We start from the raw sequence: 48,217 nt of genomic DNA, 5'->3' as shown, positions 1-48,217 counted from the left end.
TTTTGTTTCGTGAAAGAAAAATAAACCTTGACAAAGGTCACATCATATCAGTTTTAGGAGGTGCACGCAATTCAGGTCCCGGTCACCTTAATCTCTCCGGATTCAGGGTCCAGGTAAAAGCTTCCCCGGGGAATGGCGGTCTCCACCCGGTACAGCACCTGGCAGATCTCAATGGTGACCCCGGGATATATCGTATCCCTTACGGTAACACGGGCGTCGGGACGGGGGTTCAGTTCCCGCAGAAGAGCTGCGGCGGAATCCCGCAGCTCTTCAAGTTCCCGGCGCAGTTGCAGCAGGGTCTCAGCATCTGCTTCCGAAGGTCTTTTTCCAAGCTGACGCTGAAGATCATCTTCTCTACTTTTAAGCTCCCCGTAGAGTTTCAGCTTTCGAAAGTCGGAACCGCAGCGTACCAGGGTTTTCCTGCCGGCGGGATGGCCGAGCTGCCAGGTCTCTATGCCCTCCACAGCCTGCACGGTGGAATTGAAGATGCGCCCCTTTTCTCCGCACTGGAGAAAGCCCAGGGTGGAGATTCTGCTCTGCAGGATTACCCCATCCAGCCGTATCGAACCGCGGCATTCCAGCTCCAGGTTTTCGATAAACCGGGCCTGCACAGCACCCCCGACCTTGAGTATTCCTGGTTCCCTACCAATAATCCCCCCCTCTACGCTGAGATCTCCCTTTACCTTGACCTCTGTCGCGTCCAGGGGGACCGCCGAGTGGAGATCACCTCCGCAGCTGAGGCTGAACCCGTCGCAGATCTCACCCCTAAGGATTACATCCCCGGGATAGCGGATATTACCGCTGTGAAAATCGACTCCCCCGAGCTCAAGCACCTCGCTTACAGAGAAGCGCAGCCTCTGGAGCACAAAGCGTCCGGAGATTGCGGCGCGGATATAATCGCCTTCGCGAAAGGTGTTCTCTCCGGGTTCAAAGGGAATACGTTTTTTTATCCCCGGTTCAAGAATCCTCCCCGTCACAGTAATCCCCGGCGTTCCCGGACCAGGGGGCAGATACCTCCCCAGGGCTTCACCTTTCCGGACAACCACAAAGGGGCGGGCTTCCCGAAAGTCGACCCGACCGCCCTTCTCTTTTCCGTAGAGTCTGAGATCAAAAAGTTTCTGGGACAGTTTGAGATAGGCGGGGTCGGCGTCCTCCGCCGGGGTTCCCCGGGCCAGCACACAGGAGACAGCTTTTCCTGCAGGATCCGTTTTGTCCGGCAGCTGTTTCAGTGTTTCCTGCAGAATGCCCGCAACGACGCCGGCGGCTTCAAGCTCCCCCTGGATATCTTCCACTCCCAGAGGCCGCCCTTCACCCAGAGCGGGATACAGGGTTCCCAGGGCCTCCATCTCGTCCTCACGAAGAGTAATCATTATACGGGCATCCCGGTTTCGCTCACCCATAGTATCCATATCGGCTGTATATGCAAAAAATGTCAGTTTTTCAGGAATTTAGCCCTTTCTGCTTGCAAGAATTCTATTTTTATGCAATTTTATACGCCTATACGGAATAAATATACAGCGAGATATATGGAATGAAACTGCGGGATGACAGACTTCGATTAATCATGCGAATTATCAAAGAGAATCGCATATCCAGCCAGGAGGGCCTCCTTGGGGAACTGGAAAAACAGGGAATCAGTGTTACCCAGGCCACCCTTTCCAGGGATCTGAAACTCCTCAAGGTGGGAAAGGTCTCCGACGGCTGGAACGGCTACTATTATACACTTCCTGAATCAGACGTACCTCCGGATATCCAGCGCACCTACATCCAGGACCTGCAGAGGGGATTTCTGTCCCTGGACTTCTCCGGCAAAATCGGAGTCATCAAAACCCTCCAGGGCCACGCGGACAGCGTAGCCTTCGCCATCGACAGGTTCAACCTGGACTGTATTCTCGGAACAATCGCCGGGGACGACACGATCTTTCTCGTATTGAAAGAAGAGAACAGCCCCGAAGACCTTATAAACCTTTTAAGCAGTTTTATGCCTGACCTCGAACTGTAAAGGAAGCACAGACTATGAAAGCAGCTATACTCGGGTCAACCGGATATACCGGAATGTTACTCGCCAGACTTCTCGCCGGTCACCCCGGAGTGGAAAAAATCCTGCCCGTATCCTCATCGAAGGCCGGAACAGCGATTCAGGCCGGGGACAACGGTTTTGCGGAGACCGACAAGCTCGTCAGTTCCGAATACCTCAGCCTGGAAGAGATGAGCGCTCATAAACCGGATGTGGTCTTTGCAGGGCTTCCCCACTTGGCTTCGGCCAGGGTATGCGCCCCCTTTATCGGGAAAAGCCTGGTCATCGATCTTTCCGCGGATTTCCGCCTTACGGACAGACAGCTCTTCGCCTCCGCCTACGGTGCGCCGGCTCCCGAGGCAGCGGTACCCCCGGTCTACGGTCTCTGCGAGATCTACGAAGATGAAATAAGGAAGGCGGACCTCATCGCCAATCCCGGCTGCTATCCCACGGCAACCCTGCTCCCTCTGCTGCCTGTTCTGAAAGGGAATCTCGCCGAAGGGCCGGTTATCGTAAACGCAATCTCCGGAATATCCGGGGCGGGAAAAAAGAGCCAGGAGAATTACCTCTTCTGCGAACGGAGCGAGAATGCCGGGGCCTACAGTCCGGGAAGGAGTCATCGCCACTGGGCGGAGATGACCGACCAGCTCAGGGTGAACAGACTTGGCGGAGAGCTCTATTTTACCCCCCATCTGGCCCCTTTGCGCCGGGGAATGGCGGTAACGACAACCCTGACCATAAAACCGGGGCTAACGGAGGACGCAATCCGGAAGGCTTACGATGAGGCCTATGCAGGGAAGCCCTTTATCCGGCTCCTGGAAGGCAGGCTGCCCCAGACCCGGGAGGTATGGGGTTCGAACCGCTGCGATATAGCCTTTCGGCTTCAGGAGGACCGGCTTTACCTTTTCTCCTGTATCGACAACCTGGTAAAGGGCGCTTCCGGCCAGGCGGTACAGAACATGAACATCCGCCTGGGCTTTGATGCTGCAGCGGGCCTTGCCCTGTCGGGAATGGTGTAGCCATGGCGGAGATCTGTATTATCAAGATCGGCGGACGCCCCCTGGCGGACCCGGAAAGCCTGAAGGTACTCTGCGGAGAGCTGGAGAAGATAAGCCGGCAGACCCCGGTGGCGGTGATTCACGGAGGAGGCAGCGAGGTAAGCCGGATATCCCGGATCTTCGGCCTGGAACCGGTATTTGTCGACGGACTGCGAAGTACCAGCGAAGAAGAGATGGCCGTTGTCGAGATGGTCCTGGCGGGCAGAATGAATACCCTGCTCGTCCGCTCCCTTGCAGTCCGGGGAATGCGGGCCGTGGGACTCTCCGGCTGTGATGCCGGGATGCTCATTGCGGAAGCTGCCGCGCCCCGGAGCCGTACCGGCAGGATCGTCAGTACCGACGGAACGCTGATTACAGACCTGATACAGGGGGGATACATGCCGGTCTGTTCATCCGTGGCCATGGACAGCAGCGGCGAGGCCCTGAATATCAACGCCGACGAGGCTGCCCTGGAGATCGCCGCCGGCGTCAGTGCCGCCCGGCTGGTTTACCTCTCCGATGTTCCGGGAATCCTTCTGGATAAGCAGGTCGTTCCGGTTCTCGGACCTGAAGAAGCGGAGAAAAAGATCACCTCAGGGGAGATCGCAGGCGGTATGATCCCCAAGGTACGCTCCTCCTTCCGGGGTCTCTCCCGGGGGATAGGGGAGATAATAATCGGAGGCTGCGACAAAGAGGGAGACCTGCAGTCGCTCCTGCAGGGTTCAGGAACCCACCTGCGTCTGCACTAGTTCATTAAAAGGTCCAAGGAGAGAAAACCATGTACAAACAGGATTACCAGAAAAACAAGACCTTCAGGCTTGTTCACAATCCGCCCTTTGCAAATAACTATGCCCGCACCCTGCTTCTGCTTGATCACGGCGAGGGCTGCTGGCTTTTTGATGCCGACGGCAGGCGTTACCTGGATTTCGGGTCAGGAATTGCCGTCAATGCCCTCGGACACGGCAGGGAAGATCTGGCGGAGATTGCTGCGGAACAGATGAAGAAGATCATTCACGTATCCAATCTCTACACCACCGAAGCGGCAATCCAGTGTGCGGGACGTCTGATGCATCTGGGCAATTTCGATGCCGTCTACTTCGGAAATTCCGGCACCGAGGCGGTGGAGGCGGCACTGAAGTTCGCGCGCCTGTACGCCCTGCGTACCAGAGGCGAAGGACACCACCGGATCGCCAGTTTCTCCGGCGCTTTTCATGGAAGAACCATGGGGGCCCTTTCGGCAACTCCTACTCCTGCCTACCAGGACCCCTTCCGTCCCCTGGTCCCCGGCTTTCAGGCACTGCCCTATAACGATATAGAGGCTCTGGAGAGAACCCTGGATGACAGCTTTGCCGCGGTTATCGTGGAACCCCTCCAGGGAGAGGGCGGATTACGCTCTGTAAGCCCCGGGTTCGCGGAAGCACTGAACCGGATCTGCCGGGAAAAAGACATTGTTCTGATCGCCGATGAGGTCCAGACCGGCCTGGGACGGACCGGGGAGATCCTGGCCTCCAGCTGGGCGGGACTGAATCCCGACCTGGTCACACTGGCGAAGCCCCTGGCGGGAGGACTCCCCCTGTCGGCTGTTCTGGTACCGGAAAGAATCAACAGGCAGATCAAGGTGGGAGAACACGCATCCACCTTTGGCGGAGGACCGGTAACAACCGCCGTTGCGGGGGCCGTACTGGATATTATCTGCGACGCCGCCTTTATCAGACGGGTCCGGGAAGCAGGAGAATATCTGCATGAACGGCTCCAGGATATCTGCGACAGAGTCCCCCTGGCCAGAGAGGTCCGCGGACGCGGCCTCCTCGCCGGTATTGCCGTCGGATATCCGGAAAAGGATGCAAAGTCGCGGATGGGGAATCTCATTGAAAAGATGCAGGAGAGGGGACTCCTGGCTCTGCGGTCCGGGACAAACATCCTGCGGATCGCCCCCCCGCTGATTATCGAGAATGAACAAATCGACGAAGGCTGTGAGATTATCGCCTCCGTTTTGGCAGAAGAAACCGAGTAAGGACTCAAGGAGACAAAGATGAAACAACACAAGAGAGAAATCAAGAAAATCGTACTCGCCTATTCCGGCGGACTGGACACTTCCATCATCATCCCCTGGCTCAAGGAAAACTACGACGGTGCCGAGATCGTCGGAATCTGTACCAATGTAGGTCAGGATGAGGACTGGGACGGAATGGAAAAGAAGGCCCTGGCCTCGGGGGCTTCCAAGCTTTACATTCGTGACATACGGGAGGAATTTGCCAGGGATTTCCTGTTCCGCATAGTACGGGCCGGGGCCCGCTATGAGGGAAAATATCTGCTTGGTACCTCCATCGCCAGGCCCCTGCAGGCCAAGTGCCAGGTAGAGGTCGCCCTTCAGGAGAATGCCAACGCGGTGGCCCACGGCTGTACCGGAAAAGGCAACGACCAGGTCCGCTTTGAACTGACCTACAAAGCCCTGGCTCCCCAGCTCGAGGTTATCGCCCCCTGGAGAGTCTGGGACATCAGCAGCCGGGAAGACGCCATCGAATACGCCCAGGAGCGGGGTATTCCCCTGGGAAATATCAGCAAAAAAAACATCTACTCCCGGGACTGGAACATATGGCACATGAGCCACGAGGGCGGAGACCTGGAAGATCCCTGGAACAGACCGAAGAACGAGATGTTCCAGTTGACCAAATCGCCCCAGGAAGCACCGGATAAAGAGACAGAGATCACCATCGACTTTGAGAAGGGATTCCCCGTGGGAATAGACGGCAAACGCCTGGGCGCGGTGGAGCTTCTTTCCCGATTGAACAAGCTGGGAGCGGAAAACGGCATCGGAAGGGCGGACATGGTGGAAACCAGGGTCGTCGGCATGAAGAGCCGCGGAGTCTACGAAACTCCGGCGGGAGAAATCCTCCTTACGGCACTGGCGGAACTGGAGATGATGACCATGGACTTCAACACTCTGAGCTTTAAACGCAAAATGAGCCAGCAGTACGCCGACATAGTCTACGCCGGCAAGTGGTACACCACCTTCCGTGAGTCCATGGACGCCTTCATGGACAAGGCATACCAGTACGTAACCGGTTCGGTACGCCTGGTTCTCTACAAGGGCAACGTAATCATCGCCGGCAGAAAATCCCCCTATTCCCTCTATCTTGAGGATCTGGCATCCTTCGGGGAGTCCTCCTATGACCACACCGACGCCACGGGATTCATCAATCTCTACGGACTTGCCACCGGTGTTGAGGCTATGGTACATAAGAGAATAGATGCCGAGGAGGGACAGGCCCCGGAGATGAAACACGTGGCCGCCACCTTCCACGACAAATAAAACGGGCGGCTCTAAAAACGCGGTATTTTACGCAGTTTTTAGAGGCGTCCATAGATAAGGAGCCCCCGGTGAAATATCTTAATCTGGACAGAACCGACGCATATGGGAAGTTGAAGGAAGAATACTCCTCCGGAAAAGAGCGACTTTCCCTGCCGGATCTTCTTTCCGCGGAAAGAATCAGGAGCTGCAGCATAGCCGCCGGGGGCGGACTTACCTACAATTATGCCGCCAAAGAGGTCAACGAAAAGGTCCTCCGGCTCCTGAGCGACCTGGCCGCCGAGACAGAATGTATAGAAAAATATCGTGCTCTTGCCGGCGGCGAGAGGATGAACACCGGCGAGGACCGCCGGGTACTGCACCATCTGACCCGGGGAGAGCTTGCGGGCCCTGTTACGGAAAAAGACCGTGATCTCGGAGCATTTTACCGGGAGCAGCAGAAACGGATAGCCGATTTCAGCCGCAGGCTGCGGGCGGGAGAGATCACCGGATCGACGGGCAAGAGTTTCTCCACGGTTGTCCAGATCGGAATCGGCGGCTCAGACCTTGGTCCCCGGGCTTTGTATCTGGCCCTGAAAAACTGGTGCCGCACTGAGCTCAAGTCCCCCCTGCTGGAGGCACGCTTTATCTCAAATGTGGACCCCGACGACGCGGAAGAAGTCCTGAGCAGCCTCGATTTTGAACGCACACTGTTTATCCTGGTCTCCAAGAGCGGTACTACCCAGGAGACCCTCACCAATCGCGCTCTGGTTGCCGGAATGATGCGTTCGGCGGGAATCCCGGGGCTGGATCCGGAACGGCACTTTGTGGCTGTTACCTCCGAGACCAGCCCCCTTGCCGGTGCTCCGGGCTTTCTGGACTCCTTTTTTATCGATGACTATATCGGCGGCCGTTACTCCTCAACCAGCGCCGTTGGAGGCGTGGTACTGAGCCTTGCCTTCGGGCCGGAGATCTTTGAGCGTCTGCTTGCAGGGGCCCACCAGGCAGATAAAGCTGCCATGGAAGGGGATGTACGGCGCAATGCGGCCCTTATGGATGCCCTTATCGGGGTGTGGGAACGCAACATCTGCGGATATCCCGTCTCGGCCATCCTGCCCTACAGCCAGGGGCTGCACCGTTTTCCCGCCCATCTTCAACAGCTGGATATGGAATCCAACGGCAAACAGGTAAACCGGGAGGGCAGCGCTGTGGCGTACTCCACGGGTCCGGTAATCTTCGGTGAACCCGGAACCAACGGACAGCACTCCTTCTACCAGCTTCTGCATCAGGGTACGGACATCGTTCCCCTGCAGTTTATCGGCTTCGTCAAGTCCCAGACCGGCTATGACACCGAATACGAGAACTCGACGAGTCAGCAGAAGCTCAAAGCCAACCTGACAGCCCAGATTGTAGCCTTCGCCGCGGGGAAGAAAAACAGCAACCTGAACAAAAATTTTCCCGGAGGCCGTCCTTCGAGCCTGATATACGGGGAACAGCTCAACCCGGAAGCCCTGGGGGCTCTGCTGGCGCATTTCGAGAACAAGGTCATGTTCCAGGGCTTTATCTGGAACATCAACTCCTTTGACCAGGAAGGAGTACAGCTGGGAAAGATCCTCACCAGTCAGGTGCTGGGGGCAGCGGAAAAACGGGGAGATCTCCTGGACACCTACGCCCGGCTTCTTAAGCTGTAAAACCGGGCTTCGCGGCTGCCGATAATACTGATGTATGAGGGCAGCCGCAAGAATTTCCATATTCCTGGTACTTCTGTTTCCGATACTCCCGTCTTTTCATGCCGCCTGGTCCGCCGAGCCCGGGGAAGAGGAACTTTCTCTGGCCGTAGTACTGGAATCGGTATCCCTGAAAGGCATTCCCTACCTCTGGGGAGGGGCCAACCTGAAAGGGATGGACTGTTCGGGTTTCGTCTATATGATCTATTCCGACAGGGTTCCGGACCTTCCCCGAAGATCAATCGACCAGTACCGTTTCGGCAGCGCAGTTACAACGGGAGAGGAGCTGCCCGGGGACCTGGTCTTTTTTAACACCGAAGGATGGACCGCAAGCCACGTAGGTATTTACCTGGGGGACAGACGCTTTATCCATGCCGCCTCGGGGGAAAACAGACAGGGAATCATAATCTCATCCCTTGATTCCCCCTATTACAGGGACCGCTACCTTGGGGCGCGACGACTTCCGCCGGCCGGATGACAGGGCCGGTAAAAAAAGCGACCCCCCGGTAAAAGGAGTAAAACCCGGGGGGCCAAAGGAGGTCAATGAAAAAGAAAACTCTCTCAATATTTCTAACCCCAAACCGGTTCAGAAGTTACATTTTTTTGGAAATATTTTATTTCTTTACAACAGGTCGAGTCGGTTCGGCATGCAGTAGGCCGGGCGCCCTTCGAATTCCCCCGTGCATTCAAAAACTGAAGCTATTCTGGAACTGATTTCGCCGTGGAGATTCCCGGAAATTGAGACCCCTCCGGCGGAGGTGTTCTGCTTTTCAAGATGACTGGCGTAATTTATAACCTCGGAAACGATATTACCGGTCTGATTGCTGAACTTGAGCTTTCCCGTATCCAGTCCGATTCTGAGGGCGATAGACTCTTTCAGGGAAGATTCCATCTGCAGGTGGAAAATCGGCAGGGATCGCTGAATTTCCAGTGCACAGAGCACTCCCCTGTCCTGGTGGCCTCTGAAGGTAAAAGCGACGATTCCCCCGTCGCCGGCGAAGTTCCAGATACGTCCGTCGTAGCGGTAGATCCGGTTTTCGAGAAATCTCCGCAGGTGAAAATAGACCTTTTCCATGACCCGGTTGCCGTATTTTGAGACAAGGGCGGAATTACCGGCCACATCGAGACTCATGACGGTAATGGAGTAGCGTTTTCCTTCGTTCAGAGACCCCCAGCCGGGCTGCAGGTCCAGCTCCTTGCGGGCTTTGACGAGCCTACGTTTACGAAAATCATAGACCGTTCCCGTGTGGGCCAGGTTGTTGAGAAACTCCTCGAGACCTTCGATTCTGACCTGACGCCCGAGGATAGTCTGATCATCCAGGCTCACAATAAGCTCAATAAGCTTTTCCACCCGATCCTTTTCGATACACTCGTCAACCAGGGCTGCTGCGCATTTGCGGGGGGACAGGGTAAAGTGGGTCTCCGTACCTGTAAGCAGGTGACTGTTGTATTTTTTGAACAGAAGCCGCCCGATTTCATCAATCTCATCGGGACGAAAATTCTGCGCCAGGAGTTCGATTTTTCGGTTCTTCAGAGCAGGTTCCAGCATGTCGTCCTCTCACCAGATGTACATATAAAAAGAGTACGGCCTTGTGCCGCAGGGACTTTTTTTGCTGCTACCGTTTATTGTCGGCCAGTATACACCATCAGCCCCTCGGGGAGAAGAGCTTTTTGTTTTTCTGATTAGAATGATTATATTCTACCTGCTATGGAAAGAAAAGAAGCTTCGGAAGAAAAATGGCGGGAAACCCTGAGTCCCCTGGAATATCATGTACTGAGAGAAAAGGGAACGGAACGGGCCTTCAGCGGAAAGCTCTACACCGAAAAGCGCAGGGGCAGATACTACTGCCGCGCCTGCGGGCAGGAACTCTTCAGTTCCGAGGCCAAATACGAATCAGGCTCCGGCTGGCCAAGTTACTTTCAACCCGTCAGCACCGATGCTGTGGATGAACACCGTGACACCTCCCACGGTATGCTGCGCACGGAGGTGATCTGTTCGAACTGCAAAAGCCATCTGGGTCATGTTTTCTCCGACGGACCCGAGCCGACGGGTCTTCGCTACTGCATCAACTCGGTGTCTCTGCGTTTTAATCCGGAAGAGGCCGGGTAGAGCGGGTCATCATGTAGCGCACCTCCCCCTCTTTGGTGAGAGGAATAATGACGTCCCGGTAGAGTGCGGTTACCGCCTCGGGATCGAGAACCCTGCGCAGAGAAAAATCGCTGATCTCCTGAAGACGCTGTGACTTGGTCCGGACCCTGTCAAGAATACGAGCCTCCACCTCAGGGCGGGTCAGTTGAGCTCCGATATCTTCCGTTTTTCCTTCCCGAATGAGGAGATCGTAGGATTCCGGGTTCATCCTGTATTTGCTTTCCGCAACATAGAAAGAGGCAAAATGTACCCGTCTGGCCAGGGCCTGGATGCAGATTACATCCCGCTCAATGCTGGAACCGTACTGGCCGTCGTCTCCTTCCGTACAGATCCGCGGAAGCAGCTGCAGATAGGCGCCGGCAATCTCCCCGCTCAGATTGACCAGGTCATAGTCGACGATATTGAGTCCCCGGGGACTGACCTGAAGCTTACGCTCTGATGGCGGAAGCTCCCTGTTTACCGGACGCTCTTCCGGGGTAAGAAAGCGGCCGAACCTGGCATCCATCTCCTCCTGGGCCTTCAGCCGCATAGAAAAGAGGCTCTCAGCGTTCTTTCCGTTAAACCCGCTCTTCCCCGGAAGGTAGCAGGAAGGGTTCAGCATGAACTGGATGCGCTCTATCAGGACAAAGATAATCGTCTCCTCCAGGGCCTCGAGCCTGGAGGCGATGTAATCGAGCTCTAGCATATCCATACCTGTCTCAGCCTTCCACGGTCTGTTCTATTCTGTCGGGAACATGGAGGATTTCCCTGGGCTTGCTGCCGTTCTGGGGTCCCACAATACCGCGGTATTCCATCTCTTCCACGAGCCGGGCGGCCCTGTTATAGCCGATCTTCAACCGGCGCTGCAGGTAGGAGGCGGAGGCCTTGCCCGCCTGGGAGACAATCTCCAGGGCCTTGTTCATGAGAGGGTCTTCCCCTCCCTCATCAAAGAGTCCCGAGGCCTCCTCGTCGTCGTCGAAGAATATCTCGTCGTCTATGTAGTCCGGTTCCCCCAGGGTCTTTACGTGGGAAACGATATTCCCCACCTCGTCCTCGGAGAGAAAAGCACCCTGTATGCGTACCGGATTCGGGTCCCAGGCGGAGGTAAAGAGCATATCCCCCTTGCCCAGGAGCTTCTCCGCCCCGACGGTATCGATGATAATGCGGGAATCCGTTTTTCCCGCCACCATGAAGGCGATTCTGGAGGGGATGTTCGCCTTTATCAGTCCGGTTATTACGTCGATGGAGGGGCGCTGGGTCGCCAGCACAAGGTGCAGTCCCACAGCCCTGGACATGGCCGCCAGGCGGGCCAGGGTGGACTCCAGTTCTTTTCCGGTGGAGGCCATCAGGTCGGCGAACTCATCGACGATTATCACGATATACGGCAGCGGTCTGGTGGCAAGCCTGCGTTCTTTGACCTTTCTGTTGTAGGACCGTATATCCCTGACTCCCTGGCTGTCCAGCAGGGCATAGCGCTGTTCCATCTCGCTGAGACAGTACTGCAGGGCCTGAAAGGCCCGCTTCGGTTCGGTGATAACCGGGGTAAGGAGGTGAGGAATATCGTTATATAGCTTGAGTTCCACAATTTTCGGGTCGATCAGCAGCATCCGGACCTCCTCGGGGGTCTTTTTGCAGAGGATCGAACAGATGAGGGAGTTTACACTGACCGATTTTCCGGACCCCGTGGCGCCGGCAATCAGCAGGTGCGGGGTGTTGATCAGATCGACGAGCTGTGCTTCGCCGGCGATGTCCTTGCCCAGGATTACGGGGATTTCGAAATGCTTCTTCTGAAAGGTCTCGTGGGAAATCATCTCGTGAAATGAGACAATGGCCCGTTTATGGTTGGGCACCTCGATTCCGACGGCGTGCTTCCCTGGAATGGGGGCAACGATACGGACACTGGAAGCCGCAAGACGCAGTGCGATGTTGTCCGCCAGATTGGTAATCTTCGAGAGCTTGACTCCCGGGGCGGGGAGTATCTCGAACATGGTGATAACCGGCCCCTTGCGGATACCTGTAACTTCCGCTTCGATCTTGAACTCCTCCAGGGTCTTCCGCAGGACCTCTCCGGCATGCCGGGTCTCATCGTCCACAACCCAGTAGGCATGATCGCCATAATGGTCGAGAAGATCGTCGACGGGTACTGAATAGCTCTTTACGGGCTTTTTATGAGGGGTTTTTGGCCCGGATTCGGGGGATTTTTTTTTTGCTTCCCCCGGGTCCTCGGGGAATTCAGGTTCATCCTGAAGTTCTTCTTCAGGGTCCACCGGAACAGGATCCGAGGGGTAGGTATCGTCGTCTCCGTACTTTTCTTCCAGCAGAGCGAGCTGGTCATCCTCCCAGGTCTCTTCCTCGGGAAAATCGAAGGACACGCTTTCGACCTCGTCAGTCTCGTCTTCCAGGTCCGGGACTTCGTCTTCCTCCCCGGAGAGGAGCGGCGGTTCTTCCTCCTCCAGTTCTTCTTCCGCCAGTTCGATCTCTTCCAGGTCAAGCTCTTCGGGCAGTTCCGGGATCTCCTCGTCCTCGGCGGGTTCCGGGCCGGGCAATGGAGCGCCGACCTCGGCGTCCAGAATGTCCCTGACCATCCCGCGGATGGAGGGATCGTCATCGTCATTCACGTAGAGTTTATCGAAGCTGCCGGGCTCTCCCTCGGGTACGATTTCTGCGCCTTCCCCATCCGGGGTACCGGAGACTGAAGGTTTTTTACCTGTCTTCGGGCGTGTATCGTGCTCCAGGGGAAGCTCGTAGAGAGCGGCCCCTTCCACAGGCTCCGGATTCCAGCTGTCTCGTGTTTCTTCATCTTCCAGATCGTCGGAGGGAGTTTCCTCTTCTTCCTGTGCACCTGTGCCCACGGAAAAACGCAGCCTGCCCCGGGAATCACGATCGAGAAGAAGAGTATCCTCCTCCGTCTCCGCCAGAGCAGGTAGTTCTTCAACCTCCGGGGCCTCCTGATTCCCGAAGACTTCGTGGTGCCGTTCGGGGAAAAGACCGTCATCCAGGACATCCTTACCTGCCGACGCATGAGCCGCCTGATCGTCTTCGTCGGTTTCAGCGGACACTGTGCCGCTGTCCCCAGCCATGGTAATCCGGTATCCCAGAAGGATTTCCACGATCAGAAAGAGGAGCAGGATAAGGGACCCGGGACGCCTGCCGCCGAATCCCAGGATAAAAAACTCTATGATGGTATTGGGTTCGGGGTTTATGGCGACGTGAAACAGAACCGCCGCCGTCACAAAGGGAATCAGGGTATAGAGAAGGAACAGGATTGACTGGGTCTGGAAATCCCTGGAAAAGCTCAGGTAGGCAAGAACCAGGAGATATACTCCCAGATAGTAGGAAGCATGGAGGAAGCGCTCGTACAGGAAGGCACCGGGAACGAGCAGAAACCCCGGGGCCGCTCCACCCTTCAGGGCATAGAGAGAAACAGAAACCACGATCCATGAAGCGGCAAAAATGAGAATAAATCCCAGGATGCCGGAAACAATCCGCTTTCCCAAAACGAGAGACCTCCTCTGCTTTATACTATCGGCCTGACAAGGACGGATATTTACCAGGGGCGACTGTAAAAACCACTCTTTTTAGCCCATACAGCGTTGTCGATATTTGGACTGATCTTCAGAGTATCAGCAGACTGATCAGGCTCAAGGGGACCAGGTAGAAGCTGAAATAGTGCAGATTCCCCCCCCTTACAAGGCGCAGGAGGAGTCTGAGACTGACATAACCCACCAGGAAGGATGCAAGCATTCCCCCCGCCAGGCTCAGAAGATCGATTCTGCCGCTGAGACTTTCCAGGTCCCGCAGGGTAAGGACGAGGGCCCCCAGAATTGCCGGGATGGAGATGATAAAGGCGAACTCCCCTGCCCGTTCCCTGGACAGACCGGCTCCCAGGGAGGCTGTTATGGTTATACCGGAACGGGAAATACCGGGGAAAACCCCCAGTCCCTGGGCCGCCCCCACAATCAGGCCCGTTTTTATCCCCGGAGTTCTGTCTTCTCCCCCCCAGGAAAAAATCCGCGGCAGAAACAGTATAATACCGGTGACAAGAAAAAGTACCGCAACAAGAACAGGGTTCTCTCCTGGGGAGAGGGATTCGATCCCCAGGCCCAGTACCGCGGTAACGAAGGTCGCAACGATAATCGCCAGGATGCTGCCCCTGTCGTCGGCATCAACCTTCTTTGCTCCCAGAAGCCGCACAAAGCTTGTTACAAGACGCAGGAGGGTTTTTCTGAATACCAGGCACACCACAAGAAGGGTGGAGATATGAAGAAGAACATCAAAAAGGACCGGGATGTCCCGGATTTCGAGGAATTGCCGGGCAATGACCAGATGCCCCGAACTGGATACGGGAAGGAATTCGGTAATCCCCTGCAGAAATCCCAGAAAAACGGCTTCGAAAAATGTCACAGGCAGCTCCTTGGACCTGGTTATAAGCGGGGAAAATAGCGGCTCACGAGCTCGTTCCCGCCAAGGCGGTAGTAAAGATACCCGTAATTCCAGGATGACACAAGCAGCCGCTTTACATAATCCCTGGTCTCCTCAAAGGGGATGGTCTCAATGAAAAGATCATCCGGGAGCCCGCCCGCCTGCCTTCGCCACCGGCGAAGGCGGGTAATGCCGGCATTATAGGCGGCGAGGGCATCCGCCAGGCTGTCGGTACGTTCCATCATGTGGCCCAGATACCAGGCACCAAGGCGCAGGTTGACCTCCGGATCAGAGAGATCTCCAGGGGATTCCATACCCAGTCGCCGGGCCGCATCCCCTGCCGTGGAGGGCATCAGCTGGGTAAGGCCGACTGCCCCGGCGTGGGAGAGTGCCGCGGGATTGAAAAGACTCTCCTGCCGGACCAGGGAAAAGAGAAGCCATGCCGGTACCGCCTGCTCCTCCGCAAGGTTTTCCGTCTCCTTTTCAAAAGCCCGGGGATAAAAAAAGCGTTCCTCCATGGGGATCGCTCTGCGAAGGAGCAGGCGAAGCCCCTCCTCGTAGCGATCTTCTCCATACAGGGCTTCCACAACAGCTGCAGCTGCGGAGCTTGAAGTCCCGCTGTCTCCATTGTTCGTAATCTCCAGGGCCTCATCCGTCAGACCGAAACTCAGCAGTCCGAGAACCAGGGGATCGAGTCTCCCGGCTTCAACTTCCGGCACAGAAGGCCGGGACTCCGGCTCTGGATTATAAGCGCTCAGGACCGCCGCCAGTAAACGATAGTAGGAATCGGAGGAGCCCTCCGGGGCGACATCCCCGCCGCTCCCGGGATACTCACCCCGGCCGAGGCGCTGGAGAATATCCGCAGGAGGCAGATCCATGGGTAAATCGCTGAGCCCTGTCATTGCTGCCCGGGCGGAAATATAGGCGTAGGGACTCAATACACCCGCCGCCACCGAACCATCGAGAATGCGGTAAGCCCTGACAATTCCTGTCCAGTTCCGGTAGCGTGCCATCCGCTGGCAGAGTTCAGCCAGCACATCGGAGAAGTAGGAAGGCTCTTCCATTTCAGACACAAGAAAAGGGAGTTCTCCCAGGGCAGCTGCGGTATCAGAGCGAACCAGGGACGAAAAGGCGTACCAGAGGAAACGCTGATCCCCCTCCTGTACAAGGCTCTTGAAAAGAGTGTGGGCCTCACGATGACGGCCGATTCTTCGCAGCAGGAAGGCAGACAGCTCCCTGATCTCCCTGCTGAACCCGGGAAGCTCTTCGGAAATACGACCATAGAGCTCCAGGACTTCCCCTGTCCTGCCGGGGGTATCCGCCGCCATGGCAATGGTCTGCAGGGTACCGGAGGAGAGGAATTCTTCCGTCCTCGCTCCGTCAAAAAGACCCTGCAGAAGCTCAAAGCCCCGAACCTTTTCGCCCCGGGCCACCAGGTCCACTCCCCGCAAAAGGCGCTGCTCCTCCGGGCCGAATCCGTCCAGCAGCCCCTCGATTCTCAGGTAGTCCCAGGCACGCACATGGTGGGGCCCGGCGGGGAAATCCCGAAAAAAAGACACAAAGGAGTTACGCCAGTCTTCCCTGCCGGTACGTTGTTCCAGAACGGTCTTCATGAGCACCAGTTCCCGGTCAGCCTCAACCTGTTCGGGAAAGTCCCTGACCAGCTCATCCAGCATTTCCGCCGCCTCTTCGTCCTGCCGCAGCCAGTAGGCTGCGCTCACCCGTGATCGTCGCCAGGGGTAAAACTCATGGTAGCGGGGGGGAATTTCATCCTCGAGATCCTGAATGAGGCGATAATCCTCCGAAGCAAGCAGGTCGCGGATCAGAAGCTCAAGTGCGAAGGATGCGTAGGGCTCCTCCCCCAGTTCCGCCTGGTACAGACGCAGCCGCAAGGGGGCCCCGGCATCCGCAAAGGGAAAGTAGGAGAGAAACAGGGGGGCGCCGGGTCCCAGCTGATTCAGTTCGGAAAAAGAAAGCCGGGAGATGTCCTCTTCATGCAGCTGGGGAAGAGTACCGGAGACAAGACGGCTGCGGAAATCCTGTTCAGGGTAGCCCCAGATTGTGGGAGAACCACAGCAGGAGATACAGAGCATGAACAGGGGAATGAGCAGGCTGAACAGAGGCAAGGGAACTTTCTTTACAGAACTGATGGCGGGTATCACAGGGTACTCGAATAAACGGAAGATTAAAGGGGGCTGATTATCGGCGGGGATCGGGTATGTAGATATCCCGCCCGGCAAAGATCAGGTCAGGGTTTTCGATCTCGTTTTCAGCGGCGATCTGACCGTAGCGGAAGGGATCGCGATAAAAGCTGGAAGAGAGGTCCCAGAGGGTATCCCCCCACTGAAGCTGATACCATACTCCCTCTCCGGGAACAGCAGCGGGCTCCCGGGGAGCTTTAGGAGGGTCCGGCGGAACCTCCCTGGGGGCCTCCTTTTCCACCAGGGGAGGAGAAACCGGTGCGGGTGGGGCTTCGGCGGCGGGTTCCCCGGCTGCCGGTGAAGGAACAATACCAGCCCCGGTGTTCCGGGTCTCAAAATAGCTGTACAGAAGAAAAGCCGCCAGCATGGCAAGTCCGATAAACAGGAGAATCATGGCCAGTATGCGCAGGCGGCTTCGCCGCTCCCTGGGCAGCCTGCGGGGTTCATCCTCGGGATAGTCGTCCCGCAGACGGGTCTCTTCCTCCCTGGACAGAACATCGTCGGGGCTGAACTCTTCTTCCAGATCAAACTCCGGAATATCGTAAATCCCCAGATTATCCAGGGATTCAAGACTGACGCTCAGCGACTGGGTATCTCCGGTTGATTTGTCTCCGGCGGTGGCGGACAGATTATTTTCGCTGTCCAGGCCAAGGGTCAGCTCTATTTCCGGATCACCGGCGGCTGCCGGTTCAATGTCCTCAATCACAAGACTGCCGATATAGACAGCGTCCTCTATTTCGTCACCCCGCCCCTTGTACAGGTCGATCTGCACACTGGGCTGATTGTCCTTGACAGTGGTAAGTACAAGCCGTTTCTTAGCCGAACTTCCCTCCTGCAGTATTGGATAATACGCGCCATCAGCGACTTTAATCCCGATTGTACCGGTAGTTGTATCACTTACGGAACTCATGGCTAAAAGCGTAGCCGCAGCGGGGTGTTTTGTCAATCGTTTTTCATTTCTTGACATCCCGGACAGGTCAATACATACTGGGGCTACTATGGATGTCCTTGTTTTTTTGATACCCTTTACTATTGTTGTATTCGGTGCCGGAATCCTTCTGGTCCTTTCCAAAAGCGACGGTAAGGCGGAAAAACGGCAGTCCGGACGGAAGATCAGGAACAAAGACAGAAACCAGATCATCAAGGACTCCAACCGGCGGCTGGCCCAGAATCCGAAGGACGCCGATGCCCTGCTGGCCCTGGGAGAACTCTACTTCTCGGAACAGGTATTCGACAAGGCCATGCGGACCTTCGAGGTGCTGATCGATCTTTGCGCCACAAATAAACAGCTCGACGAGTTTGATATTACCCTGAAGTACGCCCTGTCGGCCCTTCGCCTGAAGCATTACGAAGAGGCCTACAAGAGTCTTGTAATCGCGCGAACCATGAATCCCGATGTATTCGAGGTCAATTACAACCTGGGATACCTGGAATACCTTAAGAAGAACTATGAAAAAGCCGTCCAGCTTCTGACCAACGCACGCAAGGAGAAGGGAGAACATGTTCCCACCCTTCGTTACCTGGGGCACAGTCTCTTTCGAATGAACAAGTTCAACGAGGCGGTGGGCATTCTCCGCAAGACCATCGATCTGGAACCCGACGACAAGGAATCCCTCTTTGCCATTGCCCAGTGCTATCATGAGCTGGGGCAGAACGACAACGCCATCAAGATTTTCACCCATCTGCGGGCAGATCCCGCCCTGGGCCCCAGCGCGGCCCTGTTCGCGGGCAGCATTCGCATGAACCAGCACCAGTACGACAAGGCCATGCTGGACTTCGAAATAGGACTGCGGCATCAGAACATCCCGGAGAAGACCCTCCTGGAACTGAAATACCGCCTGGCTTCGGCTTACATACGGCAGCAGGAAATCGGCTCGGCTCTGAGACTCCTGGAGGAGATCCACTCCGTTCAGCCGGTGTACCGGGATGTTCCCAACCTGCTGCGCAAGTATCGTGAACTCCACGGAAACCAGAATCTGCAGACCTACCTGATTGCGGGCACTTCGGATTTTGTCACCCTCTGCCGCAAGGTGGTCAGCACCTTTTTTCCCAAGGCGAAGGTCAAGATTGTAGACGTCTCGGTTCAGAAGAGCGAATACGCCGACATCCTGGCAGAGGTCAGCACATCAAAATGGGAGGACCTGGTCCTCTTCCGCTTTGTGCGTACTACCAACACTGTGGGGGAACTCGTTCTCAGGGACCTCTACTCCCGCAGCAAGGAGGTAAAGGCCGGAAGGGGATTCTGCCTAAGCGCCGGGGATTTCTCCGATGGTGCTCATCAGTTTGTTGAAGCACGGCTGATTGACCTGATAGAAAAAGAGGATCTCATGAAGCGCATGAACCAGGTGGGGCACTCCCGCAGCGCCACCTGAAAGGGCGAACGACCCTGATGGAGGACTGCTTTGTCCGGGGATTAATCCTCTACAGTCTCTGGCTGTTGCCGGTATCCTGGTTCGATATTACCCGCCGGAGAATCCCGGATGTATTCTCCTTTGGCTGCCTGCTGAGTCTTATTGCCCTGATGATCATCACGGGCTGCCGTCCATGGCTTCCTTCGCTGGTGAGCGCTGCGGCGGCCTCGGGTTTTCTTCTGCTCCTGCGGGCACTGACATCCCGCAGTATAGGCCTCGGGGACGTCAAGTTCGCTGCGTCCAGCGGGGCCCTGCTGCCGGGTCTCCAGTGGCTTCCGGCCTTGTCCATAGCCTCCCTTTCCGCCCTGCTCGTCTTTATTCCCCTGCTGATCAGCGGACGCATCGGGCGACGGTTCCGGGTACCCTTCGGTCCCTTTATCGGAATAGGGACAATGGCAGCAGCACTGCTTGCAGCGGAGAGATTCAGTCCTGCGGGGTTTTAGAAATCAGGTGGAATTGTAGCTTCCCTGAAGCAGATGCCGCTCTTCGCCCTCAGGTCCCGGCGGCAGAGAATGGAGGATCCAGTGGAATTCCCGTACCAGGGGATCCTCGAGCTCCTTCTGAATCGTCTCCCGGCGTCCGTGAAAGGCGAAGAGGCTTCCCCCGGGTCTCATAAGGGGAAGAACCAGGGGAAGAGCCTCGGGGAGGGGTTTAAAGGCCCGCATGACCACCGCATCGGCCTCTACCCCGCAGGAGCGTACATCGCTGTGAATTACCTCTGAGCGCCTGGCAAGGCCCGCTGCCACCAGGGCACTGCGGAGGAATCCCGCCCGTTTTCCCGAACGTTCAATAAGCAGCAGCTCCGCCTCGGGAAGAAAGATCGCCAGGGGTATTCCGGGGATACCGGCACCGGAACCGACATCAGCAAAGCGGGCCTTCCGGTCCACGGAACGGCGTATGATCGGAACCGCCGCCAGGGCATCGATAATATGCCTGCGAACCAGTTCGGACTCCTGACTCCGGATCAGGTTAAAACGTCTGTTCCAGAACAGCAGCTCCCTGATGTACGCGAGCAGAGCCTCAAGTTCCTCTTCCCGGTATTCGAGACCCAGGGAAACAAGTCCCTCCGCCAGAAGTTCTCTATGGTCCATTATGGTTCTTTTCTCCGTCCTAGATATACCAGCAGCACGGCAATATCGCTGTTTCTGACCCCGGAAATCCTGGAGGCCTGCCCCACACTGAGGGGCTTGATCTGCAACAGCTTCTGCCTGGATTCGGTGGATATGCCTTCCACCGCCGCGTAATCGAAACTATCCGGGATCCGGATGTTCTCCATCTTCCGAAAACGGGCTACCTGCCGCTCCTGTCTCTGGATATAGCCCTCATATTTGATATCCAGGGCGGCGATGCTGAGCCACTCCCGGGGATAGTATCCCCGCCCGGCTTCCTTCAGTTCCATGGACTGGAGCAGCCCGGGGTCCCCTTCGGGGGTCTTCATAAGCGCGAAAAGGCTCTTTCCGATATGCTGCGCCAGGGGAGAGTCCGGGGCAGTGAGCATGGATTCATCCAGACGCCTCTTACGGAGCAGCTCCTTGATCTCGTCTATTCCATGTCGCTTCTCTTCAAGCCGCTCCAGGGCGTCAGGTCCCAGGAGTCCGATTTCCACCGCCGTATCCGCCAGGCGCAGATCCACATTGTCGTGCCTCAGAGACAGGCGGTACTCCGCCCGGGAGGTGAACATCCGGTACGGTTCTTCGGTCCCCAGGGTCACAAGATCGTCAATCAGAACCCCGGTATAGGCGTCCGCCCGGGAGAGAACAATCGGTTCCCTGCCCTGGAGCTTCCGGGCCGCGTTTATTCCCGCCACCAGTCCCTGGCAGGCCGCCTCCTCGTAGCCGGAGGTACCGTTGGTCTGTCCGGCGATAAAGAGTCCCGGGGCCGCTTTGGCTTCCAGGCTCGGAAAAAGCTGCCTGGGATCGAGAAAATCGTATTCCACCGCGTAGCCGGGACGCATTACCCGTACATTCTCCAGCCCCGGCAGGGTACGCAGGAATTCCTCCTGAACCGTCTCCGGCAGGGAGGAGGAAATCCCGTTCAGATACATCTCTTCGCTCATGTACCCTTCGGGCTCGATGAATATCTGATGCCGTTCACGGTCGGGAAAGCGTACCACCTTGTCCTCGATGGAAGGGCAATACCGGGGTCCGACCCCGACTATCTTGCCGGAATAGAGGGGCGAGAACTCCATGTTCTTCTGAATGAGCTCATGGGTCCGCCGGTTGGTATAGGTAATATAGCAGGATTCGGAGGGCCTGGAGACGGAGGCGTTGCGGAAGGAAAAGGGAAGCATTTCCTCGTCTCCGGGCTGTTCCTCGACCTTGCTGAAGTCGATACTCGAGCGGGCGACCCTGGCGGGGGTACCGGTTTTCAGCCGGCTGACGCTGAAGCCCGCTGAACGCAGATAGCTCCCCAGTCCCACAGCGGCGGGTTCCCCCAGCCGGCCTCCGGAAGCAGTGTAAGGCCCGATAAAAATCTTCCCTTCCATGAAGGTTCCGGTGGTGAGCACAACAGCCTTCGCTTCGAAACGGCGTCCCCTTTCGGTCAGCACTCCTCTGACGGGCGTACCGGGACCGTCGTAGACCAGCCCGGTAACGGTATCCTGGAATAGATCCAGATCCTTCTGCATCTCGAGATGTTCCTTTGCCAGCCGGGCGTAGAGATACTTGTCGGCCTGGGCCCTTGGGGCCTGTACCGCAGGTCCCCGGCGCCGGTTGAGAATGCGGAACTGAATCATGCTGGCATCGATTAAAAGGCCCATTTCACCCCCCAGGGCATCCACCTCCCGGACGATGTTTCCCTTGGAAAGTCCTCCCACAGCAGGATTACAGGAGAGCCTTCCGATGGCATCCAGATGCTGGGTGATCATAAGGGTCCTGAACCCCAGCCTGGCGCAGGCCAGGGCAGCTTCAATTCCGGCGTGTCCCCCGCCGACAACAATTATCTCGTGGTCCATAGGACTCCTCACTTGCCTACACAGAACCTGGAGAACATGTCCTCCAGGACCTCTGCGCTTGTTACCTCTCCGGTAATCTCTCCCAGAGCATCCATGGCGTCCCGCAGGTCCACCGTCACGGCATCCAGGGGCATCCCCGCATCCAGCCCCTCAAGAACCTGTGCAAGGGATTCCGCTGAACGGACAAGAAGATCCCGCTGACGGAGGGAATCGATGACAGCCTCGTCGGCTCCGATCTTTACACCGGATAGTCTCCGGCAGATCTCCTCCTCAAGCAGTGCGAATCCCTCTCCCGTTACCGCACTGACGGAAAGAAATCCTTCCGGAGCAGGGCCATTGGCAATATCGGCCTTATTCCAGAGGAGGAGAGTCTTCCCCGGATCAAGCCCCTCAAGTTCACCTGTCCGGACCCCGGTACTCCCGTCCACCAGATACAGAACCAGGTCCGCTTCCCGGGTAACGAGACCGCTGCGGCGGATTCCTTCCCGTTCCACCGTATCGCCTGTTTCGCCGTGCCGCAGGCCTGCTGTATCATAGAGGGTTACGGGAATACCGCGAATACTCAGCTGTTCATGCACAAAATCCCGGGTAGTCCCATGAATATCCGAGACAATGGAGCGATCTTCCCGCACAAACAAATTGAAAAGCGAGGATTTACCCGCATTGGTCCGCCCGCTCAGGGCCACTCTGGCCCCCTCCTGGTAGAGCCGTCCGGTGGAAAATGTAGCTGCCAGGGTTTCGAGCTCCCCCTTTAATTGAAGGATATCGTCTTCGGCTATCAGATCTTCCGCGGAAACCTCATCCTCCGGATAGTCCAGCTGAATTTCCACCACAGCCAGAAGTTTTTTCAGCCCCTCCTTGAAACTGTCGATCCTGCGAAAGATACTGCCTTCGAGACGGTGGAGGGCCATGGCGTGGGCAGCCCTGCTCCTGGAGGAGATAATCTCCCCCACGGCCTCTGCCCGGGTAAGATCAATCTTTCCGTTGAGAAAGGCCCTGAGGGTGAACTCCCCCGGCCGGGCGTCCCGGAAACCCCGGGCACGGAGGGTCTCAAGGATGAGCTGGATTCCCGGCATGCTGCCATGGGAGAATATCTCCACCGCTTCCTCTCCGGTGTACCCCCGGCCGTCCCGGTAAACGGCACACACCACCTCGTCCACTGCATCGCCCGTGGCCGGATCGATCAGCACACCGTGAACCATGGTATGGCTCGGAGCCTTCAGGAGAGCCTCGGAACGGGAGAAACAGTCCGCCAGCAGGGGAATACAGCCATGACCTGAGGCCCGCAGTACCGCGACAGCGCTTTCGCCCCAGGCACTTGCCAGGGCGATTATGGGTTCACTGGTATCGTAGGAGATGGATTTCATAAGTGCAACAGCATACCCTTTTCGGCGAACTTCCCGCAAGGGGATAAAATCCTCTATACTGCGGAACATGAAGACAAGGTTCTTTCCCGAAATTTCCAGACCTCTTCTGTTTGCCCACCGGGGATGCTCCCACCGTGCACCGGAAAATACCATGCCTGCTTTTGAACTGGCGAAAAAAGAGGGTATTCCCGGCATCGAACTGGATGTGCAGCTCAGCGCCGACGGCGAACTGGCGGTGTTTCATGATGAAAAACTCGAACGGATCTGCGGTGTGCCGGGAAGCATCGGGGATTTCTCCATGAAGGAACTTCAGGCCATGGAAGCGGGGGCCTGGAAGGGAGCACAGTATACCGGCAGCGGCATACCTTCCCTGCGACAGGTCCTTGAAGCCTTCGGAGGATCTATCATTTTCGACATAGAGATCAAGTACTACCGCTTCCGTGAGTCCCTGGAAATTCCCCGCCTTCTGGGGGGACTGCTGGAAGAAACCGGAACCCTGTACAGGGCGGCAGTATCGAGCTTTGATCCGCGGATTGTCCGCACGGCAAAACGGGTGCTTCCCCGGGTCCCGGCGGGACTCATATACGACAGGAGATCCCTGCCCTCCTGGCTGCCTCTTACTGCGGCATGCCGTTACAGCAGAGCTGATTTCCGCAAACCCGCCGCGAACATGGTCGGAAAAAGCGTCCGTCCCGGGGAAACTGTCCTCTGCTGGACGGTGGATTCCCCCGGGGAAGCCAGACGCTGCATAGACGCCGGGGCGACGGGAATCATTTCCAACCGTCCTGAGGATCTTTTTACCTGAGCTGATTAATCAGTTCAGCACCCAGTATTTTTCCCAGCTGCCGGTACGCCGATAATACGGTGTTCCGGGAATTGCTGCCGATAACCGATTTTTTCATTTCTCCCGTTGCAGGGCCGGGACCCACCGAGGCCAGGTTAACAGCCCGGGCAGAACCGATGACGGTAACATAGACCCGCCCGTCTTTTTCCTCGTACTCCGATATCCTGGCATTGCCGTGGATTAACCAGCCGGAACGTCCATGACTCTCCGCGAATCGCCGGGCAATCTCCCGGGGAAGCTCATCCGGGCGTTCCCTGTCCGCCTCGAGAATCCGTACATCGAAAAGGGAGGTATCGAAAACTCCGGCCAAACCGGAAGCCGTAAAGCCCCCGCCCGTCGGGTTTCCTGCACTGTCCCGATCAAAGACCAGGACAGCCACAAGTACCCTGTCCCCGGTCTCTTCCACCCGGTAGGGAAAAACCGCCTGCACGGAGTTGATCGAACGCCTGAGGGCACGATACTCCTCAGCCACAGCGGATCCGGAAAAAGCCCGCTCGTCAATCTGCGCAAGTTCCCCCTCAAGGTCAAGGGATATGTAGACAGCACCGTTCCCCGGTAAGAAAGGAACCGAAGGTTTGTAGGACAGCGCGCCAGACCCGTCGGATACATAACGCAGTACCGATTCGCCTCCGGAAGCGGAAGCCCCGGGAATTTTATGTCGAACCAGCAGCCGCACCCCCGGGAGCCCTGTCTCCTTTCCGTTGAAGGTGACCTGAGCCCTGAAGGGGGAGACAAAAGGCCGCCCCAGCTCTACCGTCATTCCGGCAGTCAGGGGCTCGATCCTGATCTTTTCCACAATTCTGCGGCTCTTTTCCAGAATCATCCTCTGCTGCTCTTCTTCAGCCGGAGACAGGACCCTTTCGATACCCAGAGCCTCCAGGTATATTCGCAGGGCCTGATACGGGCGCCCCTCAGCCATGAGGAGGTCACCTTCCGCTTCAGCGGAAGCAAGGCTCTCATCCTTGCCCGCGAGGGTATGGGATTCGACGGAATCAGCGGACGCATAGCGATCCGGCCGATAGGCTGAAGCAGCCCCGGGATCGGGGGAGGAGACGCATCCTGAAAACCAGACAGGACCGATAACGAGAATGGTCAGAAGTAAACAGCAGCGGGTAATCCTGCGATCCATCGGCGGCTACCTCATTCCAGGGAATCAGAAGAGTCCGGTATAAAAAGCGAGAGTGTTTCCCCGTTGATAGGCAGGTGAGAAATCCTCCATGCCATCGATACTCCCGGCAACATCGTAGAGCAGAGATTCCAGCTCTTCCAGGCTGCCGAGAAACCTCAATTCGAACCTCTCTTCTTCAGAAGAAGAGGAGATCCTGCGGATTCTGCGGACTTCATCTTCCAGCAAATCCAGAAACCGCTTCAATTCTCCCTGTTCAGGCGGACTCAGCAGAATCAGTTCGTAGGGAAGACCTTTTATCAGAGTGCCGCTGTAGGCCTCTCTGGCTGAAGAGACAACATCAGGGGCCAGTTCAAGCATTACACTCCGCAGGGCGAAACTGACGGCTTCCTGTTCCGAGACGCTGCTGAAGGCGGGGGGCGACTCCCGGGAGGTGATGGAAGCGGCCTTTTCCCAGCTCCGGGTATCCAGCAGATCGATTCTGACGGAAGCACTTGCGTAAAATCCCCCGGAATCCCGGCGTACATCCGTCTGCGTATTCACCTGGGCGTAGATATCTGCCCCGAGCTTTTTTGCCGTCCACTGCAGCAGCGGGATGTCTCCTCCTGTTTCTTCACGGTAGGTCTCCTGCTGTCCGGCAAGAATACCATCAACCTGATCGGGATAATGACAGGTATAACCGTAGCGGCTCAGGACTCTGGATAACTCGAAGGCAGCTTCCCGCCTGTAGAAACTGTCCTCTTCACCCGAGGGGGATGAAAGTATCATGAAACTGAGACTGCTCAGAAACCTGGCGAGCCGCTCTTTTTCGGTTTCATTGAGCTTAAGTCTCCCCAGGTCTTCGATATCAAGGGCGGCAGTTTCGTGTACACCCTGAACCAAGGGATCGGGTTCAGTTTTCTGCAGCTCCGCCCTGCCTGTAAGGTAGGCGTCTGCATACCCGGGTACAGCTTCATCGGCGAGCCCGACGGATTCAGGATTTTCGGGAAGCAGATTTTCCGGGATTCCCGCCTCTCGCATTCTGCTGATGAGGACGGAAACATTGACTCTTCCACGGACAACTGCGCCGGTGTCCTCAGATTCTGCCGACTTTTCGGTACCCAGAATTTCAATGCTGTCCCCGTAATATGCTTCCCTGACAGTATAAATGGATGAAGAAAAGAGCCGGTCCAGGAGGTCCTGGTTATTCAAGGCAGCTCCCGGCCCAAGAAGGGCTTCCGCGACTTTACGCGCGCCGTCCCGCAGGGCAGCATCCACGGCTTCTTCTCCGGTCGCACCCAGGCCCCGTCCAAAGACCAGAGGGGCAGGGATTTCTCGTGAAACCGCCGTATGTTCTTCCCCGGGAATCGGTGGAGCACTTTGCTCAAGGCTTGTACAGGAGAGGATAAAAACCGTTGCCAGAACCGGCAACACCTGCCGCGATACGAATTTTCCAGGCGCCATTGTATATTCAGAACTCCTTGATGCGAGCAGCGCTCACAGTATTACATCTTCCAGACTAATCCCCCTCTCAGGGTTATTCCGTTATAACCGTAACGATCGTCCTCTTCAAGCCCGGACCTTCCCACCCAGGAGCTGTAACCCAGCCCCAGCAGAATTCTCCAGGAATCGTGAACAAGCCAGCTTATACCGATCTCGCCGATCCCTCCCAGGTAATCCGCGGAATACGAGCCGTCGCCGCCGGGGGGAAGATAAATTCCCAACCCGAGAACTCCGGAAGGCAGTATCTGGAACCTTCCGATGTCCCACTGCAGCTGCATTCCCGCATAGGGAAAAAGCGGGACCCCCTCGGGACCAGCGGAGGAGAGAGGAAATTCAATCCCGACGACGGGGAACAATCCGGAGAAGCCCCGGATCCCGATAATCCGTATACCCGGAACTGTTTTAAAAGTCCCGGAAAAGGTGATTGTTCCGCCTAGATATCCCTGTACATCCAGCCCCAGGGCCGGACGGACAGCCAGGACGTCCTCAATCTGCGGGTTGCCGTAGATGATCCGGGCGATCCCGGCTTCCGGATACCGTTCCGTAATCCTTACAAGCAGCGGCTCCCCGTTTTTCGAAGTGCCGGTTAATTCATCCCCCGGTTTCAGATCCATACCCGGGGCAACAGAAAAAACAATCGACGCTTCCCGGACCTGAAGGACAACAGGAGACTCTCCCTCTTTTTCAGCCGCAAAAGAAGAATTTGTCAGCAGAAAGAGAAATATTACCGCAAGGAGGATCAGGCTTCTGTTTATATCAGAACACTCAGACCTCAGGAGAAGCCTCCGCTCCGGGGGCCTGCACGCGTAAACGCTCCTCCCCCCTGCTCACCAGAATCGAATCCAGCCGGAGGGATTCATCCGCAGCCTCTATCCAGAGCTGAAGGTCCCCACCGCTTTCATCAGCGGAAAAGGAGGCAAGGAGATTTTCGTTCTGACTGATGCGAAGGTTTCGCTCCCTGCGGAGAATAAACAGGGTCGCCCTTCCGTCGGCCCTGGTGATCAGGTTTGCGGTGTCGGACTCCTCCCCGCCGAGCCTGAATCGTACTGCGGCCCCGGCCGCCGGCTCCTTAAAGGTGAGGATTATCCTTCCTTCTATCCCCTGCAGGGGGACAGCAAAACCCGCCTTTCCGCCTTTTTCAATGAGCAGTACACTCTCCTCACTGCCTTCACCGCGACCGGTGCTTCCCGGCAGAAGAAGTTCATCGGGCCAGGGAGCATCAAATCCTTCAGCCAGCACCAGAGATCTGCCATAGCGCTCCCGCATGGCGAAGCCGAAAATTCCTCCGTCCCGGGCCGCTTCCAGGCTCCGGATTCCCAGCTCATCGAGGAGTCCGTGAAAACCGCCCCCGATGAGAGTACTGAATCCTGTTCCGGAAAACCCAGGGATACCGGGCAGTACGGCGCTCCCCTGGTACACCCCGTCAACATACCAGCGAAGCCGTCCCGATGGTGATCCGGGCTCGACAGCAATCGCAAGGTAGAGTGGCGAACCGGTTTCCCTCAGGGTAAAACTCGGAGGAAGAGACAGGGAGATCTGAAAATTGCCCCCCGCCAGGAGAAAACCCTCATCGCTCCGCTGAAGGGACAATACCTGAACGTCACGCTGGTCCCGGATGGAAAGGATAGGACCGTTCCGGGAAAAGATTCCCTTCATCTCCAGAACGAAGGCTTCGGGGCTTCCGTTCCTGACGGGAATCAGGCTGGTATCGAAGGCAAGGACGTCCTTTTCCGAGAAGCTGTACCCGAATATTTCATCCTCCAGGGCAAGTACCGGACTGCCCTGGATACGGGGATCCGGCAGCACTGAAAACCCGTTGGACTGAAAGGTTCCCCGAAAATGGAACAGGGAACTGTAGGATTCAGCGGGCCCCAGCTCGCCCCGGGGCGTGCGCTGTTCCGTGGAGACGAAAGCCTCACTGCGCTTTTCAGCTCCCGCAAAGGGAAAATCTCCGTTTCCCGGGGGAGGAAAGGGAAAGTACTCCGCAGTAACCGGGTAGATTCCCGGTGTTTCCGGCACCTGCCAGTTTGCCAGCTGGGCTCCCTCGGCCACGCGTCCGGCGCCAATTGTCCGTCCGCCCGCTTTCCAACGGATATACGGATCATCCGCCGGGGCCTCAGCCAGGTCTGCAAACAACACCATCCCCTCCCCGGGAAGTACCGTGGAAGGATAAGCACTTATCCGTTGTATGCCGCCTGCACCGGAGGAGATAAAAAAGGGAAGTTCCAGCTCTGTTTCAGGATCCTCTGAAATTCCGGAAAACGCAGTGATCCTGTAAAAGCCCGGAACCAGATCATCAGTCTCAACCAGTACTATCGAGGATTCCACCTCGTGGTCCATGGTTGAAACAAGGGAATTCCCGTCCCGGTAAATCCGTACCCCCAGAATCTCCGGCAATGCGGAACCTGAATCCACTGTCAGGGAAAGGGGAATCTGATCTCCGGGATTTATCACCGAACCTGCGGGTATCGTACTGAGCCGGACAGCGCTGGAAACGGCATATATATCCATCAGCCCCGATTCACCGCATCCGCAAAGGAGGACGACAAACATCAGGGTCAGGACAATAGAGAATACGCCTGCAGGTTTTAGACGCTCTTTCATGATTCCGAAGGATCCCCTCTATCCCTTCTGTAAATATACTACGGGCACTTCAAAAAACGTGGTATATTTTCCACAGTCAAGGAGGAAAGATTTTGTAGCGCCCGCAAACTCTTGTGGAAACAAGAGTTGAGGACCGCGGGAAATCCTGACGACGCCGGATATGGGGAAAAGAGTAGTTTTCAGTGGTGTCCCTATCTCAGGACGAGGATTAAAATTCATCCAGCAGGCTGCCCTCTCCGGGACCGAAAAATTCATCCATCAGGCTCTCCTGTCCTTCGCCGCCGAGGCCCCGATAGAGCTTGAACCAGTTTTCCACCCGGGCGATCCGCAGTCTCTCCCCGCGCAGACTCTGCTGAAAATTCCTGAAGAAATTCGATACCTTCACGCCGTCGATGACCTCATCCCCGGCGATACCGGATTCCTGATAATAGCGCAACAGCTCTGCAAGACGGAAGAAGGTCTGCCGGTACAGGGGGATAATACTGCGCATCCGGGCAAGGGAGGGGGAAATTTCGGCCCGAAAGCGGTAAAGCTCTCCGCTTCCGATGGATGAAGGCCCTTCACTGCTGCGGCGGGCATAGTCTTTCAGCCTGGTATCGAAGCCTTCCAGCTCGGCGTAGGCCTCTGAAAATCGGGGTTCAGTCCGCCGGAACTGCTGAATGTAGGCACGAAAAAAAACCGGGGCCCCGGAACGAAAGATCTCCATCCTGGTTTCCCGCCATTTTTGTCTGAAATCCCCGTACTCTTCAGGATCAACGTTCACGGAACTGATGCTCTGTCCGGGGACCTTCTCTACCCCGGTACCGGGAACTGCGATCATCTCCCGCTGATTCTGGTCCTGACAGCTTACGCTGCCGTCCTCACAGAGCACGAGCACGCCGCCGTCGGGAGCGGTGATAACCTCGAATTCCGTTCCCCGTACTCCCATTACGGCGCTCTCTGTTCTGACGGAGAGTTCCTCCCGGCCGGTCAGCCGGGCCACCTTGAGACTCAGAGAACCGGTAAAGACCTCGATTCTTGTCTTTGTTCCTCCGGGGTCCAGGCTGGCCTCCACCAGAAAGGTGGTATTGTTGCCCACGCTTACGCTGGTTCCCCGGCGTTTCTGGGTCGAGATGGAGAACTGTACCGTACCGTCCGGGCCCGTCTGAATGGTATCAAGGGCTTCCAGGGAAAACCCGATATCTGAAGGAAAAAGTTCGACGATCTCGCCCCCCCGGTGAATATCCACAATCCCGTCCAGGTACTCGATTCTGCCGACCTCCTGGGCGAAGACCAGAAGGGGACTTATGCAAAGCAGGAGTACCACTACAAAAAAAGCTGCGTTTTTCCTCGGAACACCAGAGAAAGACTTCATTACCTGTCTCCTTATTCTCGGTCGCCGAAGGACTCAAGTCCTTCGACTCCGCTCTGCCTCGTTCAGGGCCGGCAAAGCCGTCCCTTCGCTTTTCTCGGTCGCCGAAGGACTCATGGCCTTCGACTCCGATCTGCTTCGTTCAGGGTCGGCAAAGCCGTCCCTTCGCTTTTCTCGGTCGCCGAAGGACTCATGTCCTTCGACTCCGCTCTGCTTCGTTCAGGACCGGCAAAGCCGTCCCTTCACTTTTCTCGGTCGCCGTCGGTCTTTTCGCCCTTCGACTCCGCTCTGCCTCGTTCAGGGTCGGCAAAGCCGTCCCTTCGCTTTTCTCGGTCGCCGAAGGACTCATGTCCTTCGACTCCGCTCTGCCTCGTTCGGGGCCGGCCAAGCCGTCCCTCAGCTGAATTTTATCACGCTGGGGCCGGGCTTTCAAATTCCCCCCATAAGAGGGCCAGGGCAAGTACAGTTTCGGCGGCACAGGTCATAACCTCCAGGGATGCCCATTCGGTAAGGCTGTGAAAGTTATGGCCCCCGGCGAAGAGATTCGGGGAGGGGATTCCAAGTTCCGAGAGCCGGGCGCCGTCGGTTCCTCCGCGGATGGAGGTCAGTACCGGGCTGATTCCCAGGGATGCAATCGCCTTCTGAGCAAGTTCTACGACCAGGGGATCTTCGCTGAAGGCTTCCCGCATGTTCAAATACTGTTTTACCCACGAGACTTTTACCTTTCCTCCGGGATAGGCGGCCTCGACGGCGGAGGCGAAAGCCTGCAGGGCCTTTACCCGGCGCTCTACCTCGTTCCGTTCAAAATCCCTCAGGATCAGGGTCAGCTCCGCCTTTTCCGTATGCCCCGAGACTTCCACACTATGATAGAATCCGTAACGGCCGTCGGTGGCCTCGGGACTCTCACTGCCCGGCAGCATCTCCAGGAAGCTCCCCAGCATGCTTATGGCGTTGATCAGCCTGCCCCTGGCACGTCCCGGATGGGCGGATACGCCGAAAAAGCCGATGTCCGCCCGGTAGGCATTGAAACATTCCGCTTCGAGGGTTCCCAGCTCATCGCCGTCCAGGGTATAGCAGCAGCGGCTCTGGATCCTCTCCAGGGGAAAACGGTCCATCCCCTTGCCGGTTTCTTCGTCGGGGGTAAAGATGATTTCCAGAGGGCCGTGGGGAAGGTCCGGATTGGACTGCAGATACTCCACCGCCGCCATTATCTCGGCGATCCCCGCCTTGTCGTCAGCCCCAAGCAGGGTTGTACCATCGGAGGTGATGATCGTATCTCCCTTCCGTGCAGCCAGCTCCGGCATCTGTACCGGGTCCAGAACCACATCATCCCTGAGTACAATCGCATCTCCCTGCCATCTCCGATGTATCCTGGGACTCACCCCCTCGCCGGAGACATCCGGAGAAGTATCCACATGGGCCATGAAACCGACGGTGGGAACCTGAGGACCGACCCCCCGGGCAGGCAGTCGGCCGATAAGAAAACCGTTTTCATCCAGTTCAGCGGGAACCCCGAGATCCTCCAGTTCAGCTGAGAGTAAGCGAAGAAGTTCCCACTGCCTTTCAGTGGTTGGAGAGTCTGCGCTGTGGGGATCCGAGGTAGTCCAGATTTTTGCATAACGAATAAAGCGTTCGAGAAGTTTTTCCGGAAGAATCCGTTCAGTCTGTTTCATTGTGAAGCGAGTATATCATGATCAGTTGCTTTTTAGTAGGTGATTATCTATATTGATGCCATGCAGATACCCGGCTATCCTGAATTCGCACCAGTAGATCTCGAGATGCGGGATGAGCTTCATCCCCGATTATCATCCATCAAGTTCGGCATCTCGGAGTTTACCTTTGCAAATCTGTTCCTTTTCCGTAAAACCTATAACTATCGGCTGAGCCGCTTCGACGACGGTGGAATCGTGATTTCGGGAACAAAGGACGGCGAGAACTTCGCTATGCTCCCCTTCGGACTCCCGGACGATGAGACCCTGATCAGCCTGTTTTCCGAACACATGTACCTGAAAAACCTGGCAGAGCCCTACGCCGTGGCCGGACAGATCGATCTGGAACGAAAAGGCTTTTGCGTTATCGAAGACCGGGACAATTTTGACTACCTCTACCTCACAAAGGATCTGGCCCATCTTCCGGGAAAGAAATACCACAAGAAAAGAAACCTGGTAAAACAGTTCCTGAACAATTATGAGTATTCCGAAGTCAGAATCGATCCTGAAAATATTCAGGACGCCTTCTCCGTCGCCAGGCAGTGGGCGGAAGGAAAGGATGATCCCGGAGACACCGAAGCGGCCATCGAGGCGCTGGAACTGAAGGAGGTTCTGGACCTCTGCGGATATCTCTACTATGTGGACGGTGTCCCCGCGGCCTACGTTCTGGGGGAACCCATCGCCCGGGGAAAAGGTTTCGTGGTGCATTTCGAAAAAGCCGTAGGTAACTACAAAGGCATATACCAGTTTATAAACAAGGCCTTCGCCTCCATTCTTCCCAACAGCATTTCCTTCATCAACCGGGAACAGGACCTGGGAGATCCGGGGCTCCGGCAGGCGAAGATGACGTATCGGCCAACGGGATTTGTCAAGAAGTTCCGGGTTTATATCGATCCGTCCTGCCCCTGTCCCCAGGAATAGACCCGGATCCCTCAAAACCCCCGAGCCCTGTGTCCTGCAGGGCTCCCATACCCGTCATGTATTAACATTGAGGGAAAATCCGGGGTATATTCACAATACAAAGGAGCAGATATATGACCCCTCCGGATTTGTCGGAAAAAGCGATACCTGAGTTATACGGAATAAACGCCTTCAGCGATGCCGTCATGAAGCAGCGTCTGCCCAGGAGCATCTATAAAGCCATCAAGGATGTTCAGGAAGGCAAGGCGGAACTCACCCTGGAAGTTGCCGAGGTTGTGGCGAACGCCATGAAGGACTGGGCCATAGAACGGGGTGCGACCCACTATACCCACTGGTTTCAGCCCCTCACGGGTCTGACAGCGGAAAAGCACGACTCCTTTATCTCCCCCATCGGGGACGGACGGGTCATGATGGAGTTTTCCGGCAAGGAGTTGATCAAGGGTGAACCCGACGCATCGAGTTTTCCCTCCGGAGGACTTCGGGCCACTTTTGAAGCCCGGGGCTACACCGCCTGGGACACCACATCGCCCGCCTTTCTGAAAGAGGACAGTACGGGAGTCACCCTCTACATTCCCACTGCCTTTGTCTCCTACCACGGCGAGGCCCTGGACAAGAAGGTGCCCCTGCTGCGCTCCATGGAGGCCATCAACAGACAGGCCATGAGGATACTCCGGATCCTGGGGAACACCAGCAGCACACGGATCATAACCACGGTGGGGGCGGAACAGGAATACTTCCTCGTGGACAGGCGCTACGCCGACAGGCGCTCAGACCTGATGCTCACCGGACGAACGGTCTTCGGCTGCCTTCCCGCCAAGGGACAGGAGATGGAAGACCATTACTTCGGCGCCCTGAAGGAACGGGTCTCCGCCTTTATGCGGGAACTCAACCTTGAACTCTGGAAGCTTGGAATATCCGCCAAGACCCAGCACAACGAGGTGGCGCCGAATCAGTTCGAAATAGCCTGTATCTTCGATACCTCCAACGTGGCGTCCGATACCAATCAGCTGGTTATGGAGACCCTGGGACGGGTCGCCCTGCGGCACAACCTGGTTGCCCTGCTCCACGAAAAACCCTTTGCCGGGGTAAACGGATCGGGAAAACACAACAACTGGTCCATAGCCACGGATGACGGTATCAATCTGCTGGAACCCGGGGACAATCCCCGCCAGAATGCACGGTTTCTGCTCTTTCTGGCCGCTGCCATCCGGGCTGTGGATGAGTACGCCCCGATACTGCGCATGTCAGCCGCCAATGCCGGCAACGACCACCGTCTGGGAGCGAACGAAGCCCCCCCGGCGATCATCTCCATCTTTCTGGGAGACCAGCTCACGGAGGTGCTGGAGGAGCTGGCGGATGATTCCAGGAAAAAACAGAAGGATATTCTGACCCTTCTGGAAACAGGCGTGGCGGCCCTCCCGAAGCTTCCCCGGGACCTTACCGACCGGAACAGAACAAGCCCCTTCGCCTTCACCGGCAACAAGTTCGAATTCCGGATGGTACCGTCATCCGAATCGGTGGCCGGACCAAACGTGGTACTGAACACGGCCATGGCGGAAATCCTGCGGCGCTTTGCAGACGAACTGGAGCAGTCGGAGGACCCCCAGAAGAAGGTCTCATTCCTGATAGCCGAAACTTATCGCCGGCACAAGAGGATAATCTTCAACGGCAACGGCTACAGCGAAGAGTGGGTCGCCGAAGCCGTCCGGCGGGGTCTGCCCAACATTACCGCCACCGTGGATGCAATCCCCGAGCTTGTAAGCAATGCGTCCATAGAGCTTTTCACCAGGCATGGTGTATTCAGGTCCGAGGAGCTTCATTCCCGCTGTGAAATTTATCTTGAACGCTACGCGAAGCAGATCAATATCGAGGGCAGTATCTCCCTGGAGATGGCCCGTACCGAGATATATCCTGCCGCGATGGAGTACATCCGGCGCCTTTCCGGAAGCATCAGCGCCCTGCAGAGCGTTTCCGCCTCCCTGGATACGAAAGAACACCTCGCGCTGCTGACGGACATCAACGACGAAACCTGCGCCCTGAAATCCTGCTGCGACAAACTGGCTGCGGCCCTTGCCAGGGCTCACGGAATCGCTGAATACGGGGCGAACGCCAGGGCCTGTCACGAGTTTGTTTTTCCCGCCATGCAGGAACTCAGGGTCCACGCGGACAGGCTGGAATCCCTTGTTCCCCGGGAATTGTGGCCCTTTCCCTCCTACGAGGAGCTCCTTTTCCGTTTGTAGAGACGAACCCAGACGGTATCGCAGAAACGACCGGATGCTACCTTTTGGTGGCTCCGGTTTTTTTTGCCTACATTTTCGTGGCAAATACGGAGGCTCTTTTTTCGTCCCCTTTTAAGCGCAATTTCATAACTTACCATCCTGAAAACATTTAGATCCACGGCCCCATACATGGCATGAATATTGCAATTTTATTTACGTAATAATTCACCAAGGAGCGTAACGTGGAGCGCACGCAGATTGATTTTACCAGCAACCCCCTGACCGAACTGTACGGCTGTAATTGTTTCAATGACGCGGTTATGCGGGAACGGGTTCCCAAGAGCATCTATAAAAGTGTGAAACAGGTTCAGGCAGGCGAAGCCGAACTCAGCCTTGAAGTGGCCGAGGTTGTCGCAAACGCCATGAAGGACTGGGCCATAGAAAAAGGGGCAACCCACTATACCCACTGGTTTCAGCCTCTCACAGGTCTGACAGCAGAAAAGCATGACTCCTTTATTTCTCCCACGCCGGAGGGAAGGGTCATTATGGAATTCTCCGGCAAGGAACTGATACAGGGCGAACCGGACGCCTCGAGTTTTCCCTCCGGAGGACTTCGGGCCACCTTTGAAGCCCGGGGTTATACCGCCTGGGATACCACCTCCCCCGCCTTTCTGAAGGAGGACAATACCGGCGTTACCCTCTATATCCCCACTGCCTTTATCTCCTACCACGGCGAGGCCCTGGACAAGAAGGTTCCCCTTCTGCGCTCCATGGAGGCGATCAACCGGCAGACCATCAGGGTTCTCCGGGCTTTGGGAAATGAAACCAGCAAACGGGCCATTACCACCGTCGGACCGGAGCAGGAATACTTCCTTGTGGACGCGGAGTACTTCAACAGGCGCCCAGACCTGATGCTTACCGGGAGGACCGTCTTCGGCTCCATGCCCGCCAAGGGACAGGAGATGGACGACCACTACTTCGGCTCCATCAAGGAGCGGGTGGCAGACTTCATGCGGGAGCTGAATTTTGAACTCTGGAAACTCGGAATTTCCGCCAAAACCCAGCATAACGAGGTCGCTCCAAGTCAGTTTGAACTGGCAACCATCTTCAACTCCTCCAACGTCGCCACCGATACAAACCAGCTAGTTATGGAAACCATGAAGAAGGTTGCCAGCCGGCATAAGCTGGTCTGCCTGCTTCACGAGAAACCCTATGCGGGGGTAAACGGATCGGGCAAGCACAACAACTGGTCCATCGGAACAGATGACGGACAGAACCTTCTTGAACCGGGAGACAATCCCCAGGACAACGCACAGTTCATGCTCTTTGTGGCGGCCACCATAAAGGCGGTGGACAAGTACGCGAAGATTCTCCGCATGGCAGCATCCAACGCCGGCAACGATCACCGCCTGGGTGCCAACGAAGCTCCTCCCGCCATCATCTCGATCTTTCTGGGAGATCAGCTTCAGAACATCCTGGAAAAACTCGCAGGAGGCAGTCCCTCTGAACGCAACGGGGGAGAAAAAATCGAACTCGGCGTAAGCACCCTGCCGAAGCTTCCCAAGGACATAACCGACCGTAACCGGACAAGCCCCTTTGCCTTTACCGGCAATAAATTCGAGTTCCGGATGGTCCCCTCCTCGGAGTCGATCGCCGGTCCCAATGTGGTTCTGAATACAGCGGTGGCGGAGGTCCTTGCGGAGTTCGCGGATGAGCTGGAGAAGGGAGAGGACAAAATCGCCGTAATCCAGAAACTGGTAAAAAAGACCTGGAAAGACCACAAGCGGGTCATATTCAACGGCAACGGATACTCCGACGAATGGATTGCCGAAGCCGAAAAACGGGGTCTGCCCAACATCAAGACCACCGTAGAGGCCATCGCGGAGCTGATTTCTCCGGAATCCGTCGCCCTGTTTGAAAAACACAAGGTATTTACCAGGGAAGAGCTGGAATCACGTTATGAGGTCTATCTGGAAAAATACTGCATGCAGCTCAACATAGAAGCCAGCATCATGGTCCAGATGTCCAACCTGCAGATCTTTCCGGCGGCGACCGCCTATGCGAAGGTTCTGGCCGATTCGGCAGCTGCCATTAAAAACGCCGGCGGAGACGCATCAGCCCAGGCCGAGGTTCTCAAGAAGATCTCGACGGAAATTCGGGGCCTGAAGAGCAGAACCGATGAGCTGGAAAAGGAGATTGAGACTGCCAAAGGGGGTTCCGATCCCTTCGAGATGGGCAAAGCCTTCAGATTCAGGGTCTTCGAGAAAATGCAGGAAGTCAGATCCCACGGAGACGCCCTGGAAACCATGGTCGCCAGGAACTACTGGCCCTTCCCGACCTATGAGGACCTTCTATTCAGGCTATAAAAACAGTTATCAGGCAATACGGGGCGCCCTTGACGGGCCCCCTGTAAATATTCGCCGCGTAATGAGCGGCCTGTTGCAAACACTATTACCCCAGGAGGAAGTAGTATGAATGAAATCAAGACCCCGAAAGACGTGCTGGATCTTATGAAACGGGAAAGCGTTGAAGTGGTGGACCTCCGTTTCATGGATTTCCCGGGACTGTGGCAGCACTTTTCCGTACCCGCCCATGAAATCGACGAGGAGACCTTTACCGAGGGCCTCGGATTCGACGGCTCCAGTATCCGGGGCTGGCAGGCGATAAACGAATCGGACATGCTGGTCAAACCGGTGGCCGACTCCGCCTTTATCGATCCGTTCTTTCAGCACAAAACCCTGGTCATGGTATGCAACATCTGCGATCCCATTACCGGCGAGGATTACCCCAAGGATCCCCGGAATATCGCCCGTAAAACCGTTTCGTATCTGCAGGCCTCCGGGATTGCGGATACGGTGTTTATCGGTCCCGAAGCGGAATTCTTCATCTTCGATGACGTCCGCTTTGACCAGAATGAACACGAAGGGTATTACCACCTGAACTCCATCGAGGGACGCTGGAATACCGGACGCATTGAAAATCCCAACCTGGCCTACAAGCCGAGGTACAAGGAGGGATACTTTCCCGTACCGCCGACGGACAGTCTGCAGGATATCCGCAGCGAAATGATGCTGGTCATGGAGAGAATCGGAATCCCCATCGAAGCCCAGCACCACGAGGTAGCCACGGGGGGACAGTGCGAAATCGATATGCGCTTTGCTCCCCTGGTGGAGATGGCGGACAACGTCCTCAAGTACAAGTACATCATCAAGAACACCGCCAAGAAGTACAACCGGACGGTGACCTTCATGCCGAAGCCCCTGTTCAACGACAACGGGTCGGGTATGCATGTGCATATGTCCTTCTGGAAGAGCGGCAAAAACCTCTTTGCCGGCGACGGCTATGCGGGGCTCTCCCAGGAAGCCATGTGGGCCATCGGGGGCATTCTGAAGCACGCTCCTGCGCTGCTGGCCTTTACGAATCCCACCACCAACAGCTACAAGAGGCTCGTCCCCGGCTTCGAAGCGCCGGTCAACCTGGCCTACTCAAGCCGGAACCGCTCAGCCTCGGTGAGGATTCCCATGTACTCCTCCTCCGAGAAAGCCAAACGCTTCGAATTCCGCTGCCCCGATCCTTCCAGCAATCCTTACCTTGCATTTTCCGCCATGTGCATGGCCGCCATCGATGGTATCGCGAACAAGATCGATCCCGGCAGCCCCCTGGACAAGGACATCTACGATCTGCCCCCTGAGGAACTTGCCATGGTTCCCAAAACTCCCGGATCCCTGCGGGCAGCCCTGGAAGCCCTGGAGGCGGATCATGAGTTCCTGCTCAAAGGGGACGTCTTTACCCAGGATGTGGTGGACACATGGATCGATTACAAGATGGAACATGAGGTCAAGGCCCTTGATCTCCGGCCCCATCCCTGGGAGTTTGCCCTGTACTACGATATTTAAGGATAGACTCCATCATATTCCGCCCTCTTTCCTTACCTCCGGGGGAGAGGGCGGAACTTTTTTTATTCTTCCCGCTTTTCACCGGGTTGAAACCGGGGCTACAATCGACTACATGGAATAATGCATGCTGCGCCTGCGGCACAGAGGTATTCACAGTGACCGGCGAACGACTGATTAGAGCACTTAGTCCCTCAGACCCATTCATTACCGAAACCCGGGATGCCGTATCCGGAATACTCGAGGTCAGCATCGCCACCTACGACCTCCCCTCCATCTTCTCGCTTTTGACCGGGGTTCTCTCTTCCCTGGGCATGGAGATTTCCTCCGCCCGGATAAACACCCTTGTTCTGCCGGAATCATCCGCTCCTGGAAGGAGGAAGAAAACCCCTCCCCTTCCTGGCCGGGGGATCATGGACAGTTTTTCCGGCAGAATCGGCAGAGATGAAACGTCCTCCTCTTTTCAGAAACGGGTTAACGAACGTCTTGCCGAGCTGATTCCTCCCCTGCTGAGCAGCACAGGACCGGACCGGGCGGCAGCGGCCCGGAGAAGAGTGAACGAGTGGGTTGCAGCGGCTGTGGCACGACTGGAAAGCGCCGGGAAAACGACCCTGCTGCCGGTGGACCTGGTACTGCACAAGGACCTTCCCGATTACACCTGGATAGAACTGACTGCCCAGGACAGCCCCTTCTTCCTCTATTCAGTGGCCACCGCCCTGACCCTCCAGGGACTGTCGGTGGAACGGGTGGAGATAAACACCGTCAGCGGAAGAATCCATGACCGCATCGGTCTTCTGGACATGGAAGGAAAAAAGATCGATGACCAGAAGGCCCTGAATCTGCTGCGCTTCTCGATTCTTCTGACGAAGCAGTTCACCTTTTTTCTCGGGGAGGCGCCGTCTCCCTATGCCGCGATAACCCGCTTTGAGTCCCTGCTGGAAGAACTCTCCCGCTCCCCGGACCAGGAACAGTGGAAGGACCTGCTGGACAACCCGGAAGTTCTCAGGGAACTGGCAAAGCTGCTGGGTATGAGCGATTTTCTGTGGGAGGATTTTATCCGTCTGCAGTACGAAAACATCATACCTCTTCTGGGTGCTGCTCCGCGAACATCGGGAGCGATTTTCGAGGCACCCGTAAGCCGGGAAGATTTTGAATACCGGCTTCAGGTCGCCCTGTCCAGGTTGTCCGGGTATGAGGAAAAGATCGAGGGTCTGAACAGGTTCAAGGATGATGAAATCTTCAAGCTCGATCTGCGGCAGATCCTCGCCCCCGAGGAAGATTTTCTACGCTTCAGCCACCATCTGACCCGTCTGGCGGAAGCCGTTGTCTCCACCGCCTTCATGCTGGCGGAGGAAGAGCTGAAGAATCGCTACGGCAGACCCCGTACCGTCGCCGGACTTGAGGTACCCTGGGCTGTTCTGGGTCTGGGGAAATTCGGGGGCCAGGCCCTGGGTTATGCCTCGGACATCGAGCTGATCTGCGTCTACTCCGATAACGGCACTACCGACGGGGAGCAGCAGATTCCCAACCCGGAGTTCTTCGACCGTCTGGTCAAGGAGGCCGCCGGGATCATCCGGACAAAACAGGAGGGGATTTTCCGTGTGGATCTGCGCCTGAGGCCCCACGGGAGCGCCGGCCCTCACGCATCGAGCCTTGAACGCTTTACATCCTATTACCGCGAAACAGCCCGTTCCTTTGAACGCCTGGCCCTGGTGCGCCTGAGGAGAGTAGCCGGCGACGGGGAGCTTGGCCGGCGCGTTGAAATAATCCGGGACGAGATTCTCTACGTCGACGGTTCCCTTGACCTGAAGGAACTGCGAAACCTGCGTCAGCGGCAGCTGGAGGAAAAAAACAGACCGGGAAGCTTCAATGCCAAGTTTTCAACCGGCGCTCTGGTGGACGTGGAGTATACCGTCCAGATCCTTCAGGCGGAACACGGCAGGGAGTACCTGAGTCTCCGTACCCCCAGCATTCACCAGGCCCTGGAGGAGCTGTCCCGTCTTGGGATTATCCTGTCCACCGAGGCCCAGGAGATAATCTGGGCCTACCGTTTTCTGCGGCGCCTTATCAATGCCCTGCGCATGCTCCGGGGTTCCGCCCGGGACCTTTACCTCCCCGATTTTGAATCCGACGAGTATACCCATCTTGCCCGGCGAATGGGCTACAAGGGAAAGCAGGATATGCTTCCCGGGGAACAGCTCAAGACTGAATTCGAGGAACGCACCGCCAGGGTACGTGGTTTTGTTGAACATTATCTGGGACGAGAGGCCCTTCCCTTCCGGGGGACAGAGACCGTTGCCGACCTTATTCTCTTTCCGGAGAGATCCCTGGAATTGAGAACAGAGATTCTCCGGCGCTACGGTTTCAAGAATCCGAAACGGGGAATCCATAATTTCGAGAGTCTCGCCCGGGAATCCGGGAACCGGGAAGCCTTTGTTTCCGTCGCGATCCTGGCCGTCCAGGAGCTGATGCGACGGAGCGATCCGGATATGGCCTTGAACAACTGGGAACGCTTTGCAGCCGCCGCCAGAAACGGCGGGGAACTTACGGCGCAGATGCTTTCCCAGCCCACCCGGATTAACCTGCTGATGCGGCTTTTTTCCGGCAGTCAGTTCCTTAGCGATATCCTCGCCCGGGAACCGGATCTCTTTAACGAGATCACTGATCCCGCTCTTATCCATCGTCCCTTCACCCGCGATGAGTTCCGCCGGCGCCTGGCGGCGGAAACGGAAAAGGCCCCCTACAGAAAACGTTTTATCGCGGCCCTGCGCTGGACAAAGAAACGGGAGATTCTGCGTATCGGGACCCGGGACATCTGCTACGGGGCCCCCCTGGAGGAGATCACCCTGGAACTGTCCCTCACAGCGGAGAGCCAGATCAGGGAAGCCCTGAACTACGCATGGCTTGAGACAGGGGGAAAAGGCACGGTTCCGGTAGTAATCGCGGCCTTCGGAAAACTGGGAGGACTGGAGCTGAACTACTCTTCCGATCTGGACCTTATCGGTATTCTCCGGGAGAGTCCGGAGAATCGGGGCCTGGACAAGGAAGAGGGGCGTAAACTGATGGAACGCACACGGGAGCTTCTGGCGGTTTCTTCCCCTGTGGGTGCAGGATACCGGGTGGACTACCGTCTGCGGCCCTTCGGCCGTTCCGGGGATCTTACCGTCAGTCTTGCCGCTCTGGAAGAATATTACCGGAACACGGCAGCCCCCTGGGAACTGCAGGCCCTGTTGAAACTCCGGCTTCTTGATCCCGATCCCCGTACCCTTGCTGCTTTCGAAGATCGTCTGCGGCCCCTCCTTCTGGAACGGCGGGAAGCGAAGGAAATTATTACTGCCATCAGGAATAACCGGCAGTCGGCCCTGCGTACAAACAGGGACCTTCAGCGGGGTTTACGGGAGATAAAGAACGGCCCCGGGGGTATCCGGGATATCGAATTCCTCGTACAGGGGCTGCAGCTGATACAGGGACCGGAGCATCCCGGTCTTGTCTGCGGGAATACCCTGCAAACCCTGGCTCTTCTGGGGGAGATGGAGATAATGAAGCCCCGGGACCTGAGAAGCCTGAACGAGGCTTACCGCTTTTTCAGGCGTATTGAACATTTTCTGCAGCTCTACGAGGACCGGCAGATCCACACCCTGCCCCGGGACCCGGAACAGCTTGAAGCACTGTCACAGCGCTGCGTCGGGCTTCCGGGGGGGGAATTCCTGCAGCAGCTTGATGCCCTGAGTAATCTGGTGATCCGTCTGCAGGAGGAGTATTTCTCCGCCTGCGAATGAGAACCTGAAGGCTCCAGTCAAACGCCCTCTTCCGAAAAGAGTCCCATCAGCAGGTTCGCCCCCATCTTATCCGGGTCCTTCATGCTCTCCATGGATTTGAGAAGATCCTTTAACTCCAGGACCTCCTCGAGAAGCAGAAGCCGGACGAGCTGCTCGTGTTCAGGGGCGGTCCTGACGGAGATGGTATTGTCCTTCTGTACCAGGGTGATCAGGATCTCATCCTTGCGTATGTGATACAGCCGGTCCTGGGAGGAATCCACCCGGTGGATAAAGAACTCCTCATCCTTGAAGGCCTTGAGCATCTCCTGGCGGATAAAATCGGTCATACGCTGGGAAGGAAACTCAAGATCAAAGGACTGCTGGGGAGCCTCGGGTTTTTCTCCTCTTCTGCGCCTGGTATATCCGCTGCCTCCGTTGAAACTGCGGATGAGCAGGGGCGGAGCGGTGATGCTGGCAACCAGGAGGGTCATGATGGCCACGCCGAAAAGGTCCTTTCCGATGACTCCCGAGGAGAGACCTATGCCGGCGACAATCAGGGTAACCTCTCCCCGGGGGAGCATCCCCGCACCGATACGGAATGCCCCTCGAAGGTTGAAACCGGTCAGCAGGCTCGGCAGTCCGCAGCCGATCATCTTGCCTGCAATTGCAGTGGCGGAGAAGACAAGCCCGAAACCCAGGACGGGAATCAGGGAGCTGAAATCCACCATCATCCCCATGACGCAGAAAAAGATAGGTACAAAGAAGGAGTAGAGCCCCGACAGGTTCTCCCGTATTTCATGGGCGATATCGGTCTGGGAGAGGGAGAGTCCCGTCACATAGGCCCCGATGATCATGGCAAGACCGACAGTCTCCGAGAGGCCTGCCAGGATAAGGGCGATGCCGAAGGCTATTCCAGCGATGGTATCCATGCCCTGAAACTGCTTGAGTCCCCTGGTCAGCTTCGGGGCGACCAGAATTCCGATAACCGTACAGACCAGCCAGAAACCGAAGGCCTTGGCGGCGATAATCCCGATTCCTCCCCAGTCCAGGGGGGCACTGCCGGAGGCCTTCGAGATGCCCACCACAACGGCCAGCAGAATAATTCCCAGAACATCGTCCAGTACCGCGGCGGCCAGGATGGTGACTCCCTCGGGGGAGGACATCTTGTGCTTTTCCGATAAAATCCTGGCGGTAATACCTACGGAGGTTGCCGTCGAGAGGGTCCCGAGAAACAGGGCCGCCGGATCGGTAAAGGAGGAAACCCCCGGGAGCATCAGCACAGCCACCAGATCGCCGAAAAGGAAGGAGACCACCACGCCTCCGATGCCTATTACGGACCCGAGGCCCGAAAAGCGCAGAAAGGTGGGTAGATCAGTCTCGAGTCCCGAGAGAAACAGGAGGATTATGGAGGCGTGGACTGCAAAGCCGTAGAGTTCCGGCTGAATGGGCAGTACCCCGTCGAAGATGGGAAAAAGGGGGCCGTGCAGGAAGGGGATGGAAATCGCTCCCAGGGCATAGGGACCGATAATCATACCGGCAACCAGCTCTCCAAGAACCCGGGGCTGACGTAAAACCCGGGAGAACAGGTGGCCCAGAATCTTGGAGCTGATGATTACCACCGCCAGCTGCAGCATGAGGCGAGTCATAATATGGTTCATAGAGTTTACTCCAGCAGAACGGAAAGCAGTTCCTGCTTTGAGCTAACCTTCAGAATGCGTTCCCGGGATTCTGCGGTCTTCAAAAGACGGCTTATCTCCGCCAGAAACTGAACATGGGGTCCTGTTTTGTTCAGAGGAGAAAGAGTCATGATAAAAATCGTGCTCGGCTCTCCGTCCAGAGATTCGAAATCAATTCCCTCGGGCTTTACCGCCACACAGGCGACAAGATCATTCACCGCACTGGTCTTGCCGTGGGGGATGGCAACACCGTGCTGAATGCCCGTGGACATCTTGGATTCCCGTTCCAGCACTGCCTGAAGGGCGGCATCCCGGTCATTAATCCTGCCTCCCTGCATAAGCAGATCGACAAGTTCTTCGACAGCTTCCTGTTTTGTGGAAGCCTTCAGGCCCAGAGAGATGAGCTCGGGGCTCAACACTTTACGTAGGTTCATGGGTAAAGACTGTAGAGACAGCTTCAAAAATTGTCAACTCAGGACAGAGACTAACGGAAAGGTGTGTATTTTTACTTTTCTGAAGCACAATCCGAAAATCACTACTTGTTTATCGTTATTTTAGTTAAAATTATTTGGTATTTGGCTCTTTTTACCGATATTTGTTTATTTATTGGTTATTTTTATTAGCATTTTTATGTTTTTCATTGAACTTAGCTGTTTTTTCGTTAGTTTTCTATTGACAACCCCCAACAGACAGGCCTATAGTTCTTCAATGCCGGTTGTTATCCGTGCCTTCAGGGGAAGATAACAGCAAATACAGTTACATTGGAGACAGAATATGACAAAGAACCTCCGTACCGGCGCCGAAGTACTGGTGGATATCATCCAGCAGCAGGGAGTCGAATACCTTTTTGGCTATCCCGGTGGAAACGCCATCCCGGTATTCGATGCCCTGGTGGATTCCCCGATCAAGCTGATTCTCACCCGGCATGAGCAGGGTGCCACCCACATGGCCGACGGTTTTGCCCGGGCCACAGGAAAACCAGGAGTCGTTCTGGTCACCTCCGGTCCCGGGGCGACAAACACCATTACGGGAATCATGACAGCCCACATGGATTCAGTTCCCATGGTAATCATCTGCGGTCAGCAGCTCACGGGAAACCTGGGGCTCGACGCCTTTCAGGAGGCGGACGTATCGGGAATATCCTACCCGGTGGTAAAACACTCCTATCTCATAAAGGAGCCCCAGGACATTCCCCGGATTGTCCGTGAAGCTTTCCATCTGGCAGTCACCGGCCGCCCGGGCCCTGTTCTTATCGACCTGCCGAAGGACGTTTCAAGCGCCCTTATCGATCCCGCAGTCAGCGAGGATTTTCACCTTCCGGGATACAGGATTCCCAGGGAGGGAAACATCGAGGATATCGAAACCGCGGCGGAGATGCTCAGCCGTGCATCACGCCCCCTTCTGCTGGTCGGTCACGGCGCGGTCATATCCGATGCCGGTAAAGCGATTACCTACCTGGCGGAGAAACTCCAGGTTCCGGTGGTCAACACTCTCCTGGGCAAAGGCTGCGTACCCGAGACCCACGAACTCAACCTGGGTATGCTCGGCATGCACGGTACGGCCTACGCCAACAAGGCGGTGGAACACTGCGACCTCATCATGTCCATCGGTTCCCGGTGGGACGACAGGATCACCGGAAAACTCGACGAGTTCTGTGCAGGAGCGGTAAAAATCCACATCGATATTGATCCCTCGGAGATCAACAAGTCGGTCCCCGTGGACTGCGCCATCATCGGAGACGCCCGGCACGTTGTCGAAGCCATCGCCGCTGTTGTCGAGCCGGGAGACACCTCCGCCTGGATGCAGGATATCCGCCGCTTCCGCCGCAAGTTCCCCCTGAAATACCGCAAGGAAGGCAAACTGAAGGCGGAGCATGTAATTGACGAGATATACAAGCTTACCAACGGCGAAGCGGTGGTCACCACCGACGTCGGGCAGCACCAGATGTGGGCGGCCCAGTACTACCTGATCAAGCACCGCTATCAGTGGATTTCCTCCGGTGGAGCCGGCACCATGGGTTTCGGATTTCCCGCGGCCATCGGCGCCGCCCTGGGGGAACCGGATAAGACCGTAATTGCCATCGTCGGAGACGGCGGTTTCCAGATGACCCTGAACGAACTGGCCACCGCGGTCATCCACAAGCTTCCCCTCAAGATCCTCATCATCAACAACAACTACCTGGGAATGGTTCGGCAGTGGCAGAACATGTTCTACGACAACCGCCTTTCCGGGGTAGACATGGAAGGAAACCCCAATTTCGTAAAGCTCGCCGAGAGTTACGGATGCAAGGCCTTCCGGATTAAACGCTCCGCGGACGTCCGCCGGGTCCTCAGGAATGCCCTGGAATACAACGACGGCCCCTGCGTAATCGATGCAGAGGTGGAAAAAGAGGACAACGTCTTTCCCATGATTCCCTCCGGTGCGCCTTACAGCGCGATGCTGCTGGAAGTGCCGAAAACCGGCAAACTCGCCAAACCCACAGGAGGTACCTAATGAGCACAGCAGCCCAACAGGATTATCGCCAGCATACAATCAGTCTCTATGTCGCCAACAAACCGGGGGTGCTCATAAGGGTCTCCCTGGTCTTCGCCCGCCGTGGCTACAACATTGACAGCCTGGTTGTATCCGGTGCGCACGATCCGAAATTCTCCCAGATGAATATCGTCGCTTCCGGGGACGCAAAAACCCTGGACCAGATTCTCAAGCAGCTGAACAAACTGGTGGATGTTGTCCATGCCACCGACAATACCAGCGAAAATGTAATCCAGAAGGAACTTCTGCTGATCAAACTGGAGTGCCCTCCTGAAAAGAGAACGGAAATTCTCCAGGTGGCCTCCGCCTTCAACGGAGAAATCGTCGATCTCAGTGATTCTACAATCACTTTCGAGATCTCCGGGGATTCGGAAAAGCTGGACACGGTCCACAATATCTGCAGCCATTACGGTGTCGTGGAGATGGTGCGCTCCGGAAAGATCCTCATGGCCAAGGGTTCAAGAATCACCTGAGCTGCTGAGCATTTTCATCCGGGGGGCTGTCTATTAAGTAGGCAGTCCCTTTTTAAATTTACATGTGCTATAGGTTA

Annotated in this window: 36 protein-coding genes; 18 read left to right on the top strand and 18 right to left on the bottom strand. The window is 56.4% G+C overall.

The window, feature by feature from the left end; all coding sequences use genetic code 11:
- Nucleotides 1–71: 71 nt before the first annotated feature.
- Nucleotides 72–1,400 carry a DUF342 domain-containing protein gene (locus B4O97_RS17590; RefSeq protein ID WP_158084381.1) on the bottom strand — a complete coding sequence of 443 codons (1,329 nt, stop codon included), beginning with the start codon at nucleotides 1,398–1,400 and terminating at the stop codon, nucleotides 72–74.
- Nucleotides 1,401–1,531: 131 nt separating this feature from the next.
- On the opposite strand from B4O97_RS17590, the gene B4O97_RS17585 reads away from it, so the two are divergent.
- The 7 genes from B4O97_RS17585 to B4O97_RS17555 all read left to right on the top strand — a co-directional run bounded on the left by B4O97_RS17585 (nucleotide 1,532) and on the right by B4O97_RS17555 (nucleotide 8,548).
- Nucleotides 1,532–2,002, top strand: coding sequence for an arginine repressor (locus tag B4O97_RS17585; protein WP_083052821.1), 471 nt, complete (start codon nucleotides 1,532–1,534; stop codon nucleotides 2,000–2,002).
- 14 nt (nucleotides 2,003–2,016) lie between these two features.
- Complete coding sequence (gene argC / locus B4O97_RS17580) at nucleotides 2,017–3,036, top strand: N-acetyl-gamma-glutamyl-phosphate reductase (protein WP_083052820.1); 1,020 nt, start codon at nucleotides 2,017–2,019, stop codon at nucleotides 3,034–3,036.
- Nucleotides 3,037–3,038: 2 nt separating this feature from the next.
- The gene (gene argB, locus B4O97_RS17575; protein ID WP_083052819.1) at nucleotides 3,039–3,803 is read left to right on the top strand and encodes an acetylglutamate kinase; all 765 of its coding nucleotides are present in this window, start codon (nucleotides 3,039–3,041) and stop codon (nucleotides 3,801–3,803) included.
- A gap of 29 nt (nucleotides 3,804–3,832) precedes the next feature.
- A complete protein-coding gene (locus B4O97_RS17570; protein ID WP_083052818.1) occupies nucleotides 3,833–5,068 on the top strand; it encodes an aspartate aminotransferase family protein in 1,236 nt (411 codons plus the stop codon).
- An 18-nt stretch (nucleotides 5,069–5,086) separates the two neighbouring features.
- Complete coding sequence (locus tag B4O97_RS17565; protein ID WP_083052817.1) at nucleotides 5,087–6,367, top strand: argininosuccinate synthase; 1,281 nt, start codon at nucleotides 5,087–5,089, stop codon at nucleotides 6,365–6,367.
- Nucleotides 6,368–6,435: 68 nt separating this feature from the next.
- Nucleotides 6,436–8,034 (top strand): glucose-6-phosphate isomerase, encoded by a 1,599-nt coding sequence (locus tag B4O97_RS17560; RefSeq protein ID WP_083052816.1) that lies wholly within the window; start codon nucleotides 6,436–6,438, stop codon nucleotides 8,032–8,034.
- A 34-nt stretch (nucleotides 8,035–8,068) separates the two neighbouring features.
- Entirely contained in the window at nucleotides 8,069–8,548 is a 480-nt protein-coding gene (locus tag B4O97_RS17555) for a C40 family peptidase (protein WP_083052815.1), read from the top strand.
- 144 nt (nucleotides 8,549–8,692) lie between these two features.
- On the opposite strand, the gene B4O97_RS17550 is transcribed toward B4O97_RS17555, so the two are convergent.
- Nucleotides 8,693–9,619 carry an adenylate/guanylate cyclase domain-containing protein gene (locus B4O97_RS17550; RefSeq protein WP_083052814.1) on the bottom strand — a complete coding sequence of 309 codons (927 nt, stop codon included), beginning with the start codon at nucleotides 9,617–9,619 and terminating at the stop codon, nucleotides 8,693–8,695.
- A gap of 159 nt (nucleotides 9,620–9,778) precedes the next feature.
- Between B4O97_RS17550 and msrB the strand changes: the two genes are divergently transcribed.
- Complete coding sequence (gene msrB, locus B4O97_RS17545) at nucleotides 9,779–10,180, top strand: peptide-methionine (R)-S-oxide reductase MsrB (RefSeq protein ID WP_083052813.1); 402 nt, start codon at nucleotides 9,779–9,781, stop codon at nucleotides 10,178–10,180.
- Here msrB and B4O97_RS17540 read toward each other — a convergent pair.
- The 5 genes from B4O97_RS17540 to B4O97_RS17520 form a co-directional block, all read right to left on the bottom strand.
- Nucleotides 10,158–10,910: a chorismate mutase gene (locus B4O97_RS17540; protein WP_083052812.1), complete on the bottom strand. Its 753-nt coding sequence runs from the start codon at nucleotides 10,908–10,910 to the stop codon at nucleotides 10,158–10,160. The two genes, msrB and B4O97_RS17540, sit on opposite strands and share 23 nt — an antisense overlap.
- Nucleotides 10,911–10,917: 7 nt before the next feature.
- On the bottom strand, nucleotides 10,918–13,695 hold the full coding sequence (locus B4O97_RS17535; RefSeq protein WP_233143111.1) for a DNA translocase FtsK: 2,778 nt from the start codon (nucleotides 13,693–13,695) through the stop codon (nucleotides 10,918–10,920).
- 118 nt (nucleotides 13,696–13,813) lie between these two features.
- Nucleotides 13,814–14,602 (bottom strand): undecaprenyl-diphosphate phosphatase, encoded by a 789-nt coding sequence (locus B4O97_RS17530; RefSeq protein ID WP_083052811.1) that lies wholly within the window; start codon nucleotides 14,600–14,602, stop codon nucleotides 13,814–13,816.
- Between the two features lie 20 nt (nucleotides 14,603–14,622).
- Nucleotides 14,623–16,782, bottom strand: coding sequence for a flagellar assembly lytic transglycosylase (locus B4O97_RS17525; RefSeq protein WP_143305801.1), 2,160 nt, complete (start codon nucleotides 16,780–16,782; stop codon nucleotides 14,623–14,625).
- A 37-nt stretch (nucleotides 16,783–16,819) separates the two neighbouring features.
- The gene (locus tag B4O97_RS17520) at nucleotides 16,820–17,731 is read right to left on the bottom strand and encodes an Hsp70 family protein (protein ID WP_158084380.1); all 912 of its coding nucleotides are present in this window, start codon (nucleotides 17,729–17,731) and stop codon (nucleotides 16,820–16,822) included.
- A gap of 88 nt (nucleotides 17,732–17,819) precedes the next feature.
- On the opposite strand from B4O97_RS17520, the gene B4O97_RS17515 reads away from it, so the two are divergent.
- Nucleotides 17,820–19,193 carry a tetratricopeptide repeat protein gene (locus B4O97_RS17515; RefSeq protein ID WP_083052808.1) on the top strand — a complete coding sequence of 458 codons (1,374 nt, stop codon included), beginning with the start codon at nucleotides 17,820–17,822 and terminating at the stop codon, nucleotides 19,191–19,193.
- A gap of 17 nt (nucleotides 19,194–19,210) precedes the next feature.
- Nucleotides 19,211–19,675: a prepilin peptidase gene (locus B4O97_RS17510; protein ID WP_083052807.1), complete on the top strand. Its 465-nt coding sequence runs from the start codon at nucleotides 19,211–19,213 to the stop codon at nucleotides 19,673–19,675.
- 3 nt (nucleotides 19,676–19,678) lie between these two features.
- Here the strand turns inward: B4O97_RS17510 and rsmG are convergent, their stop codons facing one another.
- Genes rsmG through mnmE form a run of 3 tightly spaced genes read right to left on the bottom strand, consistent with a single transcriptional unit; the run spans nucleotide 19,679 to nucleotide 23,621 of the window.
- A complete protein-coding gene (gene rsmG, locus B4O97_RS17505) occupies nucleotides 19,679–20,323 on the bottom strand; it encodes a 16S rRNA (guanine(527)-N(7))-methyltransferase RsmG (RefSeq protein WP_083052806.1) in 645 nt (214 codons plus the stop codon).
- Nucleotides 20,323–22,185 (bottom strand): tRNA uridine-5-carboxymethylaminomethyl(34) synthesis enzyme MnmG, encoded by a 1,863-nt coding sequence (gene mnmG / locus B4O97_RS17500; RefSeq protein WP_083052805.1) that lies wholly within the window; start codon nucleotides 22,183–22,185, stop codon nucleotides 20,323–20,325. The genes rsmG and mnmG overlap by 1 nt, the downstream gene beginning before the upstream one ends.
- 8 nt (nucleotides 22,186–22,193) lie before the next feature.
- Nucleotides 22,194–23,621: a tRNA uridine-5-carboxymethylaminomethyl(34) synthesis GTPase MnmE gene (gene mnmE, locus B4O97_RS17495; protein ID WP_332891409.1), complete on the bottom strand. Its 1,428-nt coding sequence runs from the start codon at nucleotides 23,619–23,621 to the stop codon at nucleotides 22,194–22,196.
- On the opposite strand from mnmE, the gene B4O97_RS17490 reads away from it, so the two are divergent.
- Complete coding sequence (locus B4O97_RS17490) at nucleotides 23,620–24,357, top strand: glycerophosphodiester phosphodiesterase (protein ID WP_158084379.1); 738 nt, start codon at nucleotides 23,620–23,622, stop codon at nucleotides 24,355–24,357. The genes mnmE and B4O97_RS17490 overlap by 2 nt on opposite strands.
- Here the strand turns inward: B4O97_RS17490 and B4O97_RS17485 are convergent.
- The 6 genes from B4O97_RS17485 to pepT all read right to left on the bottom strand — a co-directional run bounded on the left by B4O97_RS17485 (nucleotide 24,350) and on the right by pepT (nucleotide 32,632).
- A complete protein-coding gene (locus B4O97_RS17485) occupies nucleotides 24,350–25,525 on the bottom strand; it encodes a hypothetical protein (protein ID WP_083052804.1) in 1,176 nt (391 codons plus the stop codon). The two genes, B4O97_RS17490 and B4O97_RS17485, sit on opposite strands and share 8 nt — an antisense overlap.
- 24 nt (nucleotides 25,526–25,549) lie before the next feature.
- Nucleotides 25,550–26,965: a hypothetical protein gene (locus B4O97_RS17480; protein ID WP_083052803.1), complete on the bottom strand. Its 1,416-nt coding sequence runs from the start codon at nucleotides 26,963–26,965 to the stop codon at nucleotides 25,550–25,552.
- 41 nt (nucleotides 26,966–27,006) lie between these two features.
- Nucleotides 27,007–27,618, bottom strand: coding sequence for a hypothetical protein (locus B4O97_RS17475; RefSeq protein WP_083052802.1), 612 nt, complete (start codon nucleotides 27,616–27,618; stop codon nucleotides 27,007–27,009).
- Between the two features lie 151 nt (nucleotides 27,619–27,769).
- Nucleotides 27,770–29,608 carry a hypothetical protein gene (locus B4O97_RS17470; protein WP_083052801.1) on the bottom strand — a complete coding sequence of 613 codons (1,839 nt, stop codon included), beginning with the start codon at nucleotides 29,606–29,608 and terminating at the stop codon, nucleotides 27,770–27,772.
- Between the two features lie 208 nt (nucleotides 29,609–29,816).
- A complete protein-coding gene (locus B4O97_RS17465) occupies nucleotides 29,817–30,962 on the bottom strand; it encodes a FecR family protein (RefSeq protein ID WP_083052800.1) in 1,146 nt (381 codons plus the stop codon).
- Between the two features lie 407 nt (nucleotides 30,963–31,369).
- Nucleotides 31,370–32,632 (bottom strand): peptidase T, encoded by a 1,263-nt coding sequence (gene pepT, locus B4O97_RS17455; RefSeq protein WP_083052798.1) that lies wholly within the window; start codon nucleotides 32,630–32,632, stop codon nucleotides 31,370–31,372.
- Between the two features lie 39 nt (nucleotides 32,633–32,671).
- Between pepT and B4O97_RS17450 the strand changes: the two genes are divergently transcribed.
- The 5 genes from B4O97_RS17450 (at nucleotide 32,672) to B4O97_RS17430 (ending at nucleotide 43,480) form a co-directional block, all read left to right on the top strand.
- The gene (locus tag B4O97_RS17450) at nucleotides 32,672–33,589 is read left to right on the top strand and encodes a DUF2156 domain-containing protein (RefSeq protein ID WP_319415291.1); all 918 of its coding nucleotides are present in this window, start codon (nucleotides 32,672–32,674) and stop codon (nucleotides 33,587–33,589) included.
- A gap of 113 nt (nucleotides 33,590–33,702) precedes the next feature.
- Nucleotides 33,703–35,829, top strand: coding sequence for a glutamine synthetase III family protein (locus B4O97_RS17445; RefSeq protein ID WP_083052797.1), 2,127 nt, complete (start codon nucleotides 33,703–33,705; stop codon nucleotides 35,827–35,829).
- A 221-nt stretch (nucleotides 35,830–36,050) separates the two neighbouring features.
- Complete coding sequence (locus B4O97_RS17440; protein ID WP_269844578.1) at nucleotides 36,051–38,174, top strand: glutamine synthetase III family protein; 2,124 nt, start codon at nucleotides 36,051–36,053, stop codon at nucleotides 38,172–38,174.
- Between the two features lie 105 nt (nucleotides 38,175–38,279).
- Entirely contained in the window at nucleotides 38,280–39,704 is a 1,425-nt protein-coding gene (gene glnA, locus B4O97_RS17435) for a type I glutamate--ammonia ligase (protein ID WP_083052796.1), read from the top strand.
- 155 nt (nucleotides 39,705–39,859) lie between these two features.
- Nucleotides 39,860–43,480 (top strand): [protein-PII] uridylyltransferase family protein, encoded by a 3,621-nt coding sequence (locus tag B4O97_RS17430; RefSeq protein WP_083052795.1) that lies wholly within the window; start codon nucleotides 39,860–39,862, stop codon nucleotides 43,478–43,480.
- 17 nt (nucleotides 43,481–43,497) lie between these two features.
- Here the strand turns inward: B4O97_RS17430 and B4O97_RS17425 are convergent, their stop codons facing one another.
- Together B4O97_RS17425 and B4O97_RS17420 are read right to left on the bottom strand one after the other, a co-directional pair.
- On the bottom strand, nucleotides 43,498–45,117 hold the full coding sequence (locus B4O97_RS17425) for a cation:proton antiporter (RefSeq protein ID WP_083052794.1): 1,620 nt from the start codon (nucleotides 45,115–45,117) through the stop codon (nucleotides 43,498–43,500).
- 5 nt (nucleotides 45,118–45,122) lie between these two features.
- The gene (locus B4O97_RS17420) at nucleotides 45,123–45,569 is read right to left on the bottom strand and encodes a PTS sugar transporter subunit IIA (protein WP_083052793.1); all 447 of its coding nucleotides are present in this window, start codon (nucleotides 45,567–45,569) and stop codon (nucleotides 45,123–45,125) included.
- Between the two features lie 340 nt (nucleotides 45,570–45,909).
- Between B4O97_RS17420 and ilvB the strand changes: the two genes are divergently transcribed.
- On the top strand, nucleotides 45,910–47,628 hold the full coding sequence (ilvB, locus tag B4O97_RS17415) for a biosynthetic-type acetolactate synthase large subunit (protein WP_083052792.1): 1,719 nt from the start codon (nucleotides 45,910–45,912) through the stop codon (nucleotides 47,626–47,628).
- Nucleotides 47,628–48,140: an acetolactate synthase small subunit gene (gene ilvN, locus B4O97_RS17410; protein ID WP_083052791.1), complete on the top strand. Its 513-nt coding sequence runs from the start codon at nucleotides 47,628–47,630 to the stop codon at nucleotides 48,138–48,140. The genes ilvB and ilvN overlap by 1 nt, the downstream gene beginning before the upstream one ends.
- The last annotated feature ends 77 nt before the right edge of the window (nucleotides 48,141–48,217 follow it).

Source organism: Marispirochaeta aestuarii (assembly GCF_002087085.1).
In the GTDB taxonomy this organism is placed as follows: domain Bacteria; phylum Spirochaetota; class Spirochaetia; order JC444; family Marispirochaetaceae; genus Marispirochaeta; species Marispirochaeta aestuarii.
The sequence above is the reverse complement of the archived record's forward strand: the minus strand, read 5'-3'. Positions and strand labels throughout refer to the sequence as shown.

Excerpts from the sequence above, each read along its gene's own strand:
- B4O97_RS17590 (WP_158084381.1), bottom strand. The coding sequence starts at position 1,400 with ATGGGTGAGCGAAACCGGGATGCCCGTATAATGATTACTCTTCGTGAG.
- B4O97_RS17585 (WP_083052821.1), top strand. The coding sequence starts at position 1,532 with ATGAAACTGCGGGATGACAGACTTCGATTAATCATGCGAATTATCAAA.
- argC (WP_083052820.1), top strand. The coding sequence starts at position 2,017 with ATGAAAGCAGCTATACTCGGGTCAACCGGATATACCGGAATGTTACTC.
- argB (WP_083052819.1), top strand. The coding sequence starts at position 3,039 with ATGGCGGAGATCTGTATTATCAAGATCGGCGGACGCCCCCTGGCGGAC.
- B4O97_RS17570 (WP_083052818.1), top strand. The coding sequence starts at position 3,833 with ATGTACAAACAGGATTACCAGAAAAACAAGACCTTCAGGCTTGTTCAC.
- B4O97_RS17565 (WP_083052817.1), top strand. The coding sequence starts at position 5,087 with ATGAAACAACACAAGAGAGAAATCAAGAAAATCGTACTCGCCTATTCC.
- B4O97_RS17555 (WP_083052815.1), top strand. The coding sequence starts at position 8,069 with ATGAGGGCAGCCGCAAGAATTTCCATATTCCTGGTACTTCTGTTTCCG.
- B4O97_RS17550 (WP_083052814.1), bottom strand. The coding sequence starts at position 9,619 with ATGCTGGAACCTGCTCTGAAGAACCGAAAAATCGAACTCCTGGCGCAG.
- msrB (WP_083052813.1), top strand. The coding sequence starts at position 9,779 with ATGGAAAGAAAAGAAGCTTCGGAAGAAAAATGGCGGGAAACCCTGAGT.
- B4O97_RS17540 (WP_083052812.1), bottom strand. The coding sequence starts at position 10,910 with ATGGATATGCTAGAGCTCGATTACATCGCCTCCAGGCTCGAGGCCCTG.
- B4O97_RS17520 (WP_158084380.1), bottom strand. The coding sequence starts at position 17,731 with ATGAGTTCCGTAAGTGATACAACTACCGGTACAATCGGGATTAAAGTC.
- B4O97_RS17515 (WP_083052808.1), top strand. The coding sequence starts at position 17,820 with ATGGATGTCCTTGTTTTTTTGATACCCTTTACTATTGTTGTATTCGGT.
- B4O97_RS17510 (WP_083052807.1), top strand. The coding sequence starts at position 19,211 with ATGGAGGACTGCTTTGTCCGGGGATTAATCCTCTACAGTCTCTGGCTG.
- rsmG (WP_083052806.1), bottom strand. The coding sequence starts at position 20,323 with ATGGACCATAGAGAACTTCTGGCGGAGGGACTTGTTTCCCTGGGTCTC.
- mnmG (WP_083052805.1), bottom strand. The coding sequence starts at position 22,185 with ATGGACCACGAGATAATTGTTGTCGGCGGGGGACACGCCGGAATTGAA.
- B4O97_RS17490 (WP_158084379.1), top strand. The coding sequence starts at position 23,620 with ATGAAGACAAGGTTCTTTCCCGAAATTTCCAGACCTCTTCTGTTTGCC.
- mnmE (WP_332891409.1), bottom strand. The coding sequence starts at position 23,621 with ATGTTCCGCAGTATAGAGGATTTTATCCCCTTGCGGGAAGTTCGCCGA.
- B4O97_RS17485 (WP_083052804.1), bottom strand. The coding sequence starts at position 25,525 with ATGGATCGCAGGATTACCCGCTGCTGTTTACTTCTGACCATTCTCGTT.
- B4O97_RS17480 (WP_083052803.1), bottom strand. The coding sequence starts at position 26,965 with ATGGCGCCTGGAAAATTCGTATCGCGGCAGGTGTTGCCGGTTCTGGCA.
- B4O97_RS17475 (WP_083052802.1), bottom strand. The coding sequence starts at position 27,618 with ATGGATCTGAAACCGGGGGATGAATTAACCGGCACTTCGAAAAACGGG.
- B4O97_RS17470 (WP_083052801.1), bottom strand. The coding sequence starts at position 29,608 with ATGAAAGAGCGTCTAAAACCTGCAGGCGTATTCTCTATTGTCCTGACC.
- B4O97_RS17465 (WP_083052800.1), bottom strand. The coding sequence starts at position 30,962 with ATGAAGTCTTTCTCTGGTGTTCCGAGGAAAAACGCAGCTTTTTTTGTA.
- pepT (WP_083052798.1), bottom strand. The coding sequence starts at position 32,632 with ATGAAACAGACTGAACGGATTCTTCCGGAAAAACTTCTCGAACGCTTT.
- B4O97_RS17445 (WP_083052797.1), top strand. The coding sequence starts at position 33,703 with ATGACCCCTCCGGATTTGTCGGAAAAAGCGATACCTGAGTTATACGGA.
- glnA (WP_083052796.1), top strand. The coding sequence starts at position 38,280 with ATGAATGAAATCAAGACCCCGAAAGACGTGCTGGATCTTATGAAACGG.
- B4O97_RS17425 (WP_083052794.1), bottom strand. The coding sequence starts at position 45,117 with ATGAACCATATTATGACTCGCCTCATGCTGCAGCTGGCGGTGGTAATC.
- B4O97_RS17420 (WP_083052793.1), bottom strand. The coding sequence starts at position 45,569 with ATGAACCTACGTAAAGTGTTGAGCCCCGAGCTCATCTCTCTGGGCCTG.
- ilvB (WP_083052792.1), top strand. The coding sequence starts at position 45,910 with ATGACAAAGAACCTCCGTACCGGCGCCGAAGTACTGGTGGATATCATC.
- ilvN (WP_083052791.1), top strand. The coding sequence starts at position 47,628 with ATGAGCACAGCAGCCCAACAGGATTATCGCCAGCATACAATCAGTCTC.